Source organism: Streptomyces sp. NPDC093221 (assembly GCF_044753885.1).
GTDB lineage: Bacteria > Actinomycetota > Actinomycetes > Streptomycetales > Streptomycetaceae > Actinacidiphila.
Genome location: NZ_JBIVOA010000005.1, coordinates 532,890 through 581,806 on the forward strand (window position 1 = coordinate 532,890; position 48,917 = coordinate 581,806).

At 71.2% G+C, this 48,917-nt stretch carries 33 protein-coding genes and 2 tRNA genes (1 of these 35 only partly in view); 8 read left to right on the forward strand and 27 right to left on the reverse strand.

The features are described 5' to 3' along the window. From ACIQCJ_RS22725 to ACIQCJ_RS22735, 3 genes are all read right to left on the reverse strand, one after another. Positions 1-3,935 carry the 5' portion of a ribonuclease E/G gene (locus ACIQCJ_RS22725; RefSeq protein ID WP_402712327.1) on the reverse strand. The gene continues 256 nt to the left of window position 1, outside the view, so 3,935 of the gene's 4,191 nt are visible here — the first part of the coding sequence; the start codon lies at positions 3,933-3,935; its stop codon lies beyond the left edge, outside the window. 216 nt (positions 3,936-4,151) lie between these two features. Next, positions 4,152-4,934 carry a TIGR03936 family radical SAM-associated protein gene (locus ACIQCJ_RS22730; RefSeq protein ID WP_355349564.1) on the reverse strand — a complete coding sequence of 261 codons (783 nt, stop codon included), beginning with the start codon at positions 4,932-4,934 and terminating at the stop codon, positions 4,152-4,154. Between the two features lie 216 nt (positions 4,935-5,150). Continuing rightward, entirely contained in the window at positions 5,151-6,422 is a 1,272-nt protein-coding gene (locus tag ACIQCJ_RS22735) for a hypothetical protein (protein WP_402712328.1), read from the reverse strand. Positions 6,423-6,953: 531 nt separating this feature from the next. Here ACIQCJ_RS22735 and ACIQCJ_RS22740 point away from each other — a divergent pair. Further along, entirely contained in the window at positions 6,954-10,361 is a 3,408-nt protein-coding gene (locus tag ACIQCJ_RS22740; protein WP_402712329.1) for a CARDB domain-containing protein, read from the forward strand. Positions 10,362-10,461: 100 nt separating this feature from the next. Here ACIQCJ_RS22740 and ACIQCJ_RS22745 read toward each other — a convergent pair whose 3' ends face one another. From ACIQCJ_RS22745 to ACIQCJ_RS22795, 11 genes are all read right to left on the reverse strand, one after another. Continuing rightward, positions 10,462-12,387 (reverse strand): TIGR03960 family B12-binding radical SAM protein, encoded by a 1,926-nt coding sequence (locus ACIQCJ_RS22745; RefSeq protein WP_355349555.1) that lies wholly within the window; start codon positions 12,385-12,387, stop codon positions 10,462-10,464. 136 nt (positions 12,388-12,523) lie between these two features. Further along, on the reverse strand, positions 12,524-14,107 hold the full coding sequence (locus ACIQCJ_RS22750) for a CHAD domain-containing protein (RefSeq protein ID WP_402712330.1): 1,584 nt from the start codon (positions 14,105-14,107) through the stop codon (positions 12,524-12,526). 93 nt (positions 14,108-14,200) lie between these two features. Next, entirely contained in the window at positions 14,201-15,400 is a 1,200-nt protein-coding gene (gene rodA / locus ACIQCJ_RS22755) for a rod shape-determining protein RodA (RefSeq protein ID WP_355349549.1), read from the reverse strand. Further along, entirely contained in the window at positions 15,397-17,607 is a 2,211-nt protein-coding gene (gene mrdA / locus ACIQCJ_RS22760) for a penicillin-binding protein 2 (RefSeq protein WP_355349546.1), read from the reverse strand. The genes rodA and mrdA overlap by 4 nt, the downstream gene beginning before the upstream one ends. Beyond that, complete coding sequence (mreD, locus tag ACIQCJ_RS22765) at positions 17,604-18,260, reverse strand: rod shape-determining protein MreD (RefSeq protein WP_391047608.1); 657 nt, start codon at positions 18,258-18,260, stop codon at positions 17,604-17,606. Before mreD ends, mrdA begins: the two co-directional genes overlap by 4 nt. A gap of 6 nt (positions 18,261-18,266) precedes the next feature. Then, positions 18,267-19,253, reverse strand: coding sequence for a rod shape-determining protein MreC (mreC, locus tag ACIQCJ_RS22770; protein ID WP_391160352.1), 987 nt, complete (start codon positions 19,251-19,253; stop codon positions 18,267-18,269). 124 nt (positions 19,254-19,377) lie between these two features. Continuing rightward, positions 19,378-20,400 carry a rod shape-determining protein gene (locus ACIQCJ_RS22775; protein WP_355349577.1) on the reverse strand — a complete coding sequence of 341 codons (1,023 nt, stop codon included), beginning with the start codon at positions 20,398-20,400 and terminating at the stop codon, positions 19,378-19,380. A gap of 264 nt (positions 20,401-20,664) precedes the next feature. Further along, on the reverse strand, positions 20,665-21,078 hold the full coding sequence (ndk, locus tag ACIQCJ_RS22780) for a nucleoside-diphosphate kinase (RefSeq protein WP_188282321.1): 414 nt from the start codon (positions 21,076-21,078) through the stop codon (positions 20,665-20,667). A gap of 206 nt (positions 21,079-21,284) precedes the next feature. Beyond that, positions 21,285-21,656: a DUF4233 domain-containing protein gene (locus ACIQCJ_RS22785; protein WP_355349537.1), complete on the reverse strand. Its 372-nt coding sequence runs from the start codon at positions 21,654-21,656 to the stop codon at positions 21,285-21,287. 13 nt (positions 21,657-21,669) lie between these two features. After that, entirely contained in the window at positions 21,670-23,232 is a 1,563-nt protein-coding gene (locus ACIQCJ_RS22790) for a bifunctional folylpolyglutamate synthase/dihydrofolate synthase (RefSeq protein WP_402712331.1), read from the reverse strand. Between the two features lie 114 nt (positions 23,233-23,346). Beyond that, positions 23,347-25,980, reverse strand: coding sequence for a valine--tRNA ligase (locus ACIQCJ_RS22795; protein WP_391160356.1), 2,634 nt, complete (start codon positions 25,978-25,980; stop codon positions 23,347-23,349). 118 nt (positions 25,981-26,098) lie between these two features. Between ACIQCJ_RS22795 and ACIQCJ_RS22800 the strand changes: the two genes are divergently transcribed. Continuing rightward, positions 26,099-27,091, forward strand: a complete 993-nt coding sequence (locus tag ACIQCJ_RS22800) for a hypothetical protein (RefSeq protein ID WP_402712332.1) — start codon at positions 26,099-26,101, stop codon at positions 27,089-27,091. A gap of 127 nt (positions 27,092-27,218) precedes the next feature. Here the strand turns inward: ACIQCJ_RS22800 and clpX are convergent, their stop codons facing one another. The 5 genes from clpX to ACIQCJ_RS22825 form a co-directional block, all read right to left on the reverse strand. Continuing rightward, positions 27,219-28,502 carry an ATP-dependent Clp protease ATP-binding subunit ClpX gene (clpX, locus tag ACIQCJ_RS22805; RefSeq protein ID WP_188282316.1) on the reverse strand — a complete coding sequence of 428 codons (1,284 nt, stop codon included), beginning with the start codon at positions 28,500-28,502 and terminating at the stop codon, positions 27,219-27,221. A gap of 165 nt (positions 28,503-28,667) precedes the next feature. After that, entirely contained in the window at positions 28,668-29,342 is a 675-nt protein-coding gene (locus tag ACIQCJ_RS22810) for an ATP-dependent Clp protease proteolytic subunit (RefSeq protein WP_223187111.1), read from the reverse strand. Between the two features lie 69 nt (positions 29,343-29,411). After that, positions 29,412-30,014 carry an ATP-dependent Clp protease proteolytic subunit gene (locus tag ACIQCJ_RS22815; RefSeq protein ID WP_355349570.1) on the reverse strand — a complete coding sequence of 201 codons (603 nt, stop codon included), beginning with the start codon at positions 30,012-30,014 and terminating at the stop codon, positions 29,412-29,414. A gap of 399 nt (positions 30,015-30,413) precedes the next feature. After that, positions 30,414-31,808 carry a trigger factor gene (gene tig, locus ACIQCJ_RS22820; protein ID WP_402712333.1) on the reverse strand — a complete coding sequence of 465 codons (1,395 nt, stop codon included), beginning with the start codon at positions 31,806-31,808 and terminating at the stop codon, positions 30,414-30,416. A 208-nt stretch (positions 31,809-32,016) separates the two neighbouring features. Further along, positions 32,017-32,093 (reverse strand) — tRNA-Pro (locus ACIQCJ_RS22825). A gap of 120 nt (positions 32,094-32,213) precedes the next feature. On the opposite strand from ACIQCJ_RS22825, the gene ACIQCJ_RS22830 reads away from it, so the two are divergent. Beyond that, positions 32,214-32,287, forward strand: a tRNA-Gly gene (locus tag ACIQCJ_RS22830). Positions 32,288-32,423: 136 nt separating this feature from the next. Here ACIQCJ_RS22830 and ACIQCJ_RS22835 read toward each other — a convergent pair. Continuing rightward, positions 32,424-32,876, reverse strand: coding sequence for an Lrp/AsnC family transcriptional regulator (locus ACIQCJ_RS22835; protein WP_355349524.1), 453 nt, complete (start codon positions 32,874-32,876; stop codon positions 32,424-32,426). A gap of 193 nt (positions 32,877-33,069) precedes the next feature. Here ACIQCJ_RS22835 and ACIQCJ_RS22840 point away from each other — a divergent pair, with 193 nt between their 5' ends. Beyond that, entirely contained in the window at positions 33,070-34,152 is a 1,083-nt protein-coding gene (locus tag ACIQCJ_RS22840; protein ID WP_355349521.1) for an asparaginase, read from the forward strand. On the opposite strand, the gene ACIQCJ_RS22845 is transcribed toward ACIQCJ_RS22840, so the two are convergent. Next, entirely contained in the window at positions 34,117-34,311 is a 195-nt protein-coding gene (locus ACIQCJ_RS22845) for a hypothetical protein (protein ID WP_093715861.1), read from the reverse strand. The two genes, ACIQCJ_RS22840 and ACIQCJ_RS22845, sit on opposite strands and share 36 nt — an antisense overlap. A gap of 134 nt (positions 34,312-34,445) precedes the next feature. Beyond that, on the reverse strand, positions 34,446-35,591 hold the full coding sequence (locus tag ACIQCJ_RS22850) for a PP2C family protein-serine/threonine phosphatase (protein ID WP_355349518.1): 1,146 nt from the start codon (positions 35,589-35,591) through the stop codon (positions 34,446-34,448). Between the two features lie 117 nt (positions 35,592-35,708). On the opposite strand from ACIQCJ_RS22850, the gene ACIQCJ_RS22855 reads away from it, so the two are divergent. Next, on the forward strand, positions 35,709-36,938 hold the full coding sequence (locus tag ACIQCJ_RS22855; RefSeq protein ID WP_401304564.1) for a GNAT family N-acetyltransferase: 1,230 nt from the start codon (positions 35,709-35,711) through the stop codon (positions 36,936-36,938). Positions 36,939-36,944: 6 nt separating this feature from the next. Here ACIQCJ_RS22855 and ACIQCJ_RS22860 read toward each other — a convergent pair whose 3' ends face one another. The 5 genes from ACIQCJ_RS22860 to ACIQCJ_RS22880 all read right to left on the reverse strand — a co-directional run bounded on the left by ACIQCJ_RS22860 (position 36,945) and on the right by ACIQCJ_RS22880 (position 40,229). After that, positions 36,945-37,769 carry an Fpg/Nei family DNA glycosylase gene (locus ACIQCJ_RS22860; RefSeq protein WP_402712334.1) on the reverse strand — a complete coding sequence of 275 codons (825 nt, stop codon included), beginning with the start codon at positions 37,767-37,769 and terminating at the stop codon, positions 36,945-36,947. Positions 37,770-37,777: 8 nt separating this feature from the next. After that, positions 37,778-38,266 (reverse strand): ribose-5-phosphate isomerase, encoded by a 489-nt coding sequence (locus tag ACIQCJ_RS22865; protein ID WP_391047626.1) that lies wholly within the window; start codon positions 38,264-38,266, stop codon positions 37,778-37,780. A gap of 42 nt (positions 38,267-38,308) precedes the next feature. Next, positions 38,309-38,893: a biotin transporter BioY gene (locus ACIQCJ_RS22870; protein WP_401304568.1), complete on the reverse strand. Its 585-nt coding sequence runs from the start codon at positions 38,891-38,893 to the stop codon at positions 38,309-38,311. 243 nt (positions 38,894-39,136) lie between these two features. Continuing rightward, entirely contained in the window at positions 39,137-39,526 is a 390-nt protein-coding gene (locus ACIQCJ_RS22875; RefSeq protein WP_355349503.1) for a VOC family protein, read from the reverse strand. Between the two features lie 37 nt (positions 39,527-39,563). Further along, positions 39,564-40,229 (reverse strand): DsbA family protein, encoded by a 666-nt coding sequence (locus tag ACIQCJ_RS22880; RefSeq protein ID WP_391047630.1) that lies wholly within the window; start codon positions 40,227-40,229, stop codon positions 39,564-39,566. Positions 40,230-40,473: 244 nt separating this feature from the next. Between ACIQCJ_RS22880 and pepN the strand changes: the two genes are divergently transcribed. The 3 genes from pepN (at position 40,474) to ACIQCJ_RS22895 (ending at position 48,764) form a co-directional block, all read left to right on the forward strand. Continuing rightward, positions 40,474-43,062 carry an aminopeptidase N gene (gene pepN, locus ACIQCJ_RS22885; RefSeq protein WP_391160370.1) on the forward strand — a complete coding sequence of 863 codons (2,589 nt, stop codon included), beginning with the start codon at positions 40,474-40,476 and terminating at the stop codon, positions 43,060-43,062. Between the two features lie 1,003 nt (positions 43,063-44,065). Further along, positions 44,066-45,226 carry a hypothetical protein gene (locus ACIQCJ_RS22890; protein ID WP_402712335.1) on the forward strand — a complete coding sequence of 387 codons (1,161 nt, stop codon included), beginning with the start codon at positions 44,066-44,068 and terminating at the stop codon, positions 45,224-45,226. A 202-nt stretch (positions 45,227-45,428) separates the two neighbouring features. Beyond that, a complete protein-coding gene (locus tag ACIQCJ_RS22895) occupies positions 45,429-48,764 on the forward strand; it encodes a S8 family serine peptidase (protein WP_402712336.1) in 3,336 nt (1,111 codons plus the stop codon). Positions 48,765-48,917 lie beyond the last annotated feature (153 nt).

Genomic DNA, 48,917 nt, shown 5'->3' on the forward strand with positions numbered 1-48,917 from the left:
CGCGCCGGGGGCTCCGTGGAGACCTCGGGCTCGGGCGCGGCCTCGACCGGGGCCGTGGGGGCCTCGGCGGGGACGACCACGACGGCGGCGTCCTCGGAGACCGCGGGAGACCCGGCGGGAGCCGTCACCTTGCGGGTGGCGCGACGACGGGCGCGGGCCGGGGGCTCCGTGGAGACCTCGGGCTCGACGGTCGGCGCCTGCTCGATGACGGGCTCGCTGACCGGGACGACCACGACGGCCGGTTCCGGCTCGTGGTCGGCCGCGGGCGGCGCGCCCGCGGGCGAGGTGGCCTTACGGGCGCCGCGCCGCCGGGAGCGGCCGCGGCTGCCGTGGGCGGCGGCCTCGGCCTCGGCCGCGGTGCCGAACCACTCCTCCTCGGGGTCGCCGACGGTCGGCACCAACTCGGCCTCGCCGACCTCGATCGGCTCCAGCTCGGGCAGTTCGTCGGCCGAGTCGACCGAGTCGGCGTCGTCCGCGTCTGCCTCCAGCACGTGCTCGTTCTCGTGCTCGTGGTCGTGACCGTCGCCCGCCGCGCCGCCGTTGCCGGACTTGCCGCGCCGCTTGCGCTTGCCGCCGCCACCGCCGGTGGTGGTCGCCTGGTCCATGTGGACGATGACGCCGCGCCCGTTGCAGTGCACGCAGGTCTCGGAGAAGGACTCCAGCAGGCCCTGGCCGACCCGCTTGCGGGTCATCTGCACCAGGCCGAGCGAGGTGACCTCGGCCACCTGGTGCTTGGTCCGGTCCCGGCCCAGGCACTCCAGCAGCCGCCGCATGACCAGGTCGCGGTTGGACTCCAGGACCATGTCGATGAAGTCGATGACGACGATGCCGCCGAGGTCCCGCAGCCTGAGCTGGCGGACGATCTCCTCGGCCGCCTCCAGGTTGTTGCGGGTGACGGTCTCCTCCAGGTTGCCGCCCTGCCCGGTGAACTTGCCGGTGTTGACGTCGACCACGACCATCGCCTCGGTCTTGTCGATCACCAGCGAACCGCCGGACGGCAGCCACACCTTGCGGTCCAGCGCCTTCAGAAGCTGCTCGTCGATGCGGTACGTCGCGAAGACGTCGATCTCCGAGGTCCAGCGCGACAGCCGGTCCGCCAGGTCGGGCGCGACGTGGGTGACGTACTCGTGGATCGTGCTCCACGCCTCGTCACCGCTGACGATGACCTTCGAGAAGTCCTCGTTGAAGATGTCGCGGACGACGCGGACGGTCATGTCCGGCTCGCCGTAGAGCAGCGTCGGCGCGTTGCCGCTCTTGGCCTTCTTCTGGATGTCCTCCCACTGCGCCTGGAGGCGTTCGACGTCGCGGCGCAGCTCGTCCTCGCTGGCGCCCTCCGCGGCGGTGCGGACGATGACGCCCGCGTCCTCGGGGACGATCTTCTTGAGGATGGTCTTCAGCCGGGCCCGCTCGGTGTCGGGGAGCTTGCGGCTGATGCCGGTCATCGAGCCCTCGGGCACGTACACCAGGTAGCGGCCGGGCAGCGAGACCTGGCTGGTCAGGCGGGCGCCCTTGTGGCCGATCGGGTCCTTCGTCACCTGGACGAGGACCGGCTGGCCGGACTTGAGCGCGGACTCGATACGGCGCGGGCCGTTGCCCATGCCGAGTGCCTCGAAGTTGACCTCGCCCGCGTACAGGACGGCGTTGCGGCCCTTGCCGATGTCGACGAACGCGGCCTCCATGGACGGCAGCACGTTCTGCACCTTGCCCAGGTAGACGTTGCCGACGTAGCTGGTGGCCTGCTCCTTGTTGACGTAGTGCTCGACGAGGACGTTGTCCTCCAGCACGCCGATCTGGGTGCGCTCGCCGTTCTGCCGGACCACCATGACGCGCTCGACGGCCTCGCGGCGCGCCAGGAACTCCGCCTCGGTGATGATCGGCACGCGGCGGCGGCCCTGCTCGCGGCCCTCGCGGCGGCGCTGCTTCTTGGCCTCCAGGCGCGTGGAGCCCTTGATGGACTGCACCTCGTCGGCGCCGGTGCCGCCACCGGACTCCGACTTCTGGCGCGGCTCGCGGACCTTGACGACCGTGCGCTCCGGGTCGTCGCCGCCGTTGGCGGAGTCGTCGGCGCCGGAGTCGGAACCGCGACGGCGACGGCGCCTGCGGCGACGGCTGGTGCTGGAACCCGAGCCGTGGTCGTCGTCGTGCGCCGACTCGTCGGCGGAGTCCTCCTCGTCGTCGCCCTCGGACGACTCGTCCTCGTCGTCGGAGGACGCGGTGTCCTCGTGCTCGCTGGACTCGCCCCGGCGACGGCGGCGACCGCCGCGGCGGCGACGGCGGGACGGGCGGTCATCGCCGTCGTGCTCGCCGTCGGCGTCCGCGTCGTTGTCCTGCTCGTCGTCCGCGTCGGTGTCGGCCTCGTCCACGTCCACGGCGGTGGCCGCCTCGGCGGTCACCGGCTCCGCGGCGGAGCCGCCACGGCGACGGCGACGGCGGCGCGGGCCGCTGTCCCGCTCCTCGGTCTCGTCCTCGTCGGCGACGGCGGGCTCCTCCGCGACGGCACCGGCCGCCACGGGCTCGGCCGTGGGCGCCTGGAAGACCGGCGGCTGGAAGACAGCCGTCGGCGGACGCGACGCCCTGCGGCGTCCGCGCGCCGGGCGCTCCTCGGTCCTGACCTCAAGGGTGATGGACGCGACGGGGATGCCGAACGCCTCGGCGAGGGCGGCCACCGCGTTGGCGTTCGCCTCCTCGACCGTCTGGCCGTAGCCGCGGATCTCGTACGCGTCGTCGACCTCGACGTTCCACTCGTCGCCGTCCTGGAGCGCCTTCCCGGTGTACTCGAAGCGCTCTTCCGGCGTGTCGTGCGCACTGGCGGTGACGGTGTCGCTCTCGGCCTCGGCCTCGTCCCGCGGCGCCAGCGCGCCCGGCTTCAGCCGCCGGGAGCCGTCGCCCGCGGAGAACGTCGCCGCAGGGGCTCCGGCCGTTCGCTTGCGTGACCGCCGGGCGCGCGGCTCCGGCTCGGCGGCCGGGGCGGGCGGCGCCACGGGCGCCGCGGGTGCGGGGGCCTCGGCGATCTCGCCCGCGGTGCCGTCGGCGGCGGGCGCTTCGGCGGGCGCGGCCACCTTGCGCGTGGCACGGCGGCGGGCACGCGGCGGGGCCGCGTCCCCAGCGGGGGCCTCGGCGGCGGCGGGCTCGGCGGTCACCGCGGCGGGCGTACCGCCGTCAGGGGCATCGCCCGAGGCGGTCTCGTCGGCGGTGGAGGCGGCCGGGGCCGCCACCTTGCGCGTGGCGCGACGGCGGGCACGCGGCGGGGCCGCGTCCCCAGCGGGGGCCTCGGCGGCGGCGGGCTCGGCGGTCGCCGGGGCGGGCGTACCGCCGTCAGGGGCATCGTTCGAGGCAGGCTCGTCCGCCGTCGAGGCGGCCGGGGCCGCCACCTTGCGGGTGGCCCGGCGGCGAGCGCGCGGCGGCGCGGCGGGGGCCTCGTCGGAGGCGGCGGTGTCGTCAGCGGCGGAGCCGGACGCCGCGGCGGTGTCCGTACCGCCGTCAGGGGCATCGCCCGCAGCGGTCTCGTCGGCGGTGGAGGCGGCCGGGGCCGCCACCTTGCGGGTGGCGCGACGGCGGGCGCGCGGCGGGGCGGCTGCCTCGGACGCGGAGGCGTCATCGGAGGCCGGAGCCAGGCTCTCGGCGGTCTCGGAGCTCATGGGGGCGGCCGTGGCGCCGTCGGAGGCGGCCTCGTCACCGGCGGTCACGGCCGGAGCGGCGACCTTGCGGGTGGCGCGACGGCGGGCGCGCGGCGGGGCTGCCGCCTCGGACGCGGAGGCGTCGTCGGAGGCCGGAGCCGAGGGCTGGGCCGCGGGCTCGGCGGTGGCGGAGCTGCCGGCGGCGTCGGTCGGGGGGCCCGCGGGGCGGGAGGCGGCCCGGCGGCGGCGCGGCGGCGCGGCCTCGGCGGCGGGCTCGGATGTGGGGGTGGGTTCGTTGGAGTCGGTCTGGTCGTGCATTCGGGCAATGCTCCCGTCGAGCTCCCGGGCGCCGCGTCCATGTCCGGTGCGGCGGGCCGCTTGGTCGCGGTGCCGCTGTCCGGGGGCGCGGGCGCCGCACGGGAGCTGCTGTGTCGCTCGTCGGCACCGCGTCGGCGGGTCGACGAAAGTCTCATGTGGTCTGCGGCGCCGGACCCGGGTGGCTCCCTGGTGCGTCGGCGACGCGTGACGACGTGGCTACGCGGACCCGGCAGGTACCGTCACAGCGTCGCGATCATGCGCGAGCGGGTCGGTGACCGTGCCGGACTCCTCGTCGAGCGGCCCCTGCGCCAGCCTGGTCACCGCTGCGGGGACCGGCGGCGCGAGGTCGGCCGTCGCATGGAGGCCGGACAGTACGTCGTCGGGCCGTACGGCAGGTGTCAGGTGCCGTACAACCAGCCGCAGTATCGCACAGGCGCGGTCCTGCGGCCTATCGGCACCCTGTTCGGACATGTCCGCGTCGTGCCCGGCGCCGTTGTCCGGCGTGTCGTCGACGACTTCCAGGCGCGTGACGGCGCCGCGGGTGTCGAACGTGCGGATGCCGTTCTTCGTCTTGCGCTGTACTTCCACGGTCTCCGCGGCGAGGAACGCCGCGACGGCCTGTCGTGCCTCGGCCGGGTCGACACCGTCGAGCCTGACCTGCCAGACCGACGCCTCGAGGCGTTCGGCGAGTCCCGAGGTCCGGGCCTCGACCGCCTCGATGACGTCGAGTCCCGCGGGCAGCGACTCGTCGAGCAGCAGCCGCAGCTTCTCCGGGTCGACGCTGCGCGCGAGGGCGATCTCCAGATACTCCGCCTCGCTGCCGACGCCGGTGGGTGCGGCGTTGGCGTACGACACCTTGGGGTGCGGGGTGAAGCCCGCCGAGTACGCCATCGGCACCTCGGCGCGGCGCAGGGCCCGCTCGAAGGCGCGCTGGAAGTCGCGGTGGCTGGTGAACCGGAGGCGGCCACGCTTGGTGTAGCGCAGTCGAATGCGCTGCACCGCCGGTGCGGGCGGCGGACCTTCGGGCTGTCGCTTGCCCAGTGTCGTTCAGTCCCTCGTGCGTACTCGTGTCCCGGGAGCCCGTCACCGGGCCCGCTTGTCTTTCACAAGGTTACGCCGCGTCGCGCGTTGCTGTTGACGGGTGACTCCCGCCCTGTGGACAACCCGGGGTCGACAGTCTCGGAGGAACGCCCTGAACCGGTGCCGGTCCCCCGCTCAGCGGTGGGTCGGCGGACGCCTCTTGGCGAGGTCGGGGCCGGGCTGCTTACGGTGGCGGGCCGCCGGCCGGGGCAGCGCTCGCGTGGCGTGCGCGCTCGCCACCAGCGCGTCGGCGGGATCGGGCGCCTCTGATACGTCGGCCGCGTCCGTCGCCGGTGCCGGGCCGAACGCCCCCGGCTCGTACCCGGCCCGCCGCGGCGGCAGCCGCCGCTCGGCGGCGCCGACCGGATCGCCGAAGAGCGCCCTGCGGGTCTCGGCGCGCAACTCGCGCAGCGAGCGGCGGGCGTCGGCGACCGCGTCCTTGACCGGCTGCCAGACCGCGCGCCGGTACCAGCGGCCCGCGGCCCGTACCGCGCGCAGTACGGGAGCGCCGGTCCGGCTCCAGACCCAGGCGGCGGGGACCGCGATCAGCACGCGGGCCAGCCACGCGACGCCGCGGCCGACGGCGCGCGAGACATAGCCGGTCACCCGCCAGGCGTGGCCGAGCGCCGCGCCGATCTCGCGTGCGACGGGGACGACGACGCGCCGCCACACGAAGCCGACCGGCAGCACGACCAGGGTTCTGACCAGCCAGAGCAGGCCGAGCCAGGTCATCCGCAGCGTCCACGCGAGGCCGCGGCCGACCGGCGTGAGCACGTACCGCCACAGCGCCGCCAGCGGCCACACCAGCGCGTACCGCATGAAGAAGACGACGGCCGCGGCGAGTGCGAGGGCGACGGGCACCAGCAGGGAGTGCCAGAGCCAGCGGGCGGGCACGGCGAGGAGGTAGTGGCCGAGCCAGGAGGCGCCCGCGCCCAGGCCCGCGCCGAGGGTCAGCAGCGTCCAGCGGACGGCGCGGCCGACGGGCGCGAGGACGTACGCGTAGAGGGCGGTCAGGGGGACGACGAGCAGCCAGTGCGCGAGCAGTCCCGTGCCGGCGCCGAGCATGCGCAGTGTCCAGGCGGCGGCGTGGCCGAGCGGCACGAGCACGTACCGCCACAGGGCGACGAGCGGGACGACGACCAGGTAGCGGGTCAGGAAGACGGCCGGGATCACCACCAGGGTGCGCACCGCCCAGGCGAGCGCGGCGCCGAGGACCCGCAGCGGCGGGAGCAGCAGGCGGCGCCATGTCCAGCGCAGTCCGGCCGAGGTCGCGCGCCCGGCCGTCGCGAGCGCGTCCCAGAGCAGGCGCAGCGGCAGCACGACGGCGAAGGCGACGAGACGGACCGGCATACGTATGGCGACGGTCAGGCAGCCGTCGCCGCTCCCCCGCGGGTGTTCCAGAGCCATGCGGTGAACCTACCCGCAGGGCTTGGCGGGTTGGCGTACCGCGCGGTGTCCGCAGCCGGATCGGCACCCGGCGGATACCGCCCGGAGACGTCGCGCGGCGGCGGCCGGGCGCGTGGCACGGCCGCCTGTCACGGCCGCGCACACGGGCCGGGGCGCGGCTCGACGTGCTCCGGCGAGCACTCCTGCGAGTACGGCTCCACGCACGCCTCGAAGCGCGGCTCGCGGCACCGCGCGAAAACGCTCCGCCACGGCGCGGGCCAGGGGCCTTGCGCAGGTTCCGCCCCGTCAAGTCGTCGGCGGCGCGCATGTGTTGGGGATGCGCGGGTCTTGTCAACAAATCGAATGACGTGCGTAAACCGTTGACAAGCCGGTGACACGATCGCAACATGTGACTCGCAAAAAGCTGGTCAATGCTCTCTCAATTCTTCACATCTGTATGCAACTTCACGGCAGGAGCCGCCTCGCGTCCTGCGAACCCCGCGCGTCCCGCGCGTCGTCCGCGCTCTCTCGTTCCGACTGAACAGAGGACACATGAAACGGAAACAGCTCAGCCGTCGGCTGATCACCGGCCTGGTCACCGCCGGTCTGATCGCCATCGGGCTCCTGCCACTGTCCGGGGCCGCCGCCGCGGCCGACCGGCCCAACCTCGCCTCGGGGAAGGCCGCTTCGTCGAGCGGCGCGGTGGGCGGATACCCCGCCTCCGCGGTCACCGACGGCAACCAGGGCACGTACTGGGAAGGGCCGAACAACACCTTCCCGCAGTGGGTGCAGATCGACCTCGGCGGCAGCGGTGCCGCCGTCGACCAGGTGGTGCTCAAGCTGCCGGCCGGCTGGGAGGCGCGCACCGAGACCATCGCGGTGCAGGGCAGCACCGACGGCGCCGCCTTCAGCACGCTGTCCGCCGCGCAGGGCCGCACCTTCAACCCGGCTTCCGCCAACACCGTGACGGTCGACTTCAGCGCCGCGACGGTCCGCTACGTACGGCTGAACATCACGGCCAACACCGCGTGGCCGGCCGCGCAGATATCCGAGCTGGAGATCCACGGCACGACGGTCACCGACCCCGGCGGCCCCGGCCCCGGCGATCCCGGCCCCGGTGACGGCACGGGCAAGGACCTGGCGCGCGGCAAGCCGATCGAGGCGTCCTCGACGGCCCAGTCCTTCGTCGCGTCCAACGCCAACGACGGCCAGGTCGGCAGCTACTGGGAGTCCAACGGCTTCCCGTCGACGCTGACGGTCAAGCTCGGCTCCGACGCCGACATCACCTCCGTCGTCGTCAAGCTCAACCCCGACGCCGCGTGGGGTCCGCGCACGCAGAACATCCAGGTGCTCGGGCGCGGCCAGAGCGCGACCGGCTTCACCTCGCTGAAGGCCAGGGCGGACTACGCGTTCAGCCCGTCGAGCAACCAGAACACCGTGACCATCCCGGTCACCGGCCGGGCCGCCGACCTCCAGCTCGGGTTCTTCTCCAACTCCGGCGCCCCGGGCGGCCAGGTCGCCGAGGTGCAGGTCATCGGCGTACCCGCGCCCAACCCCGACCTGACCGTCACCGCGCTGTCGTGGACCCCGACCGCCCCGGTCGAGACCGACACCGTGAACGTCAGCGCCACCGTGAAGAACATCGGCAGCGCCGCGTCGCCCGCGACCACCGTCAATGTCAGCGTCGGCGGTGTCGTCGCGGGCAGCGCCCCGGTGGCCGCCCTCGCCGCCGGTGCGTCCGCCACCGTCCAGGTCGCCGTCGGCAAGCGGGCGGTGGGCAGCTACACCGTCTCGGCCGTGGTCGACCCCAATGGCACCGTCATCGAGCAGAGCAAGGACAACAACAGCCTCGCCTCACCGACGAAGCTGGTCGTCGCGCAGGCGCCGGGCCCCGACCTCGAAGTGCTCGGCATCACCTCCAACCCGGCCAGCCCCGCGGTCGGCGCGGCTGTCTCCTTCACCGTCTCGGTGCACAACCGCGGCACCACCTCGACGGGCGTCGCCACCGTCACCCGCCTCACCGTGGGCGGCACCACGCTCGACACCAGCACCCCGGCGATCGCCGCGGGCGCGACCGTCACCGTGAACGTCACCGGCACCTGGACCGCGACCAGCGGCGGCGCCACCCTCGTCGCGACCGCGGACGCCACCAACGTCGTCGCCGAGACCAACGAGACCAACAACACCTTCTCCCGCTCGATCGTGGTCGGGCGCGGCGCCGCCGTCCCGTACACCGAGTACGAGGCCGAGGCCGCCACGTACCAGGGCACGCTCCTGGAGACCGACCCGCTGCGCACCTTCGGCCACACCAACTTCGCGACCGAGTCCTCGGGCCGCAAGTCGGTACGGCTGAACACCACCGGTCAGTTCGTGGAGTTCACCTCCACCAACCCGACCAACTCGATCGTGGTGCGCAACTCGATCCCCGACGCCGCGAACGGCGGCGGCATCGAGGCCACGATCAGCCTCTACATCAACAACACGTTCAACCGGAAGATCACCCTGTCCTCGAAGCACAGTTGGCTGTACGGCAACACCGACGGCCCCGAGGCGCTGACCAACTCGCCGCAGGCGGACGCCCGTCGGCTGTTCGACGAGTCCAACGCGCTGCTGTCGACGACGTATCCGGTGGGCACCAAATTCCGCCTCCAGCGGGACGCGACCGACACGGCGTCGTTCTACGTCATCGACCTGATCGACCTGGAGCAGGTGGCGCCGCCGAAGGTCAAGCCCGCCGAGTGCACGTCGATCACCGAGTACGGCGCGATCCCGGACGACGGGATCGAGGACACCGCCGCGATCCAGCGGGCCGTGACCGCCAACCAGAACGGCCTCATCAACTGCGTGTGGATCCCGGCGGGCCAGTGGCGCCAGGAGAAGAAGATCCTCACCGAGGACCCGCTGCACCGCGGCCAGTACAACCAGGTCGGCATCAGCAACGTCACGATCCGCGGCGCGGGCATGTGGTACTCGCAGCTCTACTCGCTGATCCAGCCGCAGGACGCCGTGGGCAGCATCAACCACCCGCACGAGGGCAACTTCGGCTTCGACATCGACAACAACACGCAGATCTCCGACATCGCGATCTTCGGCTCCGGCCGGATCCGCGGCGGTGACGGCAACGCCGAGGGCGGCGTGGGCCTCAACGGCCGGTTCGGCAAGAACACCAAGATCAGCAACGTGTGGATCGAGCACGCCAACGTCGGTGTCTGGGTCGGCCGCGACTACGACAACATCCCCGCCCTGTGGGGACCGGCGGACGGCCTCGAATTCAGCGGGATGCGCATCCGCGACACCTACGCCGACGGCATCAACTTCACCAACGGCACCCGTAATTCGAAGGTCTTCAACTCCTCCTTCCGCACCACGGGCGACGACTCGCTCGCGGTCTGGGCCAACAAGTACGTCAAGGACCAGTCCGTCGACATCGCGCACGACAACCACTTCGTGAACAACACCATCCAGTTGCCCTGGCGCGCCAACGGCCTTGCGATCTACGGCGGTTACGGCAACACCATCGAGAACAACCTCGTCTACGACACGATGAACTACCCGGCGATCATGCTGGCCACCGACCACGACCCGCTGCCGTTCTCCGGCCAGACGCTGATCGCCAACAACGGCATCCAGCGCGGCGGCGGCGTCTTCTGGGGCGAGGCGCAGAAGTTCGGGGCCATCACCCTGTTCGCCTCCACCAGTGACATCACCGGCGTCACCATCCGGGACACCGACATCGCCGACTCCACCTACGACGGGATCCAGTTCAAGAACGGCGGCGGCGCCATGCCGGGCGTCACCATCAGCAACGTCACCATCGACAAGTCCAACAACGGCGCCGGGATCCGCGCCCAGGGCGGCGCGCGGGGCAGCGCCAATCTGTCCCACGTCACCATCACCAACTCCGCCAACGGCAGCGTCCTCATCGAGCCCGGATCGCAGTACGTGATCAACGGCTCGTAACCGAAGGCTCTCGCCCCCCGAGAAAAAACCCGTGGCCCCGCACGCGTCCTGCGTGCGGGGCCACGGGCCGTGTCGCGCTACCTCGCGGCGGCGCCGACCGTCACTTCACGACCGACAGCGGCAGCAGCTTCTGCCCCGTCGGGCCGACCTGGATGTGGGTGTCCATCTGCGGGCAGACGCCGCAGTCGAAGCACGGCGTCCAGCGGCAGTCGTCGACCTCGGTCTCGTCCAGGGCGTCCTGCCAGTCCTCCCACAGCCAGTCCTTGTCGAGACCGGAGTCCAGGTGGTCCCAGGGCAGGACCTCCTCGGCGGTGCGCTCGCGGGTGGTGTACCAGGACAGGTCGACGCCGAAGGCGGGCAGCTCGGCCTCGGCGGCGCGCAGCCAGCGGTCGTAGCTGAAGTGCTCGCGCCAGCCGTCGAACCGGCCGCCGTCCTCGTAGACGGCCCGGATGACGGCCGACACCCGGCGGTCGCCGCGGGAGAGCAGGCCCTCGATGATGCCGGGCTTGCCGTCGTGGTAGCGGAAGCCGATGTTGCGGCCGTACTTCTTGTCGCCGCGGATCGCGTCGCGCAGCTTCTCCAGCCGGGCGTCGGTCTCCTCCACGCCGAGCTGCGGGGCCCACTGGAAGGGGGTGTGCGGCTTGGGCACGAACCCGCCGATGGAGACCGTGCAGCGGATGTCGTTCTGCCCGGTGACCTCGCGGCCCTTGGCGATGACCTTCTTCGCCATGTCGGCGATCTGGAGGACGTCCTCGTCGGTCTCGGTGGGCAGCCCGCACATGAAGTAGAGCTTCACCTGCCGCCAGCCGTTGCCGTACGCGGTGGCCACGGTACGGATCAGGTCCTCTTCCGAGACCATCTTGTTGATGACCTTGCGGATCCGCTCGGAGCCGCCCTCGGGGGCGAAGGTCAGACCGGAGCGGCGGCCGTTGCGGGTCAGCTCGTTGGCCAGGTCGATGTTGAAGGCGTCGACGCGGGTGGACGGCAGGGACAGGCCGATCTTGTCGTCCTCGTACCGGTCGGCGAGGCCCTTGGCGACCTCGGCGATCTCGGTGTGGTCGGCGGAGGACAGCGAGAGCAGGCCGACCTCCTCGAAGCCGGTGGCCTTCAGGCCCTTCTCGACCATCTCGCCGATCCCGGTGATGGACCGCTCGCGCACCGGGCGGGTGATCATGCCCGCCTGGCAGAAGCGGCAGCCGCGGGTGCAGCCGCGGAAGATCTCCACCGACATCCGCTCGTGCACGGTCTCGGCCAGCGGCACCAGCGGCTGCTTGGGGTACGGCCACTCGTCGAGGTCCATCACGGTGTGCTTGGACACCCGCCACGGCACGCCGCTGCGGTTGGGCACGACGCGGGAGATCCGGCCGTCGGCCAGATACTCCACGTCGTAGAAGCGCGGCACGTACACCCCGCCGGTCCTCGCCAGCCGCAGCAGCACCTCGTCCCGGCCGCCGGGGCGGCCCTCGGCCTTCCACGCGCGGATGACCTCGGTCATCTCCAGGACGGCCTGCTCGCCGTCGCCGATGACGGCCGCGTCGATGAAGTCGGCGATCGGCTCGGGGTTGAACGCGGCGTGGCCGCCCGCCAGCACGATCGGGTCGTCCAGCGTGCGGTCGGCGGCGAGCAGCGGGATGCCCGACAGGTCGAGCGCGGTGAGCATGTTGGTGTAGCCCAGCTCCGTGGAGAAGCTGAGGCCGAACACGTCGAAGGCGCGGACCGGGCGGTGCGCGTCGACCGTGAACTGCGGCACATCGTGCTCGCGCATCAGCGCTTCCAGGTCGGGCCACACGCTGTACGTGCGCTCGGCCAGGACGCCCTCGCGCTCGTTGAGCACCTCGTAGAGGATCATGACGCCCTGGTTGGGCAGGCCCACCTCGTACGCGTCCGGGTACATCAGCACCCAGCGGACGTCGGTGCTGTCCCACTCCTTGACGGTGGAGTTCAGCTCGCCGCCGACGTACTGGATCGGCTTCTGGACGTGCGGGAGAAGTGCTTCCAGGCGCGGGAAGACCGACTCGACAGGCATCTCGGCGACTCTCATCAGACGGCTGGGACTCCCCCGGCCGGCGGCGTGGGGGCTGGGTGACCCTCAAGGGTACCCGTGTCTCGCGGCGGCCCGGTCCCGCTCATCCGTCACGGCCCCGCCGCGCCCGGGCCCCGGCTCAGATGTCGCGGTCCGCCGACCGCCAGACATCCGGCAGTTCCGCCTCCACGGCCGCCGCTCTGGCCCGCTCGGCCGCGATCAGCGCCGTGTACGCCTCGGTGGGCTCCCCCGCCGCCCCTGCCTCCCGCGCGGTACGGCCGAGCGCCGCCCGGCACATCACGCTGTCCTGGTGCTCGCCGAGGAGCTGCTGGACGGACTTCATCCGGCCGGTGTGGGCGGCGGCCCGCTTGCCGAGCACCGGCTGCGCGGCCTCGCCGCAGTAGCGGGCACGCTTGGCGGATTTGCGGGCCTCGTGCAGCGCGATGTCGCGGTCGTCGCCTGGCGGCAGCGCCAGCGCGGCCTGGATCTGCCGCCGCAGCCGCAGGTGGTCGCGGCCCACGGCGGCGGTGGCGGCCTCGTGGGCGGGCGCGGCGGCCGACACCAGGAACGGCGGCAGCACGAGCAGCGCCTCCAGGCGGTCGAGCAGCGCGAAGTAGCGGGTCCCGGTCAGCACCCGGACCAGGGCCGCGTGGGAGCGCGCGTGGCTGTCGGCGGCCAGGCCCCGCAGCCGGTCGCGTACGGCCGCGGTGACCAGCGCGGGGTCGGCCTCGGCGAGCAGCCCGTCCACGCGGTCCGCGAGCACCTCGCGGTCGCGTTCGGTGCCGAGGACGGCGGCCAGCCACTTCAGCTCCGCGCCGAGCGGGTCGGTGGCACCGCGGTCCAGTTCCCTGCGGAAGCTCTTGAGGGCGCTGCGGGCCCTGCGGGTGGCGACCCGCATCCGGTGCACGGCGTCCTCCTGGTCGCGCCGCACCAGCGGGTCGAGCGCGAGGATCGCGGTGAGCTGTTCGCGCAGGTACCCGGTGGCGACCTCGCCCGCGGTGGCGGGGGTGCCGGGCGGCGCGGGCGGTTCGGCGAGCCGGTCGCCGAGCGCGCGGGCCAGTTTGGAGCGGGAGGCCGAGCGGCGCTGTCCCGCCGCCGTCAGCCGTTCCTCGACGGCGTCCAGCAGGGCGGGCGGCCCGCGCATCAGCTCGACCTCGGTCTCGGTCCAGCTCGGGCCGTCCGCCCCCGCGTCGGCACCGGTCTCGTACGCACCGGTCTCGTCGGCACCCGCCTCGTACGCACCGGTCTCGTACGCACCCGCCGCGTACACGTACGCCGTGACCTCGTCGTGGGCGATCTCGGCGAGCGCGCCGCCCTCCGCGTCCAGCAGCAGGGTCCGGTGCCGGGTGGTGCGCAGCCGGACCACCGGGTTCAGCGGGCGGCCCCTGAGCAGCGCGGCGACCTCGGTGCGCAACTCCTCGGGCGGGGCGTCGTCGGCGGCGCCCAGCGGGACACGGACCTCGGTGCGGGTGTCGGGCTCGCCGGTGGGCAGTTTCAGGTGCCAGCCCGCGTCCTCGCCCCCGGTACGGCGGCGGAGCGTGGTGCGGTGGGCGGCCAGCGCGAGGCCGGCGGTGTCGTAGTAGACGGCGTCGAGGAGGACGGGGTCCAGGCGCCGGATTCCGGCGACGGACGGCAGTCCTTCGAGGTCGGGAGGCGTCAGGGGGCGGCCGGGGCCGTCACCGGCCTCGTACTTGCGTTCGGTCTCGCGCACTCGCTGACCCATGCTCGACGGTAACCGGGCACCCCGCCCGCGAGCAATGGCGCGGCCGGCCGGGACGGGATCCGCGGACCCCTTCCGACCGGCCGGGCCCGCGCGTCACGCCGACATCGGCCGTTGCATCCGTACGGACTGCAACAGACCTATGGCCACACAGTTGGCGAACATCGATGATCCGCCGTACGACACAAAGGGCAAGGGGATACCCGCGACCGGCATGATGCCCAGCGTCATGCCGATGTTCTCGAAGGACTGGAAGGCGAACCAGGCGACGATTCCGGCGGCGACGATCGTGCCGTACAGGTCGGTGGCATTGCGGGCGATGGCGCAGGCCCGCCAAAGGATGAGGCCGATCAGCGCGATGATCAGGGCGGCGCCGAGGAAGCCCAGTTCCTCGCCCGCGACCGAGAAGACGAAGTCCGTCTGCTGCTCGGGCACGAACTGCCCGGTGGTCTGGCTGCCATGGAACAGGCCCTTGCCGAGCAGGCCGCCGGAGCCGATGGCGATCCGCGCCTGGCTGGTGTTGTAGCCGACGCCCGCCGGGTCCAGGGCGGGGTTGGCGAAGGCCGCGAAGCGGTCGATCTGGTACTTGTCCAGGATGCCGAGCTGCCAGACGGCGAGGGCGCCGCCGATCCCGGCGGCGATCAGGCCGAAGACCCAGCGGTTGGACGCGCCGGAGGAGAGCAGCACCCCGAGCACGATCGCCGCCATCACCATCACCGAGCCGAGGTCCGGCATCATCATGATGATCAGGATCGGCAGCGCGGCCAGGCCCAGCGACTGGAGCACGGTCCTGTGGTCCGGATGCTCGCGGTCGCCCGCGTCCACCCGCGCGGACAGCACCATCGCCATGCCGAGGATGATCGCGACCTTCACGAATTCCGACGGCTGGAGCGAGAAGCCGCCGCCGATCACGATCCACGAGTGCGCGCCGTTGACGGTCGAGCCGAGCGGGCTGAGCACCGCGAGGATGCCGAGGATCGCCAGCACGTAGTAGAACGGCACGATGCCGCGCATCCTGCGGTGCCCTATGACGACGACACCGATCGCGAGACCCGCGCCGATCCCGGCGTTCATCAGGTGCCGCATCAGGAAGTAGTACTGGTCGCCATGGGTGAGATTGGTGCGGTTGCGGGTCGCGGAGTACACCAGCATCGTGCCGATGGCGGTCAGCGCGAGGGACGCGAAGAGCAGCACCCAGTCCATCCGGCGCGCTATCGAGTCGCGGGCGAAGAGCTTGCCCAGCGTGGACCGCTCGGGGGTGAAGCGGCGGATCGAGTAGCTGTTGGTGGCACTCATGACCAGGATTTCCTGCCCTGCAGCAGCTTCTCAGTGCGGGTCGGGGTGAGGGCCGCGAGCACCGGGCCCGGGTCGCCCGGCGTGCCGTGCTGCGACGGCGTCAAGGTGGTGTCGGAGGCGGGCACGACGACGCCGTCACCGGAGATCTTCGGCAGCGCGGCGACCGGCTTGGGCATGATTCCCTTGCTCGCGTCGATCTTCGGGCCGTCCTTCTCGATGCCGTACATCGCCTCGTAGATCCGGCGGACCGCGGTGCCCGAGGCGCCGGAGCCGGTACCGGCCTGCGAGATCGTCATCACGATCGTGTAGTCCTTGGTGTACGTGGTCAGCCACGAGGTCGTCTGCTTGCCGGAGACCTCGGCGGTACCGGTCTTGGCGTGCAGCGTGATCTTGTCCTGCGGCCATCCGGCGAACTTCCAGTTGGCCGTACCGTCCGTGACGACGCCCGCGGTGGCCTTGTTGATGTACTTCAGCGTCGACTTGGAGTCGGGCAGCTTGCCCGCCACCTTCGGCTTGATCGGCGTGACGGTCTTGCCGTCCGCGCTGACCACGGCCTTCCCTATGGTCGGCTGGTACAGCGTGCCGCCGTTGGCGAGCGCCGCGTAGATCCGGGCCATCTGGATCGGCGTGACGAGCGTGTCGCCCTGGCCGATCGCGTAGTTGACGGAGTCACCGGCGCGCAGCACGTAACCGTCGGTGCAGTTCTCCCGCGCGATGGCGGTGGCCAGGTCGTTCTTCTTACTGGTCTTCTTGAGCTTGCACCAGTAGTCCTTCATCGCGTCGTAGTAGCTCTGCTTCCACTGACGGTCGGGGACGCGGCCGGTGACCTCGCCCGGCAGGTCGATGCCGGTCTTGGCGCCGAGGCCGAACTGGTGGGCGGTCTTGTAGAACCAGTCCTTGGGGTGCTTGGGGTCGGTGCCGCCGTCCTTCTGCCACTGGTCGTACGCGATGCCGTAGAACACGGTGTCGCAGGAGACCTCCAGGGCGCGGCCGAGCGAGATGTCGCCGAAGCTCTCGTTCTCGAAGTTCTTGAAGACCTGGTTGCCGATGGTCATCGACGAGGTGCAGGGGTAGCCGCCGTTGATGTCGTAACCGGCGTTGACGGCCGCCGAGGTGGACACCACCTTGAAGGTGGAGCCGGGCGCCGACTGGCCCTGCGTGGCGCGGTTGAGCAGCGGGTAGTTGGACTCGGTCTCGTTGAGCGCCTTGTAGTCCTTGGCGGAGATCCCGCCGACCCACTCGTTGGGGTCGTAGGTGGGGGCGCTGGCCATGGCGATGACCTGGCCGGTGTTGTTGTCCAGGACGACGGCCGCGCCGGAGTCGGCCTTGTAGTTCTGGTGGGTGATGCTGTCGTACGTCTTGCGCGCGTCGGCCATGGCCTGCGCGAGTTCCTTCTCGGTGAGCGCCTGGACCTTGGAGTCGATGCTGGTCACCAGGTTCGCGCCGGGCTGCGCCGGGGTGTCGCCCGCCTTGCCGATCACCCGGCCGAGGTTGTCGACCTCGTAGCGGGTCACGCCCGCCTTGCCGCGCAACTGCGCGTCGTAGACGCTCTCCAGGCCGGAGCGGCCGATCTGGTCGGAGCGCTGGAGCGGCGCCTCGGTCTTCTCCGAGGCGGTCAGCTCCGCGTCGGTGACCGGCGACAGATAGCCGAGGACCTGCGCGGTGTTCGCCTTGGAAGGACTGGGGTAGCGGCGTACGGCGGTGGGCTCGGCGGTGACGCCGGGGAAGTCCTCGCGCCGCTCCATGATCTGGAGCGCCTGCTGGGTGGTGGCCTCGTCGGTGATCGGGATCGGCTGGTACGGCGACCCGTTCCAGCACGGCTTGGGCGTCTTCGCGTCGCACAGCCGCACCTTGTCGGTGACTTCCTTGGGGGTCAGCCCGAGGACACCGGCGAGCCGGGTCAGTACGGCCAGGCCGTCGTCGCGCTGCTTGAGCAGGTCGGTACGGGAGGCGGAGACCACCAGGCGCGTCTGGTTGTCGGCGAGCGGCACACCGCGGTCGTCGAGGATCGAGCCGCGGACGGCCGGGGTGACGACCTGCTGGATGTGGTTGTTCGCGGCCTTCTGGTCGTACTCCTGGCCGTTGCGGATCTGGAGATACCACAGGCGTCCGCCGAGGGTGAGCAGCAGGGACACCACGAGGATCTGGAGGATCACCAGGCGGATCGTGACCCGGGAGGTGCGCCCGGTCTCCGGGATGTTGCTCACCTTCTGGCCCCCCTGGGCATCGAGGCCATCGTCTTGGCCCGGCCGAACAGGCCGCGCTGCGGGCTGATCCCGGAACCGGTCCTGGTACGGGTGGGCCGGGTGCGCAGCGCGCTGCCGCCGAAGCCGCCGGTCGGGTCCTCGGTGAGCGGATCGTGGTCGAAGCGTCTGGCCAGGGCCATCACGAGCGGCACCACGAAGGGCGCGAGCAGCAGGTCGTAGACGGTCGCGGTGAACACCAGCTTGGGCAGGCCCACATGGGCGCCCGCGGTGTCGCCGACGAGGCTGCCGACGCCCGCGTACAGCAGCGTGGTGCCGACGGCCGCGCCGATCACGACGAGCATGGGTCCGGCGGCCGTGCGCAGTTGGCCGCTCTCGGGCTTGGCGAGTCCCGCCAGGTAGCCGATGACGCACAGCACGAGCGCGTAGCGGCCGACCGCGTGGTCGGCCGGTGGCGCGAGGTCGGCGAGCAGTCCCGCGCCGAAGCCGACCAGGCAGCCGCCGACGTGGCCGTAGGCGATGGCCAGGCCGAGCACGGTCAGCAGCAGCAGGTCGGGGACCGCGCCGGGCAGGTGCAGCCGGGCCAGCACGCTGACCTGGGCGACCATGGCGATCACCACGAGGACGGTGGAGAGCACGATCCGGTTGAGGCGCACGGTGTCTCAGCCCCTCTTGCCGTTGCTTGTCGTATTTTCCGTGGTGCCGGCCGTGGTGCCGGGGGTGGCGCCGCCGGTCGGGGTCGAGCCGGGCTTGGGCGTGGATGTGGGCTTCGGCTTGGGCGACGGGGTCGGCTTCGGCGGCAGCACGCTGTCGCGCGGGTCGGCACGCGGGCCCTGGACGACGACACCGACGATGTCCAGCCGGGTGAAGCCGACGAACGGCTGCACCTGGACGGTCTTGGTGAGGTTGCCGCCCGAGGGGTCGACGCCGACGACCTTGCCGACCGGCACGCCCGGCACGAACGGCTTGCCCGCCTCGGAGCCGAAGGTGACCAGCCGGTCGCCGTTGTGCACCGTGGCCTTGCCGTTGAGGAGCTGCACGCGCATCGGCTGGTTGCCCTGGCCGGTGGCGAAGCCCAGCTCCATGGAGCCCTCCATGCGGGTGCCCACGGTGAAGTCCGGGTCGTTGGCGAGCAGCACCGTGGAGGTGGAGGGGCCGACGGTGGTGACCCGGCCGACCAGGCCGTCACCGTCGATGACCGTCATGTCGCGGGTGACGCCGTCCTTGCTGCCCGCGTCGATGGTGACCGTCCAGGAGAATCCCTGCGCGGCTCCTATCGCGATGACCTGCGCGCCCTTGATGGCGTACTGCCCGGCGCCCGCCGTCTTCAGCAGCTTGTCCAGCTCCGCCGCCCGGTTACGGGTGACGTCCTTGCTGCCGAGCTGCTGCTTGAGCGCCTCGTTCTCGCGTTGCAGGCGGCTGATGGTGCTGTTGCGTCCGCCGGAGTCGCGGACCGCGTCTATGGCGTTGCCCACCGGGTCGACAACGCCTGACACGGAGTTCTCGACGGGGCCGAAGACGGACTGCGCCGCCTGCCGTGGCCGGTCGAGCGGTGAGTCCTCACCGCCCCTGATGTCCACGGTGATCAGCGCGAACGCGATCACCACCAGCAGCACCAGCAGAAGCCGGCTCTCTCGTGTGTCCCTCACGGGCGCCAGTCCGTGCCTTCCTCATCGGACCTGCCGCCGCTGTGCACCGCGGCCGGTCAGAGCTTGTGGGGCGGGTTCCCGCCGTCGCTGCGGGCGACCGGTGAGCCCGTGTGCTGCCCGTGCCTCATCTGCGTGGCGAGGAGTCGAGCACCTGCTGGAGTGCCTCGAATTCCTCGACGCACTTGCCCGCGCCCAGCGCCACGCAGTCCAGCGGCGACTCGGCGATGTGAATGGGCATTCCCGTCTCGTGCCGCAGCCGCTCGTCCAGGCCGCGCAGCAGCGCGCCGCCGCCGGCCAGCACGATCCCGCGGTCCATGATGTCGCCGGACAGCTCGGGCGGGCACTTGTCCAGGGTGGTCTTCACCGCGTCGACGATCGCGTTGACCGGCTCCTCGATGGCCTTGCGCACCTCGGCCGCGGAGATCACCACGGTCTTGGGCAGGCCGCTGACCAGGTCACGGCCGCGGATCTCGGTGTGCTCGTCGTCGTCCTTGGAGGCGAAGGCGGAGCCGATGGTGAGCTTGATCTGCTCCGCGGTCCGCTCACCGAGCAGGAGGCTGTACTCCTTCTTGATGTGCTGGATGATCGCGTTGTCCAGCTCGTCACCCGCGACGCGGATGGACTGGGCGGTGACGATGCCGCCGAGGCTGATCACCGCGACCTCGGTGGTGCCGCCGCCGATGTCCACCACCATGTTGCCGGTGGCCTCGTGCACCGGGAGCCCGGCGCCGATCGCCGCCGCCATCGGCTCCTCGATGATGTGCACGGTACGGGCGCCGGCCTGCGTGGTCGCCTCGATGACGGCGCGTCGCTCGACTCCGGTGATGCCGGAGGGCACGCAGACGACCACCCGCGGGCGGGCCAGGTACCGCCGCTTGTGGATCTTGAGGATGAAGTAGCGCAGCATGCGCTCGGTGATCTCGAAGTCGGCGATGACGCCGTCCTTCAGGGGGCGCACCGCGACGATGTTGCCGGGGGTGCGGCCGATCATCTTCTTGGCCTCGGAACCGACCGCGAGGATGCCGCCGGTGTTGGTGTTGACGGCCACGACCGACGGCTCGTTCAGGACGATCCCGCGGCCCCTGACGTACACCAGCGTGTTGGCCGTCCCGAGGTCGACTGCCATGTCACGGCCGATGAACGACATGTTGTTCGCCATGTGGATACGTCTGGCCTTCCCGAGCTTGAGCGGAGATTCCATCGTAGTCGCGCCCGGCGGGGCACGGGGTCGGGGTTCCGACGTCATTGTCATCAGAACACACAGCGGACCTCTGTAATGGTGACGCCGTGTCGGGGTGTTTGGTTCCCGATCGCCGACGGCATATGCCCGGGGCGGCGGGATTCCCCCGGGCGCCTGGTCCGACGGGGCGTCAGCAACGGTACTCCGTACCCGAACAGCCAGGTCCCGGGATTAGGCCAGACCGGGGAAGAAGATCTTGATCTCGCGCTCGGCGGACTCCTCGGAGTCCGAGGCGTGGATCAGATTCTCCCGGACAATCGTCCCGAAGTCCCCCCGAATGGAGCCCGGCGCGGCGGCGATCGGGTCGGTCGGACCGGCCAGCGCGCGGACGCCCTCGATGACCCGCTCGCCCTCGACGACCATCGCGACCGCGGGGCCCGACGCCATGAAGTCCATCAGCGGCTCGTAGAACGGGCGGCCGACGTGCTCGGCGTAGTGCTGCTCCAGCGTGCCGCGGTCCAGGGTGCGCAGTTCGAGCGCGGCGACGGTCCAGCCCGCCTTGCGTTCGATGCGGCCGACGACCTCGCCGATCAGGCCGCGGCGGACGGTGTCCGGCTTGAGAAGGACAAGGGTGCGCTGCGACACGGGACGGCTCCTGCTGTGTGCGGTCTACGGGTTCGGTGTACGGGTTCTCTGTACGGGTGCGGCGTGCGGCCGGCGGGGTGCGGCCGCGGGGGGCGCGGCCGTATGGGCTCCGGCCGGCGGGGTGCGAAGTACGACGAGCCTACAAGGGCGGGCGGTGCCCGGCGGACACCGGGCCGGGACGGGCGGGACGGACGGTGCGGCTGGGGTCACGCTTCCTGGGCCCGCGCACGGTCTTGTGCCCGCGCCTCGGCCTGCGCCGCGTGCCGGGCCTTCAGGACGTCCACCTTGCGCCCGTAGTGGATCGCCGCCCACCACAGACCGGCGAAGATCACGCCGAGGAAGAACATCGTGCCGACCCAGTACCCGCTGACCACCAGCGCGGCCTGGAGCACCCAGCCGACGGTCAGCGCGCCCGGCCGGGTGAGCATCCCGCACAGCAGCACGCACAGCGCCATGGCGATCCCGCACACCGTCCAGACGGTGCCCATCGACAGGTCGGGATGCTTCATCGCGACCAGACCGGCGAAGCCGATGACGAAGAACTCGCCGATCAGCGTGCTCGCGCACAGCGTCCGCATCGTCCCGCCCCCTTCACTTGCGGCCCAGCAGCAGCCGGGCCTCTCCGACGGTGATGACGGAACCGGTGACCAGCACTCCGGCCCCGGAGAACTCGCCCTCGTCCTCGGCGAGCGTGATCGCCGCCTCCAGCGCGTCGTCCAGCCTCGGCTCGACCTGCACCCGGTCGTCCCCGAACACCTCGACGGCCAGCGCCGCCAATTCGTCCACGTCCATCGCGCGGTGCGTCGAGTTACGGGTGACGACGACCTCGGAGAAGACCGGCTCGAACGCCTCCAGCAGCCCGCGTACGTCCTTGTCGCCGCTCGGCCCGACCACACCGACCAGGTGCGTGAAGCCGAACGCCTCACCGACCGCGGCCGCCGCGGCGGCCGCGCCCGCCGGATTGTGCGCCGCGTCCAGGACCACGGTGGGGCTGCGGCGCACCACCTCCAGGCGGCCGGGCGAGGTGACCGAGGCGAACGCGGCCCGCACGGTGTCCATGTCGAGGGTGCGCGACTGGGTGCTGCCGATGCCGAAGAACGCCTCGACGGCGGCCAGCGCGACCGCCGCGTTGTGCGCCTGGTGCTCGCCGTGCAGTGGCAGGAAGACCTGTTCGTACTCGCCGCCCAGGCCGCGCAGCGTCAGCAGTTGCCCGCCGACGGCGACCTCGCGGTGCACGACGCCGAACTCCATGCCCTCGCGGGCGACCGTCGCATCCGCCTCCACGGCCCGATTGAGCAGCGTCTTCGCCGCGTCGGCGGGCTGCTGGGCCAGGACGGCGGTGGCGTTCTTCTTGATGATGCCGCTCTTCTCCACCGCGATCTCGCCGGGCGTGGAGCCCAGCCGGTCGGTGTGGTCGAGCGCGATCGGGGTGACCACGGCGACCTGGCCGTCCACCACGTTGGTGGCGTCCCAGCCGCCGCCCATGCCGACCTCGACCACCGCGACGTCGACCGGCGCGTCCGCGAAGGCCGCGTACGCCATCCCGGTGAGCACCTCGAAGAACGACAGCCGGTGCGGCTGCGCGTCGTCCACCATGCCGACGAAGGGCTGGATGTCGCGGTAGGTCTCGATGAACCGCTCGGCGGAGATCGGCGCGCCGTCCAGGCTGATCCGCTCGGTGACGGACTGCACGTGCGGGCTGGTGTAGCGGCCGGTGCGCAGGTCGAAGGAGAGCAGCAGCCGCTCGATCATCCGGGCGGTGCTGGTCTTGCCGTTGGTGCCGGTGATGTGGATCGCCGGGTAGGCGCGCTGCGGGTCGCCGAGGACGTCCATCAGCGCCGTGATCCGGTCGAGCGAGGGCTCCAGCTTGGTCTCGGGCCAGCGGCCGAGCAGTTCCTCCTCGACCGTGCGCAGCTCCCGGTCGACGGCGGGGTCCGCGGGCCGCGCCGGTACGTCGTCCTCGGCCGCGACCGGGCTCACACCGGCCCGCAGCGTCCGGCTGCCCGCCTCGATGACGGCCAGGTCGGCCTCGCGGAGGGTACCGTCGGCCGCCCCGGCCGCGTCCTCGACGTCGTCGTCCACGTCGTAGGCGGTGTCCTGGATTTCGTACGCGTCGTCTTCGGGGCCGTCGCCGTTGTGCGGGTGCTCGCTCACAGCGCCCAGTCTACGGAGCCCGCGAGCGGAAACGGCCACGGGCCCGGACCGCGGGTGCGCGGTCCGGGCCCGTGGCACACGGTGGCCCTTCAGGGCGGGCGGCCCTCGGTGCGGTCAGGCCGACGGGAGGGCCGCGATCTGCGCGGTGATCCGGGCGATGTCGGCCTCGGCGGTCGCCAGCCGCGTACGGATCTTGGCCACCACCGGCTCGGGCGCCTTGCCGAGGAACGCCTCGTTGCCCAGCTTCTTCTCGGCGTCGGCCTTCTCCTTCTCGGCCAGGCCGAGATCCTTGGTGAGCCGCTTGCGCTCGGCCGGAACGTCGATCGTGCCGGACAGGTCGAGCGCGACCGTGGCGCCCGCGACCGGCAGCGTCGCGGTGGCGTGGAAGTCCTCGCCCGCGGGCTGGAGCCGGAGCACCTGGCGGATGGCGTCCTCGTGCGGCGCGAGCAGCGTCCCGTCCAGGGTCAGCAGCGCCGGGACCTTCTGGCCGGGCTGGAGCCCCTGGTCGGAGCGGAAGCGGCGGACCTCGGTGACCACCCGCTGGACCTCGGCGATCTCCGCCTCGGCCGCCGCGTCCCGGAAGCCGCTGTCGCTCGGCCAGTCCGCGACGACCAGCGACTCGCCGCCGGTCAGCGTCGTCCACAGCGTCTCGGTGACGAAGGGGACGATCGGGTGCAGCAGCCGCAGCATCACGTCCAGGACCTCGCCCAAGACCCGCCCGGAGACCCGGGCGCCGTCGCCGCCCGCGAAGAAGACGGTCTTGGACAGCTCCACGTACCAGTCGAAGACCTCGTCCCACGCGAAGTGGTAGAGGCTGTCGCTGAGCTTCGCGAACTGGTAGTCGTCGTACAGGCCGTTGACCTCGGCGACGACCGTGTTCAGCCGGGACAGGATCCACCGGTCGGTGGCCGACAGCTCCTCGGGCGCGGGCAGCGGGCCCTGGACCGTGGCGCCGTTCATCAGCGCGAAGCGCGTGGCGTTCCAGATCTTGTTGGCGAAGTTGCGGGACGCCTGGACCCAGTCCTCGCCGATCGGCACGTCCGCGCCGGGGTTGGCGCCGCGGGCCAGGGTGAAGCGGACGGCGTCCGAGCCGTACTTGTCCATCCAGTCCAGCGGGTCCACCGAGTTGGGGTTGGACTTGGACATCTTCTTGCCGAACTCGTCGCGGACCAGGCCGGTCAGCGCGATGGTGTGAAACGGCGGGGTGCCGTCCATCGCGTACAGGCCGAACATCATCATCCGGGCGACCCAGAAGAAGATGATGTCGTGCCCGGTGAGCAGGACGTCGGTCGGATAGAACTTCTCCAGATCCGGCGTCTGTTCGGGCCAGCCCAGCGTGGAGAACGGCCACAGGGCGGACGAGAACCAGGTGTCCAGGACGTCGGAGTCCTGCGTCCAGCCCTCGCCGGACGGCACCTCGTCGTCCGGTCCGACGCAGATCTGCTGGCCGTTCGGCCCGTACCAGACGGGGATGCGGTGGCCCCACCACAACTGGCGCGAGATGCACCAGTCGTGCATGTTGTCGACCCAGTCGAAGTACCGCTTGTTCAGCTCCGGCGGGTGGATCCTGACCCGGCCGTCGCGGACCGCGTCGCCGGACGCCTTCGCCAGCGGCTCGACCCTGACCCACCACTGGAGGGACAGCCGCGGCTCGATGGTGGTCTTGCAGCGCGAGCAGTGGCCGACGGAGTGGACGTAAGGACGCTTCTCCGCGACGATCCGGCCCTGTTCGCGCAGCGCCTCGACGATCGCGGACCGCGCCTCGAAGCGGTCCAGGCCCTGGAAGGGGCCGGGCGCGGTGATGACCGCGCGCTCGTCCATGACGGTCAGCGACTCCAGGCCGTGCCGCTGGCCGATCGCGAAGTCGTTCGGGTCGTGCGCGGGCGTCACCTTGACGGCGCCGGTGCCGAACTCCGGGTCGACGTGCGTGTCGGCGACGACCGGGATCGTCCGGTCGGTGAGCGGCAGCTTGATCCGCTTGCCGACCAGGTGCCGGTACCGCTCGTCGTCCGGGTGGACGGCGACGGCGGTGTCGCCGAGCATCGTCTCGACGCGGGTGGTCGCCACGACGACCGTCTCGTCGCCCTCGCCGTACTTCAGCGAGACCAACTCGCCGTCGTCGTCCTGGTAGTCGACCTCGATGTCCGAGATCGCCGTCATACAGCGCGGACACCAGTTGATGATCCGCTCGGCGCGGTAGATCAGCTCGTCGTCGTACAGCTTCTTGAAGATGGTCTGGACGGCCTTGGACAGGCCCTCGTCCATGGTGAAGCGCTCGCGGGACCAGTCCACGCCGTCGCCGAGGCGGCGCATCTGGCCGAGGATCCGGCCGCCGTACTCCTCTTTCCACTGCCAGACGCGGTCGACGAACGCCTCGCGGCCGATGTCGTGCCGGGACTTACCCTCGTCGGCGAGCTGCTGCTCGACCTTGTTCTGGGTGGCGATGCCCGCGTGGTCCATGCCGGGCAGCCACAGCGACTCGTAACCCTGCATCCGCTTGCGGCGGGTGAGGGCGTCCATCAGCGTGTGCTGGAAGGCGTGACCCAGGTGGAGCGTGCCCGTGACGTTCGGCGGCGGGATGACGATGGTGTACGCGGGCTTGTCGCTCTTCGCGTCCGCCTCGAAGTAGCCGCGTTCTACCCAGCGCTCGTACAGCGCCCCCTCTACCTCGGCCGGCGTGTAGGTCGTCGGCAGTTCGGGGGTGCTGTGCGGCCCGCGGTCGGGGCTCTGCTGAGAGTTGTCGGTCACGGCACGATTCTACGGTGGCGGACCATCCCGTTACGAATCCGTATCGCCCCCGCTGTAAGAACCCGATAAAGGATCGGCGAGGATGGTCCGACGGTCGTAAACGAGGGGACCACCTGACATGAGTGACAACCAGCCGCCGCCGAACCCGTACGGGCACCAGCCCCAGCAGGGCGGATACGGGCAGCCGCAGCCGCAGCAGCCGCAGGGCGGATACGGGCAGCAGCCGCAGCAAGGTGGTTACGGCCAGCCGCCGCAGCAGCCGTACGGCCAGCCCCAGGGGCAGCCCGGTTACGGCTACCCCCAGCAGGGCCCGCCGCAGCAGGCGCCGTACGGGCAGCCGCAGCAGCAGCCGGGCTACGGCTACGGCGGCCAGCCGCCCGTGCCGCCGCAGGGCGGTGGCGGCGGGAAGCGCACCGGGATCATCATCGGCGCCGTGGTGGCGCTGGTCGCGATCGGCGCCGGGGTCTTCTTCCTCACCAAGGGCAGTGACGGCGACAACAGCGCCAACGGCGGCAAGGGCGGCGGCGGCAAGAGCACCGTCAAGAACGACGGCAAGCAGTACAAGCTCATCACGCCCGAGACCGTCGCGGAGACGTACAAGAAGTCGAAGGACGCGGACACCGGCGACGGCTTCGACGCCAAGGACGTCACGCTGCTCAAGACGCTCGGCGTCACCGACCCCCAGCAGGTCAGCTCGGGCTACACCAGCGGGTCCCAACTCACCGGCAAGCTGCTGGAGTTCAGCGGTGTCTACGGCAAGGTCGCGGACCCGCAGAAGGTGGTCGACGGCATGTTCGCCGACCTGAAGAAGCAGGCCGCCGACGACAAGGAATCCGGCGGCGGCAAGACCGAACTGGTCGGCAGCCCGCAGAAGGTGCAGCCCGCGGGCATGGACGACGCCGTCATGTCGTGCCAGAACACCAAGTACACCGAGGGCAGCAAGTCGTTCACCACACCGATCTGCCTGTGGGCCGACTACAGCACCGTCGGCTACACCCTGCCGGTCGACCTGGCGACGGCCAGCACCGGTGTCGGCAGCGGCATGCCGATCGACGAGGCGGCGGCGCTCACCGCGAAGGTCCGCAAGGACGTGCGCGTACCGCTCAACTGACGCCGTACGCCGACGCGTTCGGCGTGAGCGTTCCGCGGTCAGCCGTTCCGCGGAGCCGTTCCGCGCAGACGGAAGGGGGCGCCCGGATCCACCGGGCGCCCCCTTCGCGTGTGTTCGTACTGTGGCGCTACGCGCTCTTCTGCTCGCCCTTGCCGACGATGCGCGGCTCACGCGGCACCAGCGTCGGGTTGACGTTGGAGTGCACGACATCGGCCGTGATGACGACCCGGGCCACGTCCTTGCGGGACGGCACCTCGTACATCACCGACTGGAGGACTTCCTCCATGATGGCCCGCAGACCGCGGGCGCCGGTCTGCCGCAGGATCGCCTGGTCCGCGATGGACTCCAGCGCGCCGTGCTCGAACTCCAGCTCCACACCGTCGAGTTCGAAGAGTTTTTGATACTGCTTCACCAGCGCGTTGCGCGGCTCGACCAGAATCTGGAGGAGCGCCTCGCGGTCGAGGTTGTGCACGCTGGTGATGACGGGCAGCCGTCCGATGAACTCGGGGATCATGCCGAACTTGACCAGGTCCTCGGGCATGATCTCGGAGAACTGGTCGGCCATGTCCAGCTCGCGCTTGGAGCGGATGGTCGCACCGAAGCCGATGCCCTTGGCGCCCGCGCGGGACTCGATGATCTTCTCCAGACCGGAGAAGGCACCGCCCACGATGAACAGCACGTTCGTGGTGTCGATCTGGATGAACTCCTGGTGCGGGTGCTTGCGCCCGCCCTGCGGCGGCACCGAGGCCGTCGTGCCCTCCAGGATCTTCAGCAGCGCCTGCTGCACGCCCTCGCCGGACACATCGCGGGTGATCGACGGATTCTCGCTCTTGCGGGCGACCTTGTCGATCTCGTCGATGTAGATGATCCCGGTCTCGGCCTTCTTGACGTCGTAGTCCGCCGCCTGGATCAGCTTCAGCAGGATGTTCTCGACGTCCTCGCCCACGTAACCGGCCTCGGTGAGGGCGGTCGCGTCCGCGATGGCGAACGGCACGTTGAGCATGCGGGCCAGCGTCTGGGCCAGCAGCGTCTTGCCGGAGCCCGTCGGGCCGAGCAGCAGGATGTTGGACTTCGCCAGCTCGATCGCGTCGTCGTGCCCGCGGCCGGCGTTCTCACCCGCCTGGACCCGCTTGTAGTGGTTGTACACCGCGACCGACAGGGCCTTCTTCGCGGGCGTCTGCCCGACCACGTAGCCCTCGAGGAACTCGTAGATCTCCCGCGGCTTGGGCAGGTCCTCCCAGCGCACCTCGGAGGACTCGGCCAGCTCCTCCTCGATGATCTCGTTGCAGAGATCGATGCACTCGTCGCAGATGTACACACCAGGGCCTGCGATGAGCTTCTTCACCTGCTTCTGGCTCTTTCCGCAGAATGAGCACTTCAGCAGGTCGCCGCCGTCACCGATGCGTGCCACGAGGTGTTTCCCCTTCGCCTGGGATCCGCCGAGATCAACGGAGCCTGGTGCTTCTCTCATCGACGGTACCTTGCCGCGACCCCCGTGTGGGCCCCCCTTGGACGTACTCACTCAGTGGAGTCCAAGGAGGGCCACCCGCGCGACCGGTCCGTTGTCCGACTGTGTTCAGACCGTCACAGAGGTCTTGCGGGTCGAGACGATCTGGTCGACCAGCCCGTAGGCCAGCGACTCCTCGGCGGTAAGGATCTTGTCCCGCTCGATGTCGTCGCGGATCTGCTCGATCGGCGTCGTGGAGTGCTTGGCCAGCATCTCTTCGAGCTGCTGCCGCATCCGGATGATCTCGTTGGCGGCGATCTCCAGGTCGGAGACCTGCCCGCGGCCGGTCTCGCTGTACGGCTGGTGGATCAGCACCCGCGCGTTCGGCAGCGCCATCCGCTTGCCGGGGCTGCCGGCGGCCAGCAGGACCGCGGCGGCGGACGCCGCCTGGCCCATGCAGACCGTCTGGATGTCCGGCTTCACGAACTGCATCGTGTCGTAGATCGCCGTCAGCGCGGTGAAGGAGCCGCCGGGGCTGTTGATGTAGACCGAGATGTCCCGGTCGGGGTCCATGGACTCCAGGCACAGGAGCTGCGCCATGACGTCGTTGGCCGACGCGTCGTCGATCTGCACGCCGAGGAAGATCACGCGCTCCTCGAAGAGCTTCGCGTACGGGTCGTACTCGCGCACGCCCTGCGAGGTGCGCTCGACGAAGCGCGGAATGATGTAGCGGGCCTCGGCACCGAACACACCGGGCCGCTCGGCCTCGGTGCGCTCGTACAGGCCGCTGCCGGGGAAGTTCATGCTGTTCACGTCCACCGTCCTGGTGATGATGCGGAAGCTGGGTGCTGTCGGCTGGGGTTCCTGAACGGATCAGGCGCCGGTGCCGCCACCGCCCGGGACCTCCGTGGCGGACAGCATGACGCCGTCCAGCAGGCCGTACTCCTTGGCCTCCTCGGCGGAGAACCAGCGGTCGCGGTCGGAGTCCTTGGTGATCTGGTCGAAGCTCTGCCCGGAGTGCTGGGCGATCAGCTCGGCCATGCGGCGCTTGGTGTGCAGCAACTGCTCGGCCTGGATCTTGATGTCGGTGGCGGAGCCGCCGAGACCCGCGGAGGGCTGGTGCATCAGGATGCGGGTGTTCGGCAGGGCGAAGCGCTTGCCGGGGGTGCCCGCGGTCAGCAGGAACTGGCCCATCGAGGCGGCCATGCCCATGGCGATCGTCACGACGTCGTTCTTGATGAACTGCATCGTGTCGTAGATCGCCATACCGGCGGTCACGGAGCCGCCGGGGCTGTTGATGTAGAGGAAGATGTCCTTGTCCGGCTCGGCTGCCAGGAGAAGGAGCTGGGCGGTGATCTTGTTGGCGATGTCATCGTCGACCGCCTGGCCGAGGAAGATGATTCGCTCGCCGAGCAGTCGGTTGTAGACCTGGTCGCCGAGGCCACCGAGAGTCGGCTCGCCGGCGGCGGAAGGCATCGGAGTCGTCACGTATCCACCTGCTCGTTGTCGGACGGCCGTGAAGCCGTCACAGGGTCTTCGTCCGGGCCGGGGCCGACCCCTTCTGGTGCCGAGCCCCCGCCCTCCTACTTACGGACCCTAACGCGCAGGTGGGGCCCAGCAATCCCCTACGCGGAACTGTTCGCTGCCAGCGGAGACCAAGACGCCGCGCCGGCACAGGGGGTTGGTGGCCCGGCCCGGACGTGCCTGCGCGTTCACCTCGCGGAGGCGGGTGCTTCGAGGGGCGCGGGGAACCGCGCGACACGTCCCCACCGGCCGGTGGTCCGAGAACAACCGTGACTGCCCCCTCCGGGGCCGGTGGTGACATGCAGCCGTCGTCGTGGCTGATCGCGCGGTTCCCCGCGCCCCTGACGGGGCTCAGGCCTGCTCGACAGGCTCCGGCTTCTCGTCGGCGGCCTCGACGGCCTCGACGGCCTCAACCGTCTCGCCGTCCTCGTCCTCTTCGTCCTCGAGGTCCACGACCTCACCGTTGGTGTCCGTGACCTTGACGGACTCCACGACGACCGCGAGCGCCTTGCCGCGGGCGACCTCGCCGACGAGCATCGGCACCTGGCCGCCTTCGACGACGGCCTGGGCGAACTGGTCGGGAGACATCCCGGAGGTCGCCGCACGGCGCATGAGGTGCTCGGTCAGCTCCTCCTGGTTGACGGAGAGCTTCTCCTTGTTGACCAGCTCGTCCAGCAGGAACTGGGTCTTGATGCCCTTGACCGCCTGGGCCTCGAGCTCCGCGTCGTACTCCTCGCGCGTCTTGCCCTCGCGCTCCAGGTACGTGTCCCAGTCCAGACCCATCTGCGGGAACTGGTGGTGCTCCAGGTTGTGGGTCCTGGTCTCGATCTCGTCCTTGAGCAGCTTCTCCGGGATCGGCACCTCGGACAGCTCGATGAGCGCGTCGAGGACCTTCTCCTGGGCGGCGGTCGCCTGGTCGTACTGCTTCATCCGCTCCAGGCGCTTGCGGCTGTCCGCGCGCAGCTCCTCAAGGGTGTCGAACTCGCTCGCGAGCTGGGCGAAGTCGTCGTCCAGGGCGGGCAGTTCGCGGGCCTGTACGTCGGAGACGTCGACCTTGACCTCGGCGGCGCTGCCGGCGGCGGAGCCGCCCTTCAGCTCGGAGGTGAAGGTGGCGGAGCCGCCGGCCTCCAGGCCGATGACGGCCTCGTCAATGCCGTCGAGGAGCTGGCCGGAGCCGATGGTGTAGCTGACGCCCTTGGCGACGCCGTCCTCCAGCACCTCGCCGTCGACGGAGGCTTCGAGGTCGACGATCACGACGTCGCCCTCGGCCGCCGCGCGCTCGACCGTGGTGGTCGAGGCGAAGCGGTCACGGAGCTGCTCCAGCGAGGTGTCGACGTCCTCGTCGGTGACCTCGACGGCGTCCACGACGACCTCGATGCCGGAGTAGTCCGGGATCTCGATCGCGGGGCGGATGTCCACCTCGGCGGTGAACTTCAGCTCGTCACCGTCGTTGAACTCGGTGATGTCGACGTCGGGCTGGCCGAGTACGTTCAGCTCACCCTCGTTGACCGCCTCCGTGTAGAACTTCGGCAGCGCGTCGTTGATGGCCTCTTCGAGGACCGCGCCACGGCCGAACCGCTGGTCGATGACGCGCGCAGGGATCTTGCCCTTGCGGAAGCCCGGCACCGTGACCTGCTGGTTGATCTTCTTGTACGCCGCGTCGAGGCTGGGCTTGAGCTCCTCGAAGGGCACCTCGACAGTGAGTCGAACCCGAGTCGGGTTCAGAGTCTCGACGGCGCTCTTCACGGTTGGGTCTCCTTGGGGGCTTTACGTTGATGGGGGCGGCCGGATCATCCGGTGATCTCGCCGGATCGTCCGGTGATCTCGTCCGGCAAGCAGTACACGGCATGCCGCGCGCTCGGTCGCCAGCGGCCCATCCTACCGGTACCACAATGCGCACGGTCCGGGCCTTCGTGCCCCGGCCCCCAGAATCCCCTCGGGATCGCGGAACCGCTGGTCGGGGTGGCCGGATTCGAACCGACGGCCTTCCGCTCCCAAAGCGGACGCGCTACCAAGCTGCGCCACACCCCGCTGGTGCGACACGTAGAGTACATGCCCCCGTACGCGTGGGCAGCCGGTATTCCCCCGCCGGTTCACCGGTTCGACCGGCTACTATCCGATGTGCCACAATCACTGGCGCATCACACTCCCGCGGGCGTAGCTCAATGGTAGAGCCCTAGTCTTCCAAACTAGCTACGCGGGTTCGATTCCCGTCGCCCGCTCCACGGCCTCCGGCCCGGTCGGTACCACTCGACCGGTGTCCGGGGGCTTTCTGTTTCCCCGGGCCGCGACCGGCGCCGGGACCGGCCCGGGTCGGCCGGGGTCGGCTCGGGTCGGCTCGGGTCGGCCCGGGTCGGCCTTCTAGTCGACCGGGATGCCCTGGGGGGACTTGATGCGCTTCATGATCATCTGGGAGTTGACGTCGCTGACGCCCGGCAGGTCGATGAGCTGGTCGGTCCAGAAGCGCTCGTAGGCGTCGGAGTCGGCGACGGCGATGCGCAGGAGGCAGCCGGGGGCGCCGTAGAGGCGGTAGGCCTCGACGACGTCGGGGGTGGACTGGACCTCGGCCTCGAAGGCGGCGACGGAGGCGCGGTCGCGGCGTACCTCGACGGAGGCGAAGACCTCGAAGCCGCGGCCGACGGCGGCCGGGGCGACGACCGCGCGGTAGGTCTCGATCACTCCGTCGTCCTCCAGCTGCCGCACCCGGCGCAGGCACGGGGAGGGCGTGAGGCCGACCCGCTGGGCCAGTTCCTGGTTGCTCAGCCGGCCGTCGGCCTGGAGCTCGCGCAAGATTCGTCTGTCGATGGCGTCCATGGTGGCAATACCTACCACTCGGTGGCCGAATACCGGTCGGTACGAGCAATCAAATGTCAGGTCTACGCGCATATCATTGCACCGGGTGCAGAGTGGGTAAGTGTCACCCCGAGGAGTGGGGACATCCGGCGGCGTCCGGAGGGCCCCGCGCGAACGCACCGGACGCGCACAATCAGACGGAGGCGAAGGCATCGTGCGACACGTCGTGGTCATCAGCACCGGGGGCACCATAGCCAGCCGATGGCAGGGCGACGGGTACGCGGCGGAGGCGGCAGGGCAGGAAGTGCTCGCCGCCGGCGCGGTGCCCGAGGGCGTCGAGGTCCGGGTGGTGGACCTGTTCACCGTCAACAGCTCGCGCCTGACCACCGACCACCAGCTGCGGCTGCTGCACGCCGTGCACGAGGTGCTGGCCGATCCGGCGGTGGACGGCGTGGTGGTCACCCACGGCACCGACACCCTGGAGGAGTCCGCCTTCTTCCTCGACCTCTTCCACGGCGACCGCCGCCCGGTGGTCTTCACCGGCGCGCAGAAACCGCTGGACGCGGAGGACGGCGACGCGGCGGGCAATCTGTACGACGCGCTGCTGACCGCGGCCACCGGCCGCGACATCGGCGCGGTGATCGTCTTCGCGGGCCAGGTCTGGGCCGCCCGCGGCACCGTCAAGCAGCACACCGTGGACGCGCACGCCTTCGGCGCGCCGGACGGACTGCCGCTGGGCCGCGTCGAGTTCGGCCGGGTGACGTGGGGCCGCCGCCGTCCGCGCCCCGAGCCGCTGCCGCTGCCCGCGCCCGGCGCCGTACCGCCGCGGGTGGACGTCCTGATGCACCACAGCGACGGCGACACCGTGCTCTTCGAGGCGGCGCTGGGCGCGGGCGCGCGCGGCGTCGTCGTGGTCGGCACGGGCGCGGGGAACGCGAATCCGCAGGTCGCGGAGGCGGTACGGAAGGCGACGGCGGACGGCGTCCTGGTCGCGGTCAGCACGCGGGTCGCGGCGGGCGCGGTGGCGCCGCTCTACACCGGCGGCGGGGCGGTCGACCTGGTGGCGGCGGGCGGGCTGCTGGCGGGCACTCTGCGTCCCGGCCAGACACGTATCGCGGTGCTGGCGACGCTGCTCTCGCTCACGTCGCCGTCCTCGGACCTCCCCCGCCTGCCCTCGGAGCAGGACGGACGGTCCGGCACGGGCACCGCCACCGCCGCGTTGCGGCGGATTCTGGAGGCGGCCCCGCAGGCGCTGCCCGCGTCAGAGCTTTATCTGGTTGATGGTGTCGGCAAGTGAGGTCAGGAATCGGTTGACCGACGGCGCCATGTTGGTGGAGGCGAGGAAGAAACCGAAGAGGGCCGCCACTATCGCCGGACCCACCTTGATGCTCTTCCCCCGGATCATGACCACCAGGATGATCGCCAGCAACAGCACTACGGACAGGGAGATGGCCACAGCGGTTCACTTCCTCTTCACGGTACGCCTCGCCGGTCCGGGAGCATGGAGCCGCGCCCCCGCCCCGCCCGGTCCCATGGTGCCATCGGGGAACGACAGTTGGACCCGAAGGCCCATAGTCCCATTCCCGTCGGCTAGTCCCTGCACACCACGAGTAGCGCCCGGTCGTCGTTGACATCCTTGGCGACCGCTTCGATCAACCGCCAGGCGGAGCCCCGGAATCCGGTCGCCACGAAGCGGTCCGCCTCGCCGATCAGCCGGTCGATGCCCTCGGAGATGTCCTTGTCCGGCGTCTCCACCAGGCCGTCCGTGAACAGCATGAGGACGTCCCCCGAGCGCAACGTCCCCTTCACGCCGTGGAATTCGGCCCCGTCGTAGACCCCGAGCAGCGGGCCCTCCGCGGCCTTCTCCTCCCACCGGCCGCTGCCCGCGTGCAGTTGCACCCCTGGGAGGTGCCCGGCGGACAGCAGTTCGTAGTCGCCGCTCTCCAGGTCGAGCACCAGGTGCACGGAAGTGGCGAAGCCCTCGTCCCAATTCTGCCGGAGCAGATAGCCGTTGGCCGCGGTGAGGAAGGAGTGCGGCGGCAGCGAGCCGAGCAGGCCGCCGAAGGCGCCGGACAGCAGCAGCGAGCGGGAGGCGGCGTCCATGCCCTTGCCGGAGACGTCGGTGAGCACGGCCTCCAGCGTCCGGCCGCCGACCGAACCGCGGGTGGCCACCACGAAGTCGCCGGAGAAGGACTGGCCGCCCGCCGGACGCAGCGCCATCTCGGCGTGCCAGCCCGCGGGCAGCCGCGGCAGTCTGCTCTGGACCCTGATCCGCTCCCTGAGGTCGAAGAGCATGGTGTGGCCGCCCCGCCAGGGCACGCCGACCCGCGCCCTGAACTGGGCGATGACCAGGCCGGTGAGCGCCACCGCGGTGACCACCAGGACGGTGCCGGGCGTGACGCGGGCCGGGCCCTCGCGGTACGGGCCGAGCGCCGCGGATTCCGCGACCAGCGCGACGGCGGAGGCCGCGTAGAGGAGCAGCAGGCTGGAGGGGCGCAGCAGCAGGCCGCCGGTGAGGATCGGCAGGACCAGGGAGCTGGGCGGGCACCAGACGGGCAGGCTCACGGTGGTGTACGCCAGCGCGGGGACGGTGAGGATCAGTACGGTGAGGCCGACCCAGTCGGAGGCGCCGCCGCGGAAGTAGTCGACCCCGGCCCTGCGCACACCGAGCCGGGCCCGGTGCAGCCATCTGCTCCACCGCAGCCCGAGCCCCTCGCCCGCGACGCCCTTTGCCATGTCTTGGCGACCCTATCGACCGTTCGCCCCGCCGTGCAGGGCGGATACCCCCCGACCTGTCACGTAGACGGCGGAAATACGTTCGCCCGCGGACGGCGCGGCTGGTAGGCAGGGCCTATGACGACGGAACTGCGGGTGCTGGAGCGGGACGACTGGGAAGAGTTCTACGGCCGCCTGGAGCGGGCTTTCGGCGGGCCGGCCGAGCCCCCGGAGGAGCGGGGGCTGTGGCGTGAACTGACCGAGCTGGAAAGGTCGTTGGCGGTGTGGGACGGCGGGGAGATCGTCGGCACCGCGGGCGCCTTCTCGTTCCGTGTGACGGTGCCCGGCGGGGCGTCGCTGCCCGCCGCGGGCGTGACCATGGTGAGCGTGCAGCCGACGCACCGCCGCCGCGGTGTGCTGACCTCGATGATGCGCAGGCAGCTCGACGACGTGCGCGAGGGACCCGAACCGGTCGCCGTGCTGACCGCGTCGGAACCGGCGATCTACGGCCGGTTCGGCTACGGCACGGGCACGTTGCAGCTCCGCGGCAACGTCGACACGACCAGGACCGCCGTCAGGGCCCTGCCGGGCGTGGACGACGTACGGCTGCGGCTGGTGCCGCTGGAGGCGGCGGGCGAGGCGTGCGAGGCCGTCTACGCGCGGGTGGTGCCGACCCGGCCCGGCATGCTGGCCAGGCGGCCCGGCTGGGAGCGGGTGCCGCTCCTCGACGCCCCGGCGAGCCGGGACGGGGCGGGCGAGCGGCTGTGCGTGGTGGCCGAGGTGGACGGTGAGGTACGCGGTTACGCGCGCTACTCGGTGAAGCTGTCGTGGAGTTCCTTCGGTCCCGACAACATCGTGAAGCTGAGCGACGTCGAGGCGCTGGACCCGGTGGTCTACGCGGCGCTGTGGCGCTATCTGTCCTCCATCGACCTCACCTCGCGGGTGGCGTTCTACAACCGGCCGGTCGACGACCCGCTGCTGCACCTCCTGTCCGACGTACGCCGCGGTGAACTGGCCTTCCGCGACAGCCTGCACGTGCGTCTGGTGAATCTCGGCGAGGCGCTGGAGGCGCGGACGTACACCGCCCCGGTGGATGTGGTGCTGGAGGTGGAGGACGCCTTCTGCCCCTGGAACGCCGGGCGTTGGCGGCTGTCGGGCGACGCGAAGGGCGCGACGTGCGAGCGGACCGCGGACGCGGCCGACCTGGCGCTGTCCGTCAAGGAGTTGGGCGCGGCCTACCTCGGCGGGCCGACGCTGCGCGGGCAGGCGGAGGCGGGGCTGGTACGTGAACTGCGGCCGGGGGCGCTGGCGGAGGCGTCCAGGGCGTTCCGCGGGGACGTCGAGCCGTGGCTGCCGCACGGCTTCTGAGATCGGTCAGCTCACCGGCGGATGCGCGGGCTGGCAGACCGGGCACCAGAAGAGATTGCGGGCCGCGAGCGGGCGGGTGCTGATCCCGGTGCCGCACACCAGGCAGGGCTGTCCGGTGCGCCGGTAGACGTACACCTCGCCGCCGTGGTCGTCCTGGCGCGGCGGGCGGCCCATCGCCTCGGGGGTGTGCTCGGGGCGCACGGTGTCGATCCGGTTGGTCCGTACGCCCTCGCGCATCAGCGTCACCAGATCGGACCACATCGCGTCCCACCGCTGACGCGGCAGTTCACGCCCCGGCAGGAACGGGTCGACGCCGTGCCGGAAGAGCACTTCGGCGCGGTAGACGTTGCCGACGCCCGCGATGACCTTCTGGTCCATCAGCAGCGCGGCGACGCTGATCCGGGAGCGGGACAGCCGCTGCCACGCCCGCTCCGGGTCGTCGCCCGGCCGCAGCGGGTCGGGGCCGAGGCGGTCGTGTATCGCCCGCTTCTCCGGCTCGGTGATCAGCTCGCAGGCGGCCGGGCCGCGCAGATCCGCCCAGTGCGCGCGGTTCGCCAGCCGCAGCCGTACGGTGTCGGTCGGCGGCGGCGCCTTGCCGTCGCCGAAGGTGACCTTGCCGATCAGGCCGAGGTGGATGTGCACCCAGCCGGTCGCGCCGAAGCCCAGGAACAGGTGCTTGCCGTGGGCCTCGGCGCTCTCCAGCACCTGCCGGTCGACGAGCGCGGCGCTGTCGGAGAACTTGCCCTGCGGGCTGCTCGCCCGGACCGCCCCGCCGCCGAACCGCTCGCGGTGGTCGGCGGCCAGGCGGTGGATCGTGTGGCCTTCCGGCATCGCCCGCGTCAGCCCTGGCGGGGGTGGTGGTCCGGGACCGGCGGCAGCTCGCCGGTGGCCTCGTACGCGCTCAGCATGTCGATACGGCGCTGGTGGCGCTCCTCGTGCGAGTACGGGGTGGTGAGGAAGATCTCCACGAATTTCGTGGCCTCCGCCTCGGTGTGCATCCGGCCGCCGATGCTCAGCACGTTCGCGTCGTTGTGCTCCCGCGCCAGCGACGCGGTCTGCTCGCTCCACGCCAGCGCCGCGCGGACGCCCTTGACCTTGTTCGCGGCGATCTGCTCGCCGTTGCCCGACCCGCCGATCACGATGCCGAGGCTGCCCGGCTCCCCCGCCGCGCCCTCGGCCGCCCGCAGGCAGAACGGCGGGTAGTCGTCCACCGCGTCGTAGATGTGCGGCCCGCAGTCCACGGGCTCGTGGCCGTGGAGGGTCAGCCACTCCACGAGGTGGTTCTTGAGTTCAAAACCGGCATGATCGGACCCGAGGTAAACGCGCATGCGATGAGTTTTGCATGTCCGGCGGGCCGGAGCGGGAGTGCCCTACCGGGTGAGCCGCCAGGCCGCGGGGAGCAGGCCCATCGCCAGGACGGCCTTGAGCGCGTCGCCCAGGAGATACGGGGTCAGGCCGAGGGAGACGGCCTGCGACGCGGACAGATGGGCGGACCAGGCGAGGTAGGGGACGCCGATCGCGTAGATCACCGCGGAGCCGAGGACCATGACGCCCGCGGTGCGCGCGACGGTGCGGTCGCCGCCGCGGCGGGCGAGGGCGCCGACCACGCCGGAGGCCAGGAGCATGCCGAGGATGTAGCCGAAGCTGGGCATGGACCAGCCGGAGGCGCCCTCGGAGAACCAGGGGAGCCCGGCGACACCCGCGGCGGCGTACAGGGCGAGGGAGGCGAAGCCGCGGCGGGCGCCGAGGGCGGTGCCGACCAGCAGCGCGGCGAAGGTCTGGCCGGTGACCGGGACGGGCGAGCCGTGCACCGGGACCGAGAGTTGCGCGGCCAGGCCCGTGAGCACCGCGCCGCCGACGACCAGGGCGGTGTCGCGGACGCGCGAGGCGGGCAGCAGGTCGGCCAGGACCGCTCCGGGGGCTCGGGAAACGGCGACGGATTCGGCGGTGGTCATCGGTACTCCGCGGGGTGAGGACGGTCGGGGACACCGTGACGCTAACGCAGCGGCCGAGCGTGATCATCGTGAGAAGGGAACAAAGCCGCGAGCGACCGGTTGGAGACTTCCGTGCACCGTCAAGTTATCGGCGCGGTCCGGGGAGTCGGGGAGTTTCGGCAGGTCGCGTGAGGCATCTCACGTCCGTGACATGCGTCGGGGCGGGACCTCGCGGGCCCGCCCCGACTGCCGTGCCGGTCAACGTCACTTGTGGGGTTCGATCAGATCCCACCGGTTGCCGTAGAGGTCCTGGAAGACCACGACCGCGCCGTACGGCTCGTAGCGCGGCTCCTCCTCGAAGACGACCCCGGCGGCGACCATCCGTTTGTAGTCGCCGTCGAAGTCGTCGGTGGTGAGGAAGAGGCCGACCCGGCCGCCGGTCTGGTCGCCCACGCGGTCCGCCTGGGCGAGGTTGCCCGCGCGGGCGAGCAGCAGCGCCGTCTCGGACGAGCCGCGGGGCGCGACCACCACCCACCGGCCGCCGTCCGCGCGGGGCGTGTCCTCGCGCAGCTCGAAGCCGAGCGCGCGGGTGTAGAAGTCGATGGCCTCGTCGTAGTCACGCACGACGAGCGCCACCAGCCCTAGATGTGCCATCGGCGCGGCACCCCGTCCCGAACCCGGTCCCCCGCGCTCACTCGAAGCTCGGGCCCTTGGTGCGGGTGCGCTTGATCTCGTAGAAGCCGGGGATCGAGGCGACCAGCAAGGTGCCGTCCCAGAGCTTGGCGGCCTCCTCGCCGCGCGGGGTGGGGGTGACGACCGGGCCGAAGAAGGCGATCTGCTCGCCGTCGTCGCCGGGGACGGCGATGACGGGGGTGCCGACCTCCTGACCGACCTTGTCGATGCCTTCCTTGTGGGAGGCGCGCAGCTCGGTGTCGTACTCGTCGGAGTCCGCGTAGTCGGCGAGGTCGGCGGGCAGGCCGACCTCTTCGAGCGCGGCGACGACGGTCTCGCGGGTCTTGGGCAGGCCCTGGTTGTGGAAGCGGGTGCCGAGGGCGGTGTAGAGCCGGCCCACGTACTCCTCGCCGTACTTCTGCTGGGCGGCGACGACGACCCGGATCGGGCCCCACGCGTCGCGCAGGAAGGTGGCGTACTCCTCGGGCAGCGTGTCGAGCTTGTCCTCGTTGAGCACCGCCAGGCTCATGGCGTGCCAGCGCACCTCGACCGGGCGGACCTTCTCGACCTCCAGCATCCAGCGGGAGGTCATCCACGCCCAGGGGCACAGCGGGTCGAACCAGAAGTCGGCCGGGGTCTTGTCGTTGCCTGGCCGGTTGTCGGTCTCGGGGGCGGTCGCGGTCACTGCGTACTCCTCGAACGGATCGTGCCGGGGCGTGCCGGGCGGCACGGGGGGCATGTGGGCTCACGGGGACATGAGTCCTCTGTCACGCACAACGCGCGACCGGCGCGACGGCATTCCCCGTACCCCTCCCCCGTACGCCCCCCGTGGGAGGATGCGGGACGCTGTGACCACCCGGGAGACCCCCGGGGCCGCCCATGAGCCCACAGACCCGCGGGGCCTGTGAGAACAGACAAAGGAGTCGCCCGTGCCCGGCGAGAACCTCAGCCGCGAGGAGGCCCGCGAGCGGGCCTCGATCCTGTCCGTCGAGCGCTACGACGTGGCCCTCGACGTACGGTCGGCGGTGGACCCGGCCGACGCGGGCGGGGACCGCACCTTCCGGTCGACGACCGTGATCGACTTCCGGTGCTCGCGACCCGGCGCCTCGTCCTTCGCGGACCTGCTCGCCCCGGCCGTCACCTCCGTCCGGCTCAACGGCCGGGAGCTGGACCCGGCGGCCGTCTTCGACGGCACCCGGATCGCGCTGGACGACCTCGCGGAGCGCAACACCCTCGTGGTCGACGCGCGTTGCGCGTACAGCAGGACCGGCGAGGGGCTGCACCGCTTCGAGGACCCGGAGGACGGCGAGGTCTATCTGTACACGCAGTACGAGCCCGCCGACGCGCGCCGCGTCTTCGCCAACTTCGAACAGCCCGACCTGAAGGCGCCGTTCACCTTCCAGGTGACCGCGCCCGAGGGCTGGACCGTGCTGAGCAACAGCGAGCGGGACGGCGAGCCGGTGCCGTACGAGGGCGACGGCGGCGGCGCGGTGTCGCGCTTCCTGCCGACGCAGCCGATCTCGACGTACATCACGGCGGTCGTCGCGGGCCCGTACCACGTGGAGCACGACCACTACTCGCGGACCTTCGAGGACCGGGCGGTGCTCGACGTGCCGTTGAGCGCGCTGTGCCGCAGGTCGCTGGCCCGGCACTTCGACGCGGACGAGATCTTCACGGTCACCAAACAGGGCCTGGACTTCTTCCACGACAACTTCGACTACCCGTACCCCTTCGGGAAGTACGACCAGGCGTTCGTGCCCGAGTACAACATCGGCGCGATGGAGAACCCCGGATGTGTCACCTTCCGGGAGGAGTTCGTCTTCCGCGGCAAGGTCACCCGCGCGTCGTACGAGGGCCGGGCCAACGTCATCCTGCACGAGATGGCGCACATGTGGTTCGGCGACCTGGTCACCATGCGCTGGTGGGACGACCTGTGGCTGAAGGAGTCCTTCGCGGACTTCATGGGCGCCTTCGCGATGGTGGAGGCCACGCAGTATGACGCCGGGTGGATCACCTTCGCCAACCGGCGCAAGGCGTGGGCGTACCGCGCCGACCAACTCCCCTCCACGCACCCGGTGGTCGCCGACATCCGCGACCTCCAGGACGCGAAGCTGAACTTCGACGGCATCACGTACTCCAAGGGCGCCTCGGTGCTCAAGCAACTCGTGGCGTACGTGGGCCGGGACGCCTTCCTGGAGGCGGCGCGCCGGTACTTCAAGCGGCACGCGTACGGCAACACCACGCTCGCCGACCTGCTGGCGGTGCTGGCCGAGACCTCGGGCCGCGACATGGCGCAGTGGTCGCGCGCGTGGCTGGAGACGGCGGGCGTCAACTCCCTGACCCCGCAGGTGGTCTACGGCGCGGACGGGAAGATCACCGAGCTGTCGGTGCTCCAGACCGCCGCCGAGTCGCACCCCGAACTGCGCCCGCACCGCGTCGCGGTGGGCCTGTACCGGCGGGTGCCGGGCGGCGCGCTCGAACGGTACGCGCGGGTCGAGACCGACGTGTCGGGCCCGGTGACCGTGGTGGACGGCCTGGCCGGCCAGGACCGGCCCGAGCTGGTGCTGGTCAACGACGACGACCTGACGTACTGCAAGATCCGCTTCGACGAGGTGTCACTGGACACGCTCCGCGCCCATCTCGGCGACCTCACCGACCCGTTGGCGCGGGCGCTGGCGTGGTCGGCGGTGTGGAATCTGACCCGTGACGGGCTGATGCCCGCCCGTGACTACCTCGGTCTCGTGCTGCTCTTCGCGGGCTCCGAGAGCGACATCGGGGTGCTCCAGTCGCTGCACCAGCAGGCGCGCTCCGCGCTGTCGCACTACGTGGCACCCGACCACCGCGAGGAGGCCGCCAGGTCGCTCGCCGAGGGCGCGCTGCGGGAGCTGCGGCAGGCGGAGCCGGGCAGCGGCCACCAGTTGGCGTGGGCGCGGTTCTTCTCCTCCGTGGCCTCGTCGGCGGCCGATCTCCAGTTGCTGCGCGGGCTGTTGGACGGCTCGGCGAAGATCGACGGGCTCGACGTCGACCAGGAACTGCGCTGGACCTTCCTCGAGACCCTCACCGCCGAGGGCGACGCGGACGCGGCGGCGGTCGCGGCCGAGCGCTCCCGCGACGACACCGCCTCCGGTCACCGGCACGAGGTGCGCTGCCTGGCCGCGCGGCCCTCCGCGCAGGTCAAGGCGGCGGCCTGGGCCGATGTCGTGGACTCCGACCGGCTCTCCAACGCCTTGGTCGAGGCCACCATCGCGGGCTTCGCGCAGCCGGGGCAGCGGGGGTTGACGGCGCCGTACGTCGAGCCGTACTTCGCCTCGATCGAGCGCGTCTGGGGCGAGCGGTCGATCGAGATCGGCATGGCGGTGGTGCGGGGTCTGTTCCCGCACCACCAGGGTCCTGAGGCGCTGGCCGCGGCCGACGCGTGGCTCTCTGCCCGCGCCGACGCGGCGCCCGCCTTGCGGCGCTTGGTCGTTGAGTCGCGCGACGACCTCGCGCGGGCGCTCCGCGCCCAGTCCCTGCGGTGAGCTGACGGGGGGGTGTCTTTGCCCGCCCGCCCACCCGTGCGGGTGCTTTCTCCGTCTGCGGGTGCCGCTTGTGCCTGGGTCGGTGCCGGTCCGGGGCACCTCCTCGAAATGCGGCTACCTGGCCTTTGCTTATTCGGCACCCTCCCTGTCACCGCATTTCTGCGGGGGCACCCCGGCCCGTCCCCTCCCGGTACGTCGGCGTCCGCCTGTCCGGTGGGGGTGGCCGGGAGGGGGGTGGGTGGGTACGGGTACGTCGGCGTCCGCCTGCCGGTGGGGGTTGCGGAGGGGGGTGGGTGGGTTCGGGTACGTCGGCGTCCGACGGTCCGTGGATGGCCGGGATGGGTGTCCAAGATCGTGAGGGTGCCCCGAGCGCCCTCCACCCAAGGGGCTGGATGGGTGGGCACCCTCGGACGGTCCGCAGGCGGAGGGCTGTCGCAGACAGGCGGTCTCCGCCGGTCCCCACAGCGGAGGGACACCTCCCCCAGTTACAGCGCGCGGGCGGACGCCGACGTAATGGAGCCCACCCACCCCCTCGCCGCCCCCACTGGCCAGGCGGAGGCCAACGGACCGTGACCCACCCACGCCTGCCCCGGTACCACAGCGGACCGTCGGCTGTCCCCGCACCTCAGACCACCCACCCCCTTCCCCGGCAACCCCCACCGGCAGGCGGACGCCGACGAGCGAGGAGGGGACGGGCCGGGGTGCCCCCGCAGAAATACGTTGACGGCCGGGTACCGAATGCGGAAAGGCCAGGTGATACGGATTTCGAGGAGGTACCCCGGACCGGCACCGACCAGGCACAAGCGGCACCCGCAGACGAAGAAAACACCCGCACGGGTGGGCGGGGCGGGCAAAGAGCAGGCCCCCGGAGGGGGTCACCCGAATAGGTGAAAAGGTAAGCTCGGCATCCGAACACATGGACTTTAGCCCAGGCTTGTCCGGGTTTGTCGACGGGCGTGTAACAGCGGTTAGTGACGGGGCCGGCGGCGGGAACGACCACGGCATGAGCATCGAGAACCCCCACTCACACCGCACCGCCGACCACCTCCGCACCGCCCACAACGTCTTGACGGTCCGTCAGCTCAGGGAGCGCGGCGTGACACCGGGCGTGATCGCGGAGCGGTGCCGCCCGGGAGGGCCGTGGCAACAGATGCTGCCGCAGGTGTACCTGCTGCACTCCGGGCCCCCGAACAGCGCGGAGCGCCTGGAGGCGGCGCTGCTGTACGCGGGCCGCGATCCGGAAGCGCACGGCCCGCTCGGCGGCGGCCGGGAGGCGATGGTGACCGGGCTGGCCGCCCTGGCCCTGCACCGCTTCTCTTCGGTGCCGCCGCTGCCGGGGCTGCCCCGGATCGACGTCCTGGTGCCGCGGCAGCGCAGGCTGCGCGACGCGGGCGACGTGGCGATCCGCAGGACCAACGCGCTGCCCCGCCCGCAGGAGGTCGCCGGACTGCCCTGCGCGCCGGTGCCGCGCGCCTTGGCCGACGCGGTCGCGGAGCTGGACGACGCCGAGACGGTGCGGCGGCTGCTGACCGAGGCGGTGCGCGGCGGGCACTGCGACGCGGGCGCCGTACTGGAGGAGCTGGAGCACGCGCGGCTGCTGGACCGGCCCCAGGTGGCGGCGGCGCTGGACGCGCTGCTCGCCGAGGGCCGGTCGGTCGCCGAGGACCGGCTGATCGCGATGGTGCGCCGCCACGCGCTGCCCGACCCGGTGTGGAACGTGGACCTCCGGCTGCCGGGCGGCCCGCCGCTCGGCGGGGTCGACGCGTACTGGCCGGAGCACGCGGTGGCGGTGGAGATCGACGCGCGCACCGCACGGCCGGGCACGGCGGCGGGCGAGGACGGCCACGGTGACGTATACGCGACGGACGCGTACGGGGACGGCGACGCGTACGGACCGGGTGGCACGTACGGTCCCGGCGGCGCCTTCGACCAGCTCTTCGACCGGGCCTTCGAGCACGGTTTCGAGAACGCCGAGGACGACGCCGTGTGGTCGCGCTACGCCCGTGAGCGGGAGCGTCTGGAGGCGCTGGGCATCACCGTCATCCACCTCACTCCGGCCAAACTGAGGGACTCCGCCGAGCAGCAGGCGGCGATCGTCAGGACCGCGCTGATGGCGTCCGCCGACCGGACACCCGCCGCGTATGTGGTGGTCACCCCGAGGTGACCACCCGTCACACGAGGAAGCGGGGTCCCGGCGATTTACCCCGACCCGTACCGTATTCGTCCTGATGGCGGTTGGCGGAAACACGTCATGCCCAGACCATTGGACGGTCAACACTCCCCAAAGGGGAGTCAATTCCAGCAATGTGAGCGATCGACCGGCTCCGTTTTCCGAACAGACCACCTCGGTCCGAACAGGGATGCCCATGCCACTCGCTCACATTCCCGGCAAGAGACGCGCGGCCCGTATCGCGCTGGCCGCGGGTCTGGTTGCCGCGCTGTCGGCCGCCGGGCCCGCGCTCGCGATCGCGGACGCGCCCGCCTCGCCCTCCTCCACCCCCGCGCCCGGACCCGGCTCGCCGGACAAGGGCGCCGCCGACAAGGGCGGAGCCGCGGACAAACTCGGGTCCGCGGACGCCTCGCTGCTGGCCAAGGCCAAGGCGGACGGCGACAAGAACGTCACCTTCATGGTCGCCACCAAGCCCGGCAGCACCGGCCAGGTCGCCGACAAGCTGGACGCGCAGGGCGCCAGCGTGGGTCTGCGGTACGACAAGATCGGCTATGTGCGGGCCACCGTGCCGACCGGCAAGGCGGACCAGGCCATCGCAGCGGCGCAGAAGCTGTCCTCGGTCATCGCGATCGACCTCAAGCAGGAGATCAAGCTCGACGACCCGACCCCGGCGGCGGACACCACCGCGGCGGCGGCCAAGAACGGGAAGGCGTCGGCCACGACGTACCCCGGTCCCGGCAAGGACACCCCGGCCAAGAACCCGTACCAGCCGGCGTTCGAGACCGGCGCGGTCGACTTCGTCAAGGACAACCCGAAGTACGACGGCCGCGGCGTGACCATCGGCATCCTGGACTCGGGTGTGGACATCGGCCACCCGGCGCTCCAGAAGACCACCACCGGTGAGCGCAAGATCGTCGACTGGATCACCGCGACCGACCCGATCCTCGACGGCGACGCCACCTGGCGCCCGATGGTGACCGCGGTCTCCGGCCCGGCCTTCACCTCCTCGGGACGCACCTGGAAGGCGCCCGCGGGGAACTACTACTTCAGCACGTTCGCCGAATCCGCCACCATCGGCGGCGACATGAACGGCGACCTGAACCGCGACGGCGACACCACCGACAAGTGGGGCGTGCTGTACGACCCGGCCGCCGGTACGGTCCGCGTGGACCTGAACGACAACGGCGACTTCACGGACGACACCGCGATGAAGCCGTACAAGGACGGTTTCCAGATCGGCCACTTCGGCACCGACAACCCGGCGACGCCGATCTCCGAGTCGATCCCGTTCACCGTCGAGATCCGCAAGAACGTGCCCATGGACCCCTACGGCGGGACCTGGGTCGGCAAGACCGCGGACTTCGTGAACTTCGGCCTCGTGGAGTCCGAGCACGGCACGCACGTGGCGGGCATCACCTCCGCCAACAGCCTGTTCGGCGGCAAGATGAACGGCGCGGCGCCCGGCGCGAAGATCGTCTCCTCGCGCGCCTGCACCTGGAGCGGCGGCTGCACCAGCATCGCGCTCACCGAGGGCATGATCGACCTGGTCGTCAACCGGCACGTGGACGTGGTCAACATGTCCATCGGCGGTCTCGGCGCCCTCAACGACGGTGCCAGCGCCCGCGACCAGCTCTACAAGGAGCTGATCGACACCTACGGCATACAGCTCGTGATCTCCGCGGGCAACGACGGCCCCGGCGTCAACACCATCGGCGACCCCGGCCTCGCGGACCACGTGCTCAGCGTCGGCGCATCCATCTCCAAGGAGACCTGGGCGGCCAACTACGGCTCGCAGATGACCGTTCCGTACTCGATGATGCCCTTCTCCTCGCGCGGCCCGCGTGAGGACGGCGGCCTCGCCCCGGTCATCACCGCGCCCGGCGCGTCCATCAACACCATCCCGACCTGGGAGCCGGGCGGGCCGGTGAAGGAGGCGGGCTACACCCTGCCGCCCGGCTACGCGATGCTCCAGGGCACCTCGATGGCGTCCCCGCAGGCCGCCGGAGCCTCCGCGCTGCTGCTGTCCGCGGCCAAGGCCAAGCACCTGACGGTCAGCCCCGCGCAGCTCCGTACCGCGCTGACCAGCACCGCCAAGTCGATCCCCGGCACGCAGACCATCGACCAGGGCGCCGGTCTCATCGCCGTCGGCCCGGCCTGGAACCTGCTCAAGCAGGGCGGCAAGACCAACACGTACACGGTCAAGGCGCCGGTCAACACGGTGCTGAAGGACTACCTCGTCACCCCGGGCTTCGGCACCGGCGTGTACGACCGTGAAGGCGGCCTCCAGGCCGGGCAGTCGCGGACGTACGACGTCACCGTGACCCGTACCAGCGGTCCGGTCTACGCCCAACTGCACACGCTCACCTGGGCGCACAACGACGGCACGTTCAAGGTGGCCAGCCCGCTGGTGCTGCTGCCGCTGAACAAGCCGGTCACCGTGAAGGTCACCGCGAAGCCGAAGTCGGTGGGCGCGCACAGCGCGTTGCTGAACATCGACGACCCGCTGACCCGCGGCATCGACTCGCAGATGTCGGCCGCGGTGCTCGTCTCCACCCCGGTCGCGGGCCCGTCGTACACGCTGACCCGCTCCGGCAGCATCGAGCGCGACACCACGAGGTCGTACTTCGTGACGGTCCCGGCGGGCGCAACCTCGCTGGAGGTCGCCATGGACGGGCTCAAGACCGGCAGCCAGACCCGGTTCCTGACGATGCACCCGTACGGTGTGCCGCTGGACTCGACCCAGACCATCGACTGCTACCCGAACTACGACAACCCCAACAACAAGTGCCGCCCGGACGTGCGCTCCTACGCCAACCCGATGCCGGGCGTGTGGGAGATCGCGGTCGAGGCGCGCCGCACCTCGCCGCAGCTCGACAACCCGTACAACCTGTCGGTGACGCTGCTCGGCGTGGCCTTCGACCCGGCGGTCAAGACGGTTCCCGAGGCCAAGGTCGGCACGCCGACCCCGGTCGACTGGACGGTCACCAACGGCTTCGCCCCGATCCAGGGCAAGCTCAAGGGCGGCCCGCTCGGCTCGGCGTTCACCGCCAAGCCGACGATCGCCGACGGTGACACGCAGACCACCACCTTGACGCTCGGCCCCGGCGCCTCCCGGCTCGACGTGTCGATCGGCGGGACGTCCGACACGGCCGCCGACCTCGACCTGTACGTCTACCGGGACGGGGTGCTCGTCGCGCAGTCCGCCAGCGGCGGCTCCGACGAGCGGGTCAGCCTGGCCAACCCGCCCGCGGGGACGTACACCTTCGAGGTGGACGCCTACGCCGTACCGGCGGGGACGACCACCTACGACTACGAGGACGTCTACTTCTCCGACGCCCTCGGTACGGTCACGGTGGACGACACCACCACGGTCAACCTGCCGCACGGCGCCTCCGCCAAGGTCTCGGCCTCGCTCCTGGCCTCGGCCGCGGCACCCGAGGGACGCAAGTTCTTCGGTGAGGTGCAACTGCTCAACGCGCGCGGCTCGGTCGCGGGCAAGGGCAGCGTGATCATCACGAAGACGACGCCGTAACGGAGTTGTCCTTCGGGGGGTGGGGGGGGGGGGGGCCCCCCCCCCCCCCCCCGCCCAGCCCCGGGCCCCCCCGGGGCCGGGGGCCCCCCCGGGGGCCGGCCCCCCACCCCGGGAAAAAACCGCGGGGGGGGGGGGAATTGGGGGGCCGCCCCG

Coding starts and splice junctions, on each gene's coding strand:
- ACIQCJ_RS22735 (WP_402712328.1), bottom strand. CDS start 6,422: ATGGCTCTGGAACACCCGCGGGGGAGCGGCGACGGCTGCCTGACCGTC.
- ACIQCJ_RS22740 (WP_402712329.1), top strand. CDS start 6,954: ATGAAACGGAAACAGCTCAGCCGTCGGCTGATCACCGGCCTGGTCACC.
- ACIQCJ_RS22745 (WP_355349555.1), bottom strand. CDS start 12,387: ATGCCTGTCGAGTCGGTCTTCCCGCGCCTGGAAGCACTTCTCCCGCAC.
- ACIQCJ_RS22750 (WP_402712330.1), bottom strand. CDS start 14,107: ATGGGTCAGCGAGTGCGCGAGACCGAACGCAAGTACGAGGCCGGTGAC.
- rodA (WP_355349549.1), bottom strand. CDS start 15,400: ATGAGTGCCACCAACAGCTACTCGATCCGCCGCTTCACCCCCGAGCGG.
- ACIQCJ_RS22775 (WP_355349577.1), bottom strand. CDS start 20,400: ATGTCGTTCATCGGCCGTGACATGGCAGTCGACCTCGGGACGGCCAAC.
- ACIQCJ_RS22785 (WP_355349537.1), bottom strand. CDS start 21,656: ATGCGGACGCTGTGCGCGAGCACGCTGATCGGCGAGTTCTTCGTCATC.
- ACIQCJ_RS22800 (WP_402712332.1), top strand. CDS start 26,099: ATGAGTGACAACCAGCCGCCGCCGAACCCGTACGGGCACCAGCCCCAG.
- ACIQCJ_RS22810 (WP_223187111.1), bottom strand. CDS start 29,342: ATGAACTTCCCCGGCAGCGGCCTGTACGAGCGCACCGAGGCCGAGCGG.
- ACIQCJ_RS22815 (WP_355349570.1), bottom strand. CDS start 30,014: ATGCCTTCCGCCGCCGGCGAGCCGACTCTCGGTGGCCTCGGCGACCAG.
- ACIQCJ_RS22835 (WP_355349524.1), bottom strand. CDS start 32,876: ATGGACGCCATCGACAGACGAATCTTGCGCGAGCTCCAGGCCGACGGC.
- ACIQCJ_RS22850 (WP_355349518.1), bottom strand. CDS start 35,591: ATGGCAAAGGGCGTCGCGGGCGAGGGGCTCGGGCTGCGGTGGAGCAGA.
- ACIQCJ_RS22855 (WP_401304564.1), top strand. CDS start 35,709: ATGACGACGGAACTGCGGGTGCTGGAGCGGGACGACTGGGAAGAGTTC.
- ACIQCJ_RS22860 (WP_402712334.1), bottom strand. CDS start 37,769: ATGCCGGAAGGCCACACGATCCACCGCCTGGCCGCCGACCACCGCGAG.
- ACIQCJ_RS22865 (WP_391047626.1), bottom strand. CDS start 38,266: ATGCGCGTTTACCTCGGGTCCGATCATGCCGGTTTTGAACTCAAGAAC.
- ACIQCJ_RS22870 (WP_401304568.1), bottom strand. CDS start 38,893: ATGACCACCGCCGAATCCGTCGCCGTTTCCCGAGCCCCCGGAGCGGTC.
- ACIQCJ_RS22875 (WP_355349503.1), bottom strand. CDS start 39,526: ATGGCACATCTAGGGCTGGTGGCGCTCGTCGTGCGTGACTACGACGAG.
- ACIQCJ_RS22890 (WP_402712335.1), top strand. CDS start 44,066: ATGAGCATCGAGAACCCCCACTCACACCGCACCGCCGACCACCTCCGC.
- ACIQCJ_RS22895 (WP_402712336.1), top strand. CDS start 45,429: ATGCCACTCGCTCACATTCCCGGCAAGAGACGCGCGGCCCGTATCGCG.